Annotated in this window: 52 protein-coding genes (1 of these 52 running past the window's edge); 34 read left to right on the forward strand and 18 right to left on the reverse strand. The window is 74.4% G+C overall.

The genetic code is table 11. The annotated features are described in order from the left end of the window. Both Q6350_RS08475 and Q6350_RS08480 read right to left on the reverse strand, forming a co-directional pair. Window positions 1-14, reverse strand: partial view of a DNA-formamidopyrimidine glycosylase family protein gene (locus Q6350_RS08475; protein WP_305065939.1) — the beginning only. It extends 787 nt beyond the left edge of the window; the window shows 14 of its 801 coding nt (coding positions 1-14); its start codon is at window positions 12-14; its stop codon lies beyond the left edge, outside the window. Continuing rightward, on the reverse strand, window positions 14-4,699 hold the full coding sequence (locus tag Q6350_RS08480) for an ATP-dependent helicase (RefSeq protein ID WP_305065940.1): 4,686 nt from the start codon (window positions 4,697-4,699) through the stop codon (window positions 14-16). Before Q6350_RS08480 ends, Q6350_RS08475 begins: the two co-directional genes overlap by 1 nt. Window positions 4,700-4,754: 55 nt before the next feature. Here Q6350_RS08480 and Q6350_RS08485 point away from each other — a divergent pair, with 55 nt between their 5' ends. After that, on the forward strand, window positions 4,755-4,988 hold the full coding sequence (locus Q6350_RS08485; RefSeq protein ID WP_171247779.1) for a DUF3046 domain-containing protein: 234 nt from the start codon (window positions 4,755-4,757) through the stop codon (window positions 4,986-4,988). 62 nt (window positions 4,989-5,050) lie between these two features. On the opposite strand, the gene Q6350_RS08490 is transcribed toward Q6350_RS08485, so the two are convergent. After that, entirely contained in the window at window positions 5,051-5,203 is a 153-nt protein-coding gene (locus Q6350_RS08490; protein ID WP_171247778.1) for a hypothetical protein, read from the reverse strand. On the opposite strand from Q6350_RS08490, the gene recA reads away from it, so the two are divergent. Together recA and Q6350_RS08500 are read left to right on the forward strand one after the other, a co-directional pair. After that, on the forward strand, window positions 5,202-6,347 hold the full coding sequence (gene recA / locus Q6350_RS08495; protein WP_304603812.1) for a recombinase RecA: 1,146 nt from the start codon (window positions 5,202-5,204) through the stop codon (window positions 6,345-6,347). The genes Q6350_RS08490 and recA overlap by 2 nt on opposite strands. A gap of 65 nt (window positions 6,348-6,412) precedes the next feature. After that, window positions 6,413-6,955 carry a regulatory protein RecX gene (locus Q6350_RS08500; protein WP_305065941.1) on the forward strand — a complete coding sequence of 181 codons (543 nt, stop codon included), beginning with the start codon at window positions 6,413-6,415 and terminating at the stop codon, window positions 6,953-6,955. Window positions 6,956-7,066: 111 nt separating this feature from the next. Here the strand turns inward: Q6350_RS08500 and Q6350_RS08505 are convergent, their stop codons facing one another. The 4 genes from Q6350_RS08505 to Q6350_RS08520 all read right to left on the reverse strand — a co-directional run bounded on the left by Q6350_RS08505 (window position 7,067) and on the right by Q6350_RS08520 (window position 10,523). Continuing rightward, window positions 7,067-8,014, reverse strand: a complete 948-nt coding sequence (locus tag Q6350_RS08505; protein ID WP_304607372.1) for an amino acid ABC transporter permease — start codon at window positions 8,012-8,014, stop codon at window positions 7,067-7,069. Beyond that, a complete protein-coding gene (locus Q6350_RS08510) occupies window positions 8,011-8,685 on the reverse strand; it encodes an amino acid ABC transporter permease (protein ID WP_304603699.1) in 675 nt (224 codons plus the stop codon). The genes Q6350_RS08505 and Q6350_RS08510 overlap by 4 nt, the downstream gene beginning before the upstream one ends. A 114-nt stretch (window positions 8,686-8,799) precedes the next feature. Further along, entirely contained in the window at window positions 8,800-9,678 is an 879-nt protein-coding gene (locus Q6350_RS08515; protein ID WP_304603700.1) for a glutamate ABC transporter substrate-binding protein, read from the reverse strand. Window positions 9,679-9,722: 44 nt separating this feature from the next. Then, the gene (locus tag Q6350_RS08520) at window positions 9,723-10,523 is read right to left on the reverse strand and encodes an amino acid ABC transporter ATP-binding protein (RefSeq protein ID WP_171247773.1); all 801 of its coding nucleotides are present in this window, start codon (window positions 10,521-10,523) and stop codon (window positions 9,723-9,725) included. Window positions 10,524-10,669: 146 nt separating this feature from the next. Here Q6350_RS08520 and miaB point away from each other — a divergent pair, with 146 nt between their 5' ends. Next, window positions 10,670-12,304, forward strand: coding sequence for a tRNA (N6-isopentenyl adenosine(37)-C2)-methylthiotransferase MiaB (gene miaB, locus Q6350_RS08525; protein ID WP_305065942.1), 1,635 nt, complete (start codon window positions 10,670-10,672; stop codon window positions 12,302-12,304). Window positions 12,305-12,322: 18 nt separating this feature from the next. Here miaB and Q6350_RS08530 read toward each other — a convergent pair whose 3' ends face one another. Together Q6350_RS08530 and Q6350_RS08535 are read right to left on the reverse strand one after the other, a co-directional pair. Then, window positions 12,323-12,832, reverse strand: a complete 510-nt coding sequence (locus tag Q6350_RS08530) for a YbjN domain-containing protein (RefSeq protein WP_370375375.1) — start codon at window positions 12,830-12,832, stop codon at window positions 12,323-12,325. Continuing rightward, window positions 12,829-13,320, reverse strand: coding sequence for a YbjN domain-containing protein (locus Q6350_RS08535; protein ID WP_304603702.1), 492 nt, complete (start codon window positions 13,318-13,320; stop codon window positions 12,829-12,831). Before Q6350_RS08535 ends, Q6350_RS08530 begins: the two co-directional genes overlap by 4 nt. A gap of 110 nt (window positions 13,321-13,430) precedes the next feature. Here Q6350_RS08535 and Q6350_RS08540 point away from each other — a divergent pair, with 110 nt between their 5' ends. After that, window positions 13,431-14,030: a hypothetical protein gene (locus Q6350_RS08540; RefSeq protein WP_304607373.1), complete on the forward strand. Its 600-nt coding sequence runs from the start codon at window positions 13,431-13,433 to the stop codon at window positions 14,028-14,030. 1 nt (window position 14,031) lies between these two features. On the opposite strand, the gene Q6350_RS08545 is transcribed toward Q6350_RS08540, so the two are convergent. Next, entirely contained in the window at window positions 14,032-14,502 is a 471-nt protein-coding gene (locus Q6350_RS08545; RefSeq protein ID WP_304607374.1) for a hypothetical protein, read from the reverse strand. 53 nt (window positions 14,503-14,555) lie between these two features. Between Q6350_RS08545 and miaA the strand changes: the two genes are divergently transcribed. Genes miaA through Q6350_RS08560 form a run of 3 tightly spaced genes read left to right on the forward strand, consistent with a single transcriptional unit; the run spans window position 14,556 to window position 17,541 of the window. Continuing rightward, entirely contained in the window at window positions 14,556-15,539 is a 984-nt protein-coding gene (miaA, locus tag Q6350_RS08550) for a tRNA (adenosine(37)-N6)-dimethylallyltransferase MiaA (protein ID WP_304603704.1), read from the forward strand. Further along, window positions 15,536-16,471: a diaminopimelate epimerase gene (dapF, locus tag Q6350_RS08555; protein WP_305065943.1), complete on the forward strand. Its 936-nt coding sequence runs from the start codon at window positions 15,536-15,538 to the stop codon at window positions 16,469-16,471. The genes miaA and dapF overlap by 4 nt, the downstream gene beginning before the upstream one ends. Further along, on the forward strand, window positions 16,468-17,541 hold the full coding sequence (locus Q6350_RS08560; RefSeq protein ID WP_304607376.1) for a hypothetical protein: 1,074 nt from the start codon (window positions 16,468-16,470) through the stop codon (window positions 17,539-17,541). The genes dapF and Q6350_RS08560 overlap by 4 nt, the downstream gene beginning before the upstream one ends. A gap of 44 nt (window positions 17,542-17,585) precedes the next feature. On the opposite strand, the gene Q6350_RS08565 is transcribed toward Q6350_RS08560, so the two are convergent. Continuing rightward, window positions 17,586-18,203 (reverse strand): class I SAM-dependent methyltransferase, encoded by a 618-nt coding sequence (locus Q6350_RS08565; RefSeq protein ID WP_304603814.1) that lies wholly within the window; start codon window positions 18,201-18,203, stop codon window positions 17,586-17,588. A gap of 73 nt (window positions 18,204-18,276) precedes the next feature. On the opposite strand from Q6350_RS08565, the gene hflX reads away from it, so the two are divergent. Genes hflX through Q6350_RS08580 form a run of 3 tightly spaced genes read left to right on the forward strand, consistent with a single transcriptional unit; the run spans window position 18,277 to window position 22,874 of the window. Further along, window positions 18,277-19,806, forward strand: coding sequence for a GTPase HflX (hflX, locus tag Q6350_RS08570; RefSeq protein ID WP_369810837.1), 1,530 nt, complete (start codon window positions 18,277-18,279; stop codon window positions 19,804-19,806). A gap of 52 nt (window positions 19,807-19,858) precedes the next feature. Continuing rightward, the gene (locus Q6350_RS08575; RefSeq protein ID WP_305065944.1) at window positions 19,859-21,904 is read left to right on the forward strand and encodes an ATP-dependent DNA helicase; all 2,046 of its coding nucleotides are present in this window, start codon (window positions 19,859-19,861) and stop codon (window positions 21,902-21,904) included. 10 nt (window positions 21,905-21,914) lie between these two features. Continuing rightward, window positions 21,915-22,874: an L-lactate dehydrogenase gene (locus Q6350_RS08580; protein WP_171247763.1), complete on the forward strand. Its 960-nt coding sequence runs from the start codon at window positions 21,915-21,917 to the stop codon at window positions 22,872-22,874. 33 nt (window positions 22,875-22,907) lie between these two features. On the opposite strand, the gene lexA is transcribed toward Q6350_RS08580, so the two are convergent. Further along, on the reverse strand, window positions 22,908-23,651 hold the full coding sequence (lexA, locus tag Q6350_RS08585) for a transcriptional repressor LexA (RefSeq protein ID WP_304603709.1): 744 nt from the start codon (window positions 23,649-23,651) through the stop codon (window positions 22,908-22,910). Window positions 23,652-23,873: 222 nt separating this feature from the next. On the opposite strand from lexA, the gene Q6350_RS08590 reads away from it, so the two are divergent. Next, window positions 23,874-24,215 carry a LysM peptidoglycan-binding domain-containing protein gene (locus Q6350_RS08590; RefSeq protein WP_304603710.1) on the forward strand — a complete coding sequence of 114 codons (342 nt, stop codon included), beginning with the start codon at window positions 23,874-23,876 and terminating at the stop codon, window positions 24,213-24,215. Window positions 24,216-24,308: 93 nt separating this feature from the next. After that, window positions 24,309-24,794: a transcriptional regulator NrdR gene (gene nrdR / locus Q6350_RS08595; RefSeq protein WP_305065945.1), complete on the forward strand. Its 486-nt coding sequence runs from the start codon at window positions 24,309-24,311 to the stop codon at window positions 24,792-24,794. Between the two features lie 9 nt (window positions 24,795-24,803). Here nrdR and serA read toward each other — a convergent pair whose 3' ends face one another. Continuing rightward, entirely contained in the window at window positions 24,804-26,042 is a 1,239-nt protein-coding gene (gene serA, locus Q6350_RS08600) for a phosphoglycerate dehydrogenase (RefSeq protein ID WP_305065946.1), read from the reverse strand. 43 nt (window positions 26,043-26,085) lie between these two features. After that, complete coding sequence (locus Q6350_RS08605; protein ID WP_305065947.1) at window positions 26,086-28,347, reverse strand: AAA family ATPase; 2,262 nt, start codon at window positions 28,345-28,347, stop codon at window positions 26,086-26,088. A gap of 143 nt (window positions 28,348-28,490) precedes the next feature. Here Q6350_RS08605 and Q6350_RS08610 point away from each other — a divergent pair, with 143 nt between their 5' ends. The 6 genes from Q6350_RS08610 (at window position 28,491) to Q6350_RS08635 (ending at window position 34,504) form a co-directional block, all read left to right on the forward strand. Continuing rightward, window positions 28,491-29,816, forward strand: a complete 1,326-nt coding sequence (locus Q6350_RS08610; RefSeq protein ID WP_305065948.1) for a PP2C family protein-serine/threonine phosphatase — start codon at window positions 28,491-28,493, stop codon at window positions 29,814-29,816. After that, complete coding sequence (locus Q6350_RS08615; RefSeq protein WP_305065949.1) at window positions 29,806-30,975, forward strand: ATP-binding protein; 1,170 nt, start codon at window positions 29,806-29,808, stop codon at window positions 30,973-30,975. Before Q6350_RS08610 ends, Q6350_RS08615 begins: the two co-directional genes overlap by 11 nt. Window positions 30,976-31,105: 130 nt before the next feature. Next, entirely contained in the window at window positions 31,106-32,542 is a 1,437-nt protein-coding gene (locus Q6350_RS08620) for a DUF1254 domain-containing protein (protein ID WP_305065950.1), read from the forward strand. A 74-nt stretch (window positions 32,543-32,616) separates the two neighbouring features. Then, window positions 32,617-33,057, forward strand: coding sequence for a response regulator (locus tag Q6350_RS08625; RefSeq protein WP_304603717.1), 441 nt, complete (start codon window positions 32,617-32,619; stop codon window positions 33,055-33,057). A 95-nt stretch (window positions 33,058-33,152) separates the two neighbouring features. Further along, complete coding sequence (locus tag Q6350_RS08630; protein WP_304603718.1) at window positions 33,153-34,085, forward strand: PAC2 family protein; 933 nt, start codon at window positions 33,153-33,155, stop codon at window positions 34,083-34,085. 215 nt (window positions 34,086-34,300) lie between these two features. After that, window positions 34,301-34,504: a cold-shock protein gene (locus Q6350_RS08635; protein WP_171247753.1), complete on the forward strand. Its 204-nt coding sequence runs from the start codon at window positions 34,301-34,303 to the stop codon at window positions 34,502-34,504. Window positions 34,505-34,572: 68 nt separating this feature from the next. Here the strand turns inward: Q6350_RS08635 and Q6350_RS08640 are convergent, their stop codons facing one another. Beyond that, complete coding sequence (locus tag Q6350_RS08640) at window positions 34,573-35,469, reverse strand: spermidine synthase (protein ID WP_304603719.1); 897 nt, start codon at window positions 35,467-35,469, stop codon at window positions 34,573-34,575. A 103-nt stretch (window positions 35,470-35,572) separates the two neighbouring features. Here Q6350_RS08640 and Q6350_RS08645 point away from each other — a divergent pair, with 103 nt between their 5' ends. From Q6350_RS08645 to Q6350_RS08655, 3 genes are read left to right on the forward strand one after another with little or no spacing between them, the layout of a single operon-like run. Next, window positions 35,573-36,010: an SAV_6107 family HEPN domain-containing protein gene (locus tag Q6350_RS08645; protein ID WP_171247751.1), complete on the forward strand. Its 438-nt coding sequence runs from the start codon at window positions 35,573-35,575 to the stop codon at window positions 36,008-36,010. Then, window positions 36,007-37,254, forward strand: coding sequence for a DNA polymerase IV (locus Q6350_RS08650; RefSeq protein WP_305065951.1), 1,248 nt, complete (start codon window positions 36,007-36,009; stop codon window positions 37,252-37,254). Before Q6350_RS08645 ends, Q6350_RS08650 begins: the two co-directional genes overlap by 4 nt. Before the next feature lie 53 nt (window positions 37,255-37,307). After that, a complete protein-coding gene (locus tag Q6350_RS08655; RefSeq protein ID WP_304603720.1) occupies window positions 37,308-37,721 on the forward strand; it encodes a DUF3040 domain-containing protein in 414 nt (137 codons plus the stop codon). A gap of 126 nt (window positions 37,722-37,847) precedes the next feature. On the opposite strand, the gene Q6350_RS08660 is transcribed toward Q6350_RS08655, so the two are convergent. Genes Q6350_RS08660 through Q6350_RS08670 form a run of 3 tightly spaced genes read right to left on the reverse strand, consistent with a single transcriptional unit; the run spans window position 37,848 to window position 42,501 of the window. Then, window positions 37,848-40,121 (reverse strand): transglutaminase domain-containing protein, encoded by a 2,274-nt coding sequence (locus tag Q6350_RS08660; RefSeq protein ID WP_304607383.1) that lies wholly within the window; start codon window positions 40,119-40,121, stop codon window positions 37,848-37,850. Further along, window positions 40,118-41,443, reverse strand: coding sequence for a DUF58 domain-containing protein (locus tag Q6350_RS08665; protein WP_171247747.1), 1,326 nt, complete (start codon window positions 41,441-41,443; stop codon window positions 40,118-40,120). The genes Q6350_RS08660 and Q6350_RS08665 overlap by 4 nt, the downstream gene beginning before the upstream one ends. 2 nt (window positions 41,444-41,445) lie before the next feature. After that, window positions 41,446-42,501: an AAA family ATPase gene (locus Q6350_RS08670; protein ID WP_369810838.1), complete on the reverse strand. Its 1,056-nt coding sequence runs from the start codon at window positions 42,499-42,501 to the stop codon at window positions 41,446-41,448. A 270-nt stretch (window positions 42,502-42,771) separates the two neighbouring features. On the opposite strand from Q6350_RS08670, the gene mraZ reads away from it, so the two are divergent. The 12 genes from mraZ to Q6350_RS08730 all read left to right on the forward strand — a co-directional run bounded on the left by mraZ (window position 42,772) and on the right by Q6350_RS08730 (window position 57,098). Beyond that, complete coding sequence (gene mraZ, locus Q6350_RS08675; protein WP_304603722.1) at window positions 42,772-43,245, forward strand: division/cell wall cluster transcriptional repressor MraZ; 474 nt, start codon at window positions 42,772-42,774, stop codon at window positions 43,243-43,245. A 145-nt stretch (window positions 43,246-43,390) separates the two neighbouring features. Next, complete coding sequence (gene rsmH / locus Q6350_RS08680; RefSeq protein ID WP_304603723.1) at window positions 43,391-44,401, forward strand: 16S rRNA (cytosine(1402)-N(4))-methyltransferase RsmH; 1,011 nt, start codon at window positions 43,391-43,393, stop codon at window positions 44,399-44,401. After that, window positions 44,398-44,820, forward strand: coding sequence for a hypothetical protein (locus Q6350_RS08685; RefSeq protein ID WP_216077671.1), 423 nt, complete (start codon window positions 44,398-44,400; stop codon window positions 44,818-44,820). Before rsmH ends, Q6350_RS08685 begins: the two co-directional genes overlap by 4 nt. Window positions 44,821-44,879: 59 nt before the next feature. Further along, window positions 44,880-46,739, forward strand: coding sequence for a penicillin-binding protein 2 (locus Q6350_RS08690; RefSeq protein WP_305065952.1), 1,860 nt, complete (start codon window positions 44,880-44,882; stop codon window positions 46,737-46,739). A gap of 28 nt (window positions 46,740-46,767) precedes the next feature. After that, complete coding sequence (locus Q6350_RS08695) at window positions 46,768-48,366, forward strand: UDP-N-acetylmuramoyl-L-alanyl-D-glutamate--2,6-diaminopimelate ligase (RefSeq protein ID WP_305065953.1); 1,599 nt, start codon at window positions 46,768-46,770, stop codon at window positions 48,364-48,366. Then, window positions 48,363-49,772: a UDP-N-acetylmuramoyl-tripeptide--D-alanyl-D-alanine ligase gene (gene murF, locus Q6350_RS08700; protein WP_304603726.1), complete on the forward strand. Its 1,410-nt coding sequence runs from the start codon at window positions 48,363-48,365 to the stop codon at window positions 49,770-49,772. Before Q6350_RS08695 ends, murF begins: the two co-directional genes overlap by 4 nt. Next, window positions 49,769-50,851, forward strand: a complete 1,083-nt coding sequence (gene mraY / locus Q6350_RS08705; protein WP_171247740.1) for a phospho-N-acetylmuramoyl-pentapeptide-transferase — start codon at window positions 49,769-49,771, stop codon at window positions 50,849-50,851. The genes murF and mraY overlap by 4 nt, the downstream gene beginning before the upstream one ends. Then, on the forward strand, window positions 50,848-52,257 hold the full coding sequence (gene murD, locus Q6350_RS08710; protein WP_304603727.1) for a UDP-N-acetylmuramoyl-L-alanine--D-glutamate ligase: 1,410 nt from the start codon (window positions 50,848-50,850) through the stop codon (window positions 52,255-52,257). Before mraY ends, murD begins: the two co-directional genes overlap by 4 nt. Before the next feature lie 8 nt (window positions 52,258-52,265). Continuing rightward, entirely contained in the window at window positions 52,266-53,498 is a 1,233-nt protein-coding gene (gene ftsW, locus Q6350_RS08715) for a putative lipid II flippase FtsW (RefSeq protein ID WP_304603728.1), read from the forward strand. A gap of 26 nt (window positions 53,499-53,524) precedes the next feature. Continuing rightward, entirely contained in the window at window positions 53,525-54,652 is a 1,128-nt protein-coding gene (gene murG / locus Q6350_RS08720; RefSeq protein WP_305065954.1) for an undecaprenyldiphospho-muramoylpentapeptide beta-N-acetylglucosaminyltransferase, read from the forward strand. Then, a complete protein-coding gene (gene murC / locus Q6350_RS08725) occupies window positions 54,649-56,145 on the forward strand; it encodes a UDP-N-acetylmuramate--L-alanine ligase (protein WP_305065955.1) in 1,497 nt (498 codons plus the stop codon). Before murG ends, murC begins: the two co-directional genes overlap by 4 nt. Then, window positions 56,145-57,098, forward strand: coding sequence for a cell division protein FtsQ/DivIB (locus Q6350_RS08730; RefSeq protein ID WP_304607385.1), 954 nt, complete (start codon window positions 56,145-56,147; stop codon window positions 57,096-57,098). Before murC ends, Q6350_RS08730 begins: the two co-directional genes overlap by 1 nt. Window positions 57,099-57,220 lie beyond the last annotated feature (122 nt).

A 57,220-nucleotide genomic window follows, 5' to 3' on the forward strand; every position in this document is an offset into this window, starting at 1 on the left:
TCGCCCTCGGGCATCAGACCGCCACCCTCAGCCCGCGAGGCGTCACCGTGAACCCGGCGTCGAGCAGGGCCTCCGCCGCCGCGGAGCGTTCCTTGGCGGCCTCCAGGGCCGGGACGCCGTCGAGCCGCTGGACCACCAGCCGGCCGAGGTGCCCGCGCCGGACATGGTCGGCGAGGAGGGCTCCCGCGACCGCCAGCGCGTCCGGAGCCGTGGTGAACGACAGCAGCGTGCGTCCGCCCCGTTCGACGTACAGCGCCGGCTCGCCGTTGGTGAGGACGACGACAGCGCCCGCCTTGCGTCCGGGGCGGTGCCCGCCGCCGTCGTCGCCCGCCGAGGTGGTCGCCGGCCAGGGCAGCGCCGCGCCGTAGGGGTTGGCGGGGTCCGTCGCGGCCAGCAGCAGTCCCGACGGGGAGGCGTCGGGGTCGTCCCGGACACGCTCGCGGTCGGCGGCGTCGACGCGCAGTCGGTCGACCGCCCCGGGCAGCGCGAACTGCGCACCGCCCAGCCGCTCCACGAAGTAGCCGCGACGGACCGCTCCGCGTTCCTCGAGCCCGGTGAGCACCCGGTACACCTCGCGGAACTGACCGGTCACGTGCTCCGAGGGCGCGACGGCCCGCGTCAGCACCCCGTGCCGGTCCAGCAGGACCTGGGCCAGCGCGTGCGTCCGGACCGTCGGGTCCTGCTCGCGCGCCGGCAGGCCGGACCAGCGGCCCCCGCCGGCCGGTGGCACGACGGGGCGGGCGACGGCGAAGCGCGACCGGCGCACCGGCCGGGCGCGGGCCGGACGTCGGGGAGCCCGGTGCGCCCCGCCGCCCGCGCCGAGCCGGGCACGCAGCACCGCGAGGCCGTCGTTCGTCACGTGGCCGCCCCAGACGAGGTCCCACAGCGCCTCCAGCACCTCGCCGGCCGGGGCGTCGGCCAGCTCGACGAGGCGGGGCAGGAAGTATCCGCCCGACGACGTGAGCAGGTCGAGCAGCACGCGGTGCAGGTCGGTGTCCAGGGTCCCCTCGGGCCCCAGCGGGGCGGGCGGCGCGAGGGTCAGGGGAGCGTCCTCGGCCAGGTGCAGGCTCACCGTGCCGTCCGTGCCGGGCAGCGCGGCGTGTCCGGCCCAGACCACCTCCCCGGTGGTGGTCAGCTCATCCAGGAGGGCGGGGGAGTAGTCCGTCACGCGGGCCGGGAGCACCAGCGTCTCCAGCGCCGACGCCGGGACCGCGGCGCCGGCCAGCTGCTCCACGGCCCGCAGCAGGCCGTCGCTGCCGCGCAGCCGCGGACCGGTGGCGCCCTGCCAGCGCGGCAGGAACACGCCGAGCGTCTCCGGCTCGACCGGTTCCACCTCGGACCGCAGCGCCGCCAGGCTGCGCCGCCGCAGCGTGCGCAGCACCTGCGGGTCGCAGAACTCGTCCCCGGTCCCGCCGACGGCCTCCGGCCGCAGCGCACCGCGCACGAGCGCGCCGTCGCGCTCGAGACGGGTCAGCACCCCGGTCGCCACGGCGACACCGAGCCCGAAGCGGTGGGCGACCTCGGCGGCGGTGAACGGGCCGTGCGTCCGGGCGTGGCGTCGCAGCAGGTCGGCCAGCGGGTCGTCGACCGGCGCCATCACGGCGTCCGGCAGCCCGGCGGGTGGTGCCACCCCGAGCGCGTCGCGCAGCCGGGCGGCGTCCTCGGCGACCGCCCACTGCTCGGCGCCGGCGAGGCGGACGCGGATGACCCGGCGGTCCCGCTCGAGGTCGGCCAGCCAGTCCGGCACGGCGAGGGCGGCGTCCTCGGCCGTGCGGTGACGCACCTCCTCGAGCGGGTGCGGGCCGGTGCGGCGCAGCAGGTCCCAGACGGCCTCGGCGTCCCGCGCCCGGCGGTCCGTGGCCAGCCCCTGCAGCTCGGCCTCGGTCCGCTCGACGACCTCCGGGTCGAGCAGGTCGGACAGGTCGGTGGCGCCCTGCTCGCCGAGGAGCTCGGCCAGCAGGGTGGGGTCCAGCGAGAGGGCCGCGGCCCGCCGCTCGGCCAGCGGCGCGTCGCCGTCGTACAGGAACTGCGCGGTGTACCCGAACAGGAGCGACCGGGCGAACGGCGAGGGACCGTCGGTGGAGATCTCGACCAACCGGACCCGGCCTGCCGCGAGGTCGGCCATGAGCGTGCGCAGGGAGGCGACGTCGAAGTCGTCCTGCAGGCACTCGCGGGCCGCCTCGAGCATGATCGGGAAGTCGGGGTACGCCGACGCCACCTGCAGCAGCTGCGCGGCGCGCTGGCGCTGCTGCCACAGGGGGGCTCGCCGGTCCGGCCGACGCCGCGGCAGCAGCAGGGCGCGGGCGGCCGCCTCGCGGAAGCGGGAGGCGAACAGCACCGACGAACCCAGCTCGGCGCGGACGGCGGCGTCGACCTCCTCCGGGTCGACGAGCAGGTCGTCCGTGGTGATCTCCGGCCGGGTCTGGGCGGCCTCGAGGTCCCAGGGCGAGTCACCGGGCAGGCGGAGCACGATGCCGTCGTCGGCGGGCATGGCGGCGACGTCGGTGCCGAGCCGCTCGCGCAGCCGGGCCGCGACGACCAGCGCCCACGGGGCGTGCACCCGCGCCCCCAGGGGCGAGTGGATCACCACCCGCCAGTCGCCGAGCTCGTCGCGGAACCGCTCGACGAGCACGGTGCGGTCGTCCGGCAGCCGCCCGGTCGCCGCGCGCTGCTCGGTGAGGTAGCCCGCGAGGTTGTCGGCGGCCCAGTCGTCGAGCCCGGCGTCGCGCAGGTGCGCGCGACCGCTCGGCGGGTCGGCCGCGAGGAGCTCGTCGGTCTCCCGCAGGAACGCGCCCACGGCGCGCCCGAGCGTGGCCGGCCGCCCCGGCGCGTCGCCCTTCCAGAACGGCAGCCGGCCGGGCTGCCCCGGGGCCGGGGTCACCAGCACGCGGTCCGGGGTGATCTCCTCGACGCGCCACGTGGAGGACCCGAGGGTGAAGGTGTCGCCCGCCCGGGACTCGTAGACCATCTCCTCGTCGAGCTCGCCCACGCGCTTGCCGCCCCGGCCGGCCTCCTCACCGGCCAGGTACACGCCGTACAGCCCGCGGTCGGGGATCGTCCCGCCGCTCGTGGCGGCCAGCCGCAGGGCACCCGGACGCGCCGAGAGCCGCCCGGCGGCCCGGTCCCACACGATCCGCGGACGCAGCTCCGCGAACTCCTCGCTGGGGTACCGCCCGGCCAGCATGTCGAGCACGGCGTGCCAGGTGGCGTCACCGAGCGCGGCGAACGGCGCGGCGTGGCGGACCGTGCGCAGCAGGGCCTCCGCGTCCCAGTCGTCGACGGCGAGCGCCGCGACGACCTGCTGGGCCAGCACGTCCAGGGGCGTCGACACGATCCGCAACGGCTCGATGTCGCCGGAGCGCATGCGCTGGGTGACCACGGTCGCCGGGACGAGGTCACCGCGGTGCGTGGGCAGCACGACACCGCGAGAGACGGCCCCGACCTGGTGCCCGGCCCGGCCGATGCGCTGCAGCCCGCTGGCCACCGACGGCGGGGACCCGACCTGCACCACGAGGTCCACGGCCCCCATGTCGATGCCCAGCTCCAGCGAGGACGTCGCGACCACGGCCGGCAGCCGACCGGCCTTGAGGTCGGACTCGGTGCGGGTGCGCTCGGTCCGGCTCATCGACCCGTGATGGGCCCGCGCCAGGACCGGTGCCGCGGCGTCGAGGGCGGCGGCCGTGCCCGACTGGCCGGGGGTCTGGGCCGCCTGCTCCGCTCCGGCGTCGGGGGTCGCGAGTCCCTGGCGCTCGGCCCAGGTCTCGTTGACCCGCGCGGTGAGGCGTTCGGCCCCGCGCCGGGAGTTGGTGAACACCAGCGTGGACCGGTGGTCGCTGACGAGGTCGACCACCCGGTCGGTGACGTGCGGCCAGATGGATGCCTGGCGCTGCGGGCCGCTCGCCGCCCCGGACAGGTCGGGCTCGTCGTCCCCGCCCAGATCCGTCAGGTCCGGGACCGGGACGGCGACGTCCAGGTCCCAGCGTTTGCGTGACGGCGGCTGCACGACGGCAACCTCCCGGCCCCCGGCGGTGGTCGGTCGGCTCCCGGCGAGGAAGGCCGCGACCTCGTCGGCGGGCCGCACCGTGGCGGACAGGCCGATGCGCTGGGCGGGGCGTGGCAGGAGCGCGTCGAGCCGTTCGAGGCTGACGGCCAGGTGCGCCCCGCGCTTGGTGCCCGCCAGCGCGTGGATCTCGTCGACGATGACCGTGCCGACCCCGGCCAGGCCGGCGCGCGCCGCGGAGGTCAGCACGAGGAAGAGCGACTCGGGGGTCGTGACGAGCACGTCCGGGGGACGGGTGGCGAACGACCGGCGTTCGGAGGCGGGGGTGTCGCCGGTGCGCATGCCGACACGGACGTCCTGGGTGTCGGTCCCGAGCCGGTCGGCGGCCCGCCGGATGCCGGTCAGCGGGGCGCGCAGGTTGCGCTCGACGTCGGCGGCCAGCGCCTTGAGGGGGGAGACGTACAGCACCCGGCAGCGCTGCGTCGGGTCCTGCGGCGGCGGGGCGGCCGTGAGGCGGTCGATCGCCCAGAGGAACGCCGCGAGCGTCTTGCCCGAACCGGTCGGTGCCACCACGAGCGCGTGCCGGTCCTCCTCGACGGCACGCCACGCGCCCTCCTGCGCCGCCGTGGGGCCGGCGAACGCATCGGTGAACCACGCCCGGGTCGCGGGGGAGAAACGGGCGAGCGGGTCGGTGGCCACCAGCCCATGGTGCACCCGGGCACCGACAGGCCGGTGGTCGTGGCACGCTGGGCGGGTGCTCTACTCCGACTTCGCCCAGCTCGTCGACGAGGTGTTCGGCCGTGCCTACGGCCGCACGCTCGTGCGGGAGCAGGTCCTGCCCCGCCTCGGGGACCGCACCCCGGCCGAGGCGCTCGACGCGGGGACGGACCCCCGCGACGTCTGGCACGCCCTGTGCGACGCCCTCGACGTCCCGGACGCCGAGCGGTGGGGGACGGACCGGCACCGGCAGGCGCCGCCGGCCCGCTGACCGCGGCGCCTCCCGGTGTCGACACGCCGCGCCGCGGACGCTGACGTCGAACAGATGTTCGGCTAGGGTGTCCACAGGAAGGCCTCGTGGGTCGCTCGTCCACAGCGCGACCGGCTCGGGCGGGGCGTGTCGGTGGCGGGGCGTAGCGTCGTCGTCGACATGAGCAGCAGACCGAAGGCGCGCGGCCGCGCCCAGAACACGAAGGTGACCGACATGCCTGGACCGGAAGACCGTGAGAAGGCCCTCGAGGCCGCGCTCGCCCAGATCGACCGCAGCTTCGGCAAGGGCTCGGTCATGCGTCTCGGCCAGGAGGGGCGGGCCCCGGTGGACGTCATCCCCACCGGTTCCATCGCCCTGGACGTGGCCCTCGGCATCGGTGGCCTGCCCCGGGGCCGCGTGGTCGAGGTCTACGGCCCGGAGTCCTCCGGCAAGACGACCGTCGCCCTGCACGCGGTGGCGAACGCCCAGAAGAACGGCGGGATCGCCGCGTTCGTCGACGCCGAGCACGCCCTGGACCCCGAGTACGCCAAGAAGCTCGGCGTGGACACCGACGCCCTGCTCGTCTCCCAGCCGGACACCGGTGAGCAGGCGCTGGAGATCGCCGACATGCTGATCCGCTCCGGGGCGCTCGACATCATCGTCATCGACTCCGTCGCGGCGCTGGTCCCCAAGGCGGAGATCGAGGGCGAGATGGGTGACAGCCACGTCGGCCTGCAGGCCCGTCTGATGTCGCAGGCGCTGCGCAAGATCGCGGGTGCGCTCAGCTCCTCCGGCACCACGGCGATCTTCATCAACCAGCTGCGCGAGAAGATCGGCGTGTTCTTCGGCTCGCCGGAGACCACCACGGGTGGCAAGGCGCTGAAGTTCTACGCCTCGGTGCGCATGGACATCCGCCGGATCGAGACCCTCAAGGAGGGCACCGACTCCGTCGGCAACCGCACCCGCGTCAAGGTCGTCAAGAACAAGATGGCCCCGCCGTTCAAGCAGGCCGAGTTCGACATCCTCTACGGCGTGGGCATCTCCCGGGAGGGCGGCCTGATCGACATGGGCGTCGAGCACGGGTTCGTCCGCAAGTCGGGTTCGTGGTTCACCTACGGCGGCGACCAGCTCGGCCAGGGCAAGGAGAACGCCCGGTCGTTCCTGCGGGACAACCCCGACCTGGCGAACGAGCTCGAGAAGAAGATCAAGGAGAAGCTCGGCGTCGGGGCCAAGCTCGACGCCCCGGCGGACGGGGACGCCCCGGCGGCCGAGGCCACGTCCGTCGCCGCCGGCGACGAGGAGAAGGCACCCGCCAAGGCGGGCGCGGCGACCAAGAGCACGAGCCGGTCGAGCGCCAAGAGCAAGAAGGCGCCCTTCTGAGCACCGGACGCGCGGAGGAACGGTCGGCGGGCGGTCGTCGGAAGGACGGTCGCCGCCGACCGAGCGTGAGCGAGCGCCTCGAGGCCGGTCAGATCACGCGCGACGAGGCCACGGAGCTCACGCGGGAGGCCGTGCTGCGCACGTTGACCGCCGCGCCGAAGAGCCGGGCCGAGCTCGCCCGGTCCCTCGCCCGCAAGGGCTACCCCGAGGACGTCGCCGAGCACGTTCTGGACCGGCTCCAGGAGGTCCGCCTCGTCGACGACGCCGTGTACGCCGAGATGATCGTGCGCACGCGGCACACCGAACGGGGCCAGGCGCGTCGAGCCATCTCGGCCGAGCTCCAGCGCCGCGGCGTGGACCCCGAGACGGCGACCGCCGCGCTCGAGCAGATCGACGGCGACGACGAGCGTGCGGCCGCGGCCGAGCTCGCCCGCAAGCACGTGGCCCGCACCCGCGGACTCGACCGGGACAGACGCGTCCGGCGCGCCGTCGGTGCGCTGAGCCGCAAGGGGCACAACCCCTCGGTCGCCTTCGCCGCCGTCAAGGACGCCCTGGCCGCCGAGGGGGAGTCCGAGGATCTCGACGACCTGATCTCCCTCGACGACTGACCCAGCGGCTCACCCCGGCGTCTCGGCCACGCGATCCCGGCGGCACCCTATGCCCACCGGCACCGCACGACCGGCGTCGCGGGAGCGCTCGGGGGACCGCCCGAGCGGCCGTCAGCCCCAGCGACCCGGCTTGCCAGGATCCGCCGGTCCGGCCTCGGGTCCCTCGTCGACCCCGTGCGGACGCTCGGCCGCCTGGGCCGTCGCACCCACCCCGACACCGGCGTCGAGCCCGGCAGCCATCGTCCCGGTCCGTCCGGAGGTGCGCCGCAAGGAGTTCCCGAGCCGCTCGGCCACCTTCGTCAGGCTCCAGTTGATGAGGATGAACAGCACGGCGGCGACGGCCAGGGTCTGCAGGATGTTGCCCTCGCCGGAGCCGAGCAGCCGGGCCTCCTGCAGCAGTTCGCGGTAGGTGATGATCGCGCCGAGCGCGGAGTCCTTGAGCACGACGACGAGCTGGGAGAGCAGCGCGGGCAGCATGGCGATGAGGGCCTGGGGGACCTCGACCGACCGCAGCGACTGACCCCGGGTCAGTCCGGTCGACAGCGCGGCCTCGCGCTGGCCAGACGGCAGCCCGTGGACACCGGACCGCACCAGCTCGGCCACGACCGACCCGTTGTAGAGGACCAGGCCGATGACCACGCCCCAGAAGGAAGGCGAGTCGGCGCCGGCGTTGGCGAGCAACAACCAGAAGAACACCATCATGAGCAGCACGGGCACGGCGCGGAAGAACTCCACGACGGCGCCGCACACCACGCGCACCGGCAGCAGCGTGGAGAGCCGGCCCACGCCGAAGAGCAGGCCGAAGGCGAACGCGCCGACGATGCTGACGGCGGCCGCCCGCATGGTGTTGAGGAATCCCGGCCAGTAGTAGAACCGCCAGGCGTCGGCGTCCACGGCGGCGAGCCACAGGTCAGGGTCGAGCTGGCCCTTGTCGCCGAGCCGGGCGAGCAGCAGGGCGGCGATGCCGCCGACGATGACGGCGCCGATGACGTTGCCGACCCGGATGCGCCGCTTGGCGCGGGGGCCGGGCGCGTCGAAGAGGACGGTCTGGGCGCTCATCGGGACACCGCCAGTCGACGCGAGAACGAGGTCGACAGCAGGCCGACGGGGGTCACGAGGATGACGTAGCCGATCGCGAAGGTGAAGAAGATCGCGTAGATGTAGTCGGGCCGGAACTCGATCATCGTCCGCATCACCGAGGAGGTCTCCGTCACCGAGGCTGCCGCGGCGACCGTGGTGTTCTTGATGAGGGCGATGAGGACGTTGCCGAGCGGCGCGATCGCGCCGCGGAACGCCTGCGGCAGGATGACCAGCCGGGCGGAGGGCAGGAACGACAGCCCGATGGACCGTGCCGCCTCGGCCTGCCCGACCGGCACCGTGTTGACGCCGGACCGGATCGCCTCGCACACGAAGGCGGCGTGGTAGATCGACAGCCCCACGACCGCGAGCCAGAAGAAGTTGAGGGTGAAGTCGGTCGCCAGGGTGAGCTCGAGCTGGCCCCAGGCCCCGAGGACCATGAACACCATGATGATCGTCAGCGGGGTGTTCCGCAGGATCGTGACGTAGGTGGTGCCGGCCCACTGCAGGCTGCCGATGGGGGAGATGCGGAACAGGGCCAGCACCGACCCCAGGACCAGGGAGAGCACGGCCGCCCAGAAGGCGAGCTGGATGTTGACCCAGAACGCCCCCAGCACGTCGTACTGGCGGATGATGTCGAGGTACTCCTCCACGCGGCGGACGCTCCTTCGGCTCGGTCGCGGCAGAGACGTGTCGCCGGGACTCCGGCGGCACCGGATCGGGCCCGCTGCGTGGCGCGGCGGGCCCGATCCGTTCTCAGTGGTCGGTCACATGTCGCAGGGGTCGAACTCCGGCGGGTTGAGGTCCTGGTTCGGCGTGTAGCCGGTGCCCTCGGTGGCGGAGTCGATGTACTCCTGCCACGAGCCGTCGTCGATCATCTGCTGCAGCGCCGCGTTGATGTCCTCGCACTGGTCGGAGTCCTGCGGGATGCCGACGCCGTAGCGCTCCTCGGAGAAGGTGTTGCCCACGACCTTCACCTGGCCGGAGTTGGCGGGCTGGGCCCCCAGGCCGGCGAGGATGATGTCGTCGGTGGTCACCGCGTCCACCTGACCCGAGGTGAGCGCGGTGACGCACTCGGCGTACCCGGGCTGCTCGAGGAGGTTGACGCCCTCGGAGTACTCGTCCTTGATGCGCTGGGCCGACGTCGAACCGGTGACCGAGCACAGGTTCTTGCCGTCCAGGGTGTCCGGGCCGGTGATGTCGGTGTTGTCGGCCGCCACGAGGAGGTCCTGGCCGGCCACGAAGTACGGACCGGCGTACGAGACCTGCTCGCGCCGCTCGTCCGTGATCGAGTAGGTGGCGAAGATCATGTCGACCTGGCCGGTCGACAGCAGCGTCTCGCGCTGGGCGGACGGGGCCTCGACCCACTCGATCTGGTCCTCGGAGTACCCGAGCTCGCCCGCCACGTACTTCGCGACGTCGACGTCGAAGCCGGAGGGCGTGTCGCCGTCCATGAACCCGAGGCCCGGCTGGTCGAACTTGATGCCGATGGTGACGCCCTCGCCGCCGGCCCCTTCCTCCTCCATGGTGTCGGTGGTCTCGCCCCCGGTGTCGGTCTCGCCGCCGTCGTCGGAGGAACAGGCGGCCAGGGTCAGTGCGGCGGTGGCCGCCAGGGCGATGACCCCGGTGGTGCGTGTGCGTCGCATGATGCGTCCTTTCGTCGGTGGTGCCGGTGATGCCGTGATGAAGATCAGTGGGTGAGGATCTTCGACAGGAAGTCCTTGGCGCGGTCGCTGCGCGGGTGGTGGAAGAACTCCTCGGGCGTGGCCTCCTCGACGATCTGGCCGTCCGCCATGAACACGACGCGGTCGGCCGCCTTGCGGGCGAACCCCATCTCGTGGGTGACGACGATCATCGTCATGCCCTCCTTGGCGAGCTGCTCCATGACGTCGAGCACCTCGTTGATCATCTCGGGGTCGAGGGCCGAGGTCGGCTCGTCGAAGAGCATCACCTTGGGGTGCATGGCCAGCGACCGGGCGATCGCCACGCGTTGCTGCTGGCCGCCGGAGAGCTGGGCGGGGAACTTCGCGGCCTGGTTCTTCACCCCGACGCGGTCGAGGAGCTTGAAGGCCTCCTCCTCGGCGTCGGACTTGCTCAGCCCGCGGACCTTGCGGGGGCCGAGCGTGACGTTGTCGAGCACCGTCTTGTGGGCGAAGAGGTTGAACGCCTGGAACACCATGCCGACGTCGGCACGCAGCCGGGCGAGCTGCCGCCCCTCGGCGGGCAGGGGTTGGCCGTCGATCCGGATCTCGCCGCCGTCGATCGTCTCCAGCCGGTTGATGGCGCGGCACAGCGTGGACTTGCCCGAGCCCGACGGGCCGATGACCACGAGCACCTCGCCGCGCCGCACGGTCAGCTCGATGTCCTGGAGCACGTGCAGGTCGCCGAAGTACTTGTCGACCCCGCTGAGCTCGACGAGGGGGGCGCCCAGGTGCGAGTCGTCCGCCGGCGGCTGCTGGTCGTCCGCCGGTGCCGTTCCGCTGTGATCCATGTCATGAACCTAACCAGTGGATCGTTTCGGTGGGGTGCGAGCACGCGCCGAGTCGGCAACGGTTCGATAACGACTGTCCGGAAAGCCGGGAATCGGCAACCTTGCGACGGCGGATCCGCGGCGCGCGGGACCGTACCCTGGAACCGATGTCCACCACGATGCCCTCGCCCCGTGAGACCGCCACGTCCCTGCCCTCCGACGGGGCCGGACGGACGTACATGGTCCGCACCCTGGGGTGCCAGATGAACGTCCACGACTCCGAGCACATGGCCGGGATGCTCGAGCAGGCGGGGTACACCCGTGCCACCGCCGCCGACGAGGCGACGAGCAACGCCGACGTGGTGGTCATCAACACGTGCGCGGTCCGCGAGAACGCCGCGACGCGGCTCTACGGCAACCTGGGCCAGCTCGCCGGGCTCAAGGCGGAGCGGCCCGGGATGCAGATCGCGGTCGGGGGCTGCCTGGCGCAGAAGGACCGCGGCGAGATCGTCGACAAGGCCCCGTGGGTCGACGTCGTCTTCGGCACGCACAACCTCGACGCGCTGCCGGTGCTCCTCGAGCGGGCACGGCACAACGAGGCCGCCCAGGTCGAGATCGCCGAGTCGCTGCAGGTCTTCCCCTCGACGCTGCCGACGCGGCGCGAGTCGGTGTACGCCGGCTGGGTGTCCATCTCGGTGGGCTGCAACAACACCTGCACGTTCTGCATCGTGCCGCACCTGCGCGGCAAGGAGCGCGACCGCCGTCCGGGCGAGGTCCTCGCCGAGGTGCAGGCCCTGGTGGACGCCGGCGCCGTCGAGGTCACGCTGCTGGGACAGAACGTCAACAGCTACGGCGTCGAGTTCGGCGACCGGGGCGCGTTCGCCAAGCTCCTGCGGGCCTGCGGACGGATCGAGGGGCTCGAGCGCGTCCGCTTCACCTCGCCGCACCCGGCCGCCTTCACCGACGACGTCATCGAGGCGATGGCCGAGACCCCGAACGTCATGCCGCAGCTGCACATGCCCCTGCAGTCCGGCTCGGACCGGGTGCTGCGCGCGATGCGGCGCAGCTACCGCTCCTCCAAGTTCCTCGGCATCCTGGAGAGGGTGCGCGCCGCCCTGCCCGACGCCGCGATCACCACCGACATCATCGTCGGGTTCCCGGGCGAGACCGAGGAGGACTTCGCCGAGACGCTGCGCGTGGTCGAGGAGTCGCGGTTCAGCTCGGCCTTCATGTTCCAGTACTCCCCGCGCCCCGGGACGCCGGCGGCCGAGATGGACGACCAGCTGCCCAAGGAGGTCGTCCAGGAGCGGTTCGACCGACTGCTCGCCCTGCAGGAGCGGATCAGCGCCGAGGAGTCGGCCCGGCAGACCGGCCGCACCCTCGAGGTGCTCGTCTCGGAAGGATCGGGGAAGAAGGACGGCGCCACGCACCGGCTGTCCGGACGGGCGCCCGACAACCGGCTCGTGCACCTCGCGGTGCCCGCCGGCGTGCTGCCCGAGGGCGGCCTCGCCGACCAGCCCGTCTCGCTCGAGGACCCGCGACTGGCCGAGGTCGGCGCGCTCGACCCGTCCCTGCCGCGCCCGGGCGACATGGTGACCGTCGAGGTGACCCGTGCCGCACCGCACCACCTGATCGCCGACTCGGCGCTCGACGGCGGCACCTACGCGGTGCGTCGCACCCGGTCCGGCGACGCCTGGGCCCAGCGCGAGACCGCGCGGCTCGGCGGGGGCCACGACGACCACGGCCACGGCGGCGAGCCCGGTGGCCCGGTCACGCTGGGGATGCCGACGCTGCGTCGCTGACCCCGGCGGGCCGGGGCCTCAGTCCTCGGCCTCGGGCCCCACCAGGGTGGCGAGCCCGACGAAGAACTGCGACGTCGTCACCAGACCGCACGACAGCGTCTCGGCGAGCTGGTCGTCGGTCGCGCCCTGCTCCAGGTCGACCGACACCTCGCCGTACAGGGCCAGTCCGCCCCCCTCGGCGCGGGTGTAGACCTTCGGCCAGATCCGTTCCCGGTTCCAGTCGTTGCACGCCTGCAGCACCGCGGGCCGCGCGCTCTCCGGCACGGAGCCGGACCAGCGACCCCGCACCTGCAGGATCTCGCCGTCCTCGCCGAGGAGCAGGAACCAGAAGCGGTGCCCGTCCCACGTGCCCGTGAGGTCACCGTCGTCGTCGGTGCGGAACCGGTAGCCGCGGCGCGCCAGGTCGGCGCCGATCCGCCGGGCGGTCACCGGCGTGGGGCGGGCGGCCGGCGGTCCGGGGTCGTCGGCCCGTCGGCGCCGCGCCGCCTGCAGCACCACGGTCGCCGCCCGTCGCAGCGGCCCCGTCACGGTGTCACCTGCAGCGGGTCCGGGAACACCGAGTCCAGGTGCTCGAAGAGCATCACCCCGGTGGACAGCCCGCACTCCAGGACCTGGGCGAGCTGGTCGTCGGTGGCGCCGTGCTCCAGGCTCGTGGTGACCTCCGCGCAGACCACGACCGTGCCGTCGTCGCGCACCCGTGCGTACGCCGTCGGCCAGATGCGCTCGGCGTTCCAGGCGTTGCAGACCTCGAGGATCTCCCCGAGGCGCTCGATCGTGGCCTGGCGGTGCCACTGCCCGCGCACCTGGACGACCTCCCCGTCGTCGCCCAGGACGAGGAAGGAGAACACCCGGCCGTGCCAGATGCCCCCGAGGTCGCCGTCGTTGTCGACGGTGTAGGTGAACCCCGAGGCGTCCAGCCAGGCGCTGACGCGCTCGCGCGACACCGGCCGAGGTGCGGCACCGGCGACCTGCCCGACCGGCCCGTCCAGCAGGACGTTCTCGACGTCGCTGCGCAACAGGTCAGCGTCGAGGGGCTCCTCACGCGATGCAGCTGACGATCTGGCGATCCGGCGCGACCCGAAGAACCTCACACCTCCCACGCTACACGTCCCGGTAGGTTGGCAACGTGCCCACCCGTGCCGTCGTCCTGCCCGCGACCCCGCTCCTGGTCCCCGGCGCCGCCGGTCACGCGCGGCCGCTGACGGCGGTCCGCGCCGCCGTGTCGCGGGCCCTGGCCGCGGTCCGTGGCCCGCACGGCGGTCCGCCGGACCGCTGGGGCGTCCTCGCGCCCGCGTCGCGCAGCTCCGCCGGGATCCGCCGCCCGGCCCTGGCCGCCGCCGGCGTCGCCGACCGCTGGCTGCCGGGGCAGCTGATCGCCGCCGGTGTCCCGACCGCCCAGGTGCCGGCCTCGGTCGCCCTGCTGACCCTGGCCGCGGTGGTGGGGGAGCAGGCCGCCCGTCGGGCGCACGTGGTGCAGCTGGCCGGCGACGACCACGCCGCGGTGGGCTACGGCCTCGGCGAGCTGTCCGGCCTGGACGCGCTCGTGGTCGCCGGCGGCGATCCCGAGGACGCGGCCGCCGGGCCGACGGCCTGCGCGCCGGCGGTCCGCGGCGTGCTCGACGAGCTCGCCGCCCGGCACGGCTGGACCGCGACCGTGCGCGTGGTGGCCGAGCCGGGCGGGGGGCACCTCCCGGACGCCTACGACGTCGTCACCTGGGGCGACTGACTCAGCCTCCGGCGAACCAGCCGACGCCCTCGAGCAGCAGCCAGAAGCGGACGGTGCGGCCCACGAGCACCGTCGGGACGAAGACCGCCCACGGCACCCGCAGCGAGCCGGCCACGACGGCCATGATCATCAGCGGCGGGAACCCGACCGCGCCCGCGGCCAGGAGCACGACGGCACTCAGCCACGGGCGCCCCGCGATCCGCCGCTGCCACCGGTCGAAGGTCTCCCGGCGCCGGCCGACCGCCAGCTTGTCGCGCACCCAGCGGGTCTCCATGGAGCGGGCCGCGCCGAGGTACCAGACCATCTTGGCGACCGTCTGCCCGACGCCGGCCACCAACGCAAGCGCCAGGGCCCGGCCGGGGACCGCGCTGACGTCCGTCACGGCCGCGACACCCCCGAGGTAGACCTCGATGCTGACGACCGGGACGAGCCCCGACAGCAGGCTCACGGCGAGGGTGGACAGCAGCAGCACCCGCAGAGCCTAACGGCGTCGGGCCCCCACCCCCCGCGTCGTACCGTGGGTCCGTGATCGTCGCCGTCGTGGGACCCACCGCCACCGGGAAGTCGGACCTCGCCCTGGACCTCGCCGAGGCGCTGTCGCGCCCGTCGGCGCCGGCGGAGATCGTCAACGCCGACGCCTTCCAGCTCTACCGCGGCATGGACGTCGGCACGGCCAAGGTGCCACCGGCCGAGCGACGAGGGATCGTGCACCACCAGCTCGACGTGCTCGACCCGACCGAGGACGCTTCCGTCGCGCGCTACCAGACGGCGGCCCGCGCGGACCTGGACGCCGTCGCCGCGCGCGGGGCCCGGGCGGTCGTGGTCGGCGGCTCGGGGTTGTACGTGCGTGCCCTGCTGGACCACATGGAGTTCCCGGGCACCGACCCGGAGGTCCGCACCCGGCTCGAGGAACGCGCCGAGACCGAGGGCCCCCGTGCGCTGCACGCCGAGCTGGCCCGTCTCGACCCCGGCGCGGCCGAGTCCATCGGCCCGGCGAACACCCGCCGTCTCGTGCGTGCCCTGGAGGTCGTCGAGATCACCGGTCGGCCGTTCACCGCGAACCTGCCGCGGCAGGAGTACGTGCGTCCCGCGGTCCAGATCGGGCTGGACTGCGACCGGCCCGTGCTCGACGCCCGGGTGGCCGGCCGGGTGGAGCGGATGTGGTCCGCCGGGCTGGTCGAGGAGGTCCGCTCGCTGGCCTCGCCCGCGCAGGGCGGGACCGGCGGCGGGCTCGGGACGACGGCGGCCCGCGCCGTCGGTTACGCCGAGCTGCTGCGCTGGTTCGCCGGTGACCTCACCGAGGCCGAGGCGCGCGAGGCCGTCGTGACCAACACCCGCCGGCTGGCCCGCAAGCAGATGGGGTGGTTCGGGCGCGACCCGCGCGTGCACTGGCTGGACGCCGGGTCGCCCACCCTGGTCGAGGACGCCCTGGCCCTGGTCCGGGCCGCCGACGCCGACGAGCTGCCGGTCCCGGAGGACCGACCCGTGCGCCGTAGTCTGGGCTCATGACCGTACGTTTCACCAAGGGGCACGGCACGCAGAACGACTTCGTGCTCCTCGCCGACACCCGCGGCGAGATGGACCTCACGGCCGAGCAGGTGCGTCGCCTCGCCGACCGCCGCAGCGGTGTCGGGGCCGACGGCGTGATCCGGCTCGCCCCGACGGCGGCGCTCGCCCGGGCGGGGGAGGAGGTCGCCGACGCCGTCCTCGCCGAGGACCCGGAGGCCATCTGGTTCATGGACTACCGCAACGGTGACGGCAGCCGCGCCGAGATGTGCGGCAACGGCGTGCGCGTCTTCACCGCGTTCGCCGAGCAGCTCGGCCTCGTCGACCTGTCCGGCGGCGGCGAGCTCGCGCTCGGCACCCGGGGTGGCGTCAAGCGGGTCCGGCGCGAGCCGAGCGGCTGGTACGCCGTGGACATGGGGCCTTGGTCCCTGTCCGGCGGCCCGGACTCGGCCGCGGCCGGCGCCGACGCCATGGTCCTGACCCCGGGGTGGGACGCCCCCCGTCCCGGCCTCAGCATCGACCTCGGCAACCCGCACACCGTCGTGGCGCTGTCCGACGTCGCCGAGCTCGCCGCCCTGGGCCTCGCCCGCCCGCCCGCGGTCGAACCCGTCCCGCCGCACGGCACGAACGTCGAGCTCGTCGTCCCGCTCGGCGAGGAGCCGGGGCCCGACGGCGGCACCGTCGGGCGGATCCGTATGCGGGTCCACGAACGGGGTGTCGGTGAGACGCGGTCCTGCGGGACGGGTGCCTGCGCGGCGGCGCTCGCGGTGCGCACCTGGGCGGCCCACGGGGTCGAGGACCCGCACGGGGTGCCGTCGACCTGGTTCGTCGAGGTGCCCGGCGGCGAGGTCCGCGTCCGGCTGCTGCACGGAGGGCACGTGGAGCTGGCCGGTCCCGCGGAGCTCGTGTTCACCGGTGAGGTCGAGCTGTCGTGACGGACGTCGCCGAGGTCGCGCAGGCGGCCTCGACCCTCCTCGGCGCGCAGCTGCTCGACCCGGAGGACCTCGGCGGCTCGGCGCGGTCGACGGTCCTGCGGTGCCGCGTCGGCGGCGACGCCGGCAGCACGGTCGTGGTCAAGCAGTTCCACGGCGAGGACGACGGCGGCTACGACCGCGAGCGGACCGGCCTGACCCTGCTCGACCGGACGCCCGACCTGGTCGCGGCCGACGGCGCCCAGCGGTTGCTCGTGATGTCCGACCTCGGCGACCCGCCGACGCTGGCCGACCTGCTGCTGGGTGCCGACCGCGAGGCCGCCTGGTCCGGTGCGTCCGGCTGGGCCCGGGAGCTCGGACGACTGGCGGGCAGCGGCCGTCACCAGGTCGACGAGGCGCGCGAGCTCCTGGGGGCGCGACCGTGGGACGTCGTCGAGCACGTGACCCGGGGTGCCGCGCGTCTGGGCGAGCTGCTGGGCGGTGCGGCGCGCATCGACCGGCTGCACGCCGAGGCGCGGGAGGTTGCCACGGCGTTCACCGCCGGGAGCGGCCCGGTCGTGCTCGCCCCGTCCGACAGCTGCCCCGACAACGCCGTGCTGCGGCCCGACGGGTGGTGGTTCCTCGACCTCGAGGGGACGGTCGTCCAGCCCCCGGCGTTCGTCGCGGCCTACACGATGCTGCCGTTCGCGACCTGCTGGTGCGTCTTCGACCCGCCTGCCGGGCTGACCGACACCCTGCTCGCCGAGTTCACCGCCGGGCTCGAGGTGTCCGCGCCGGGCCTCGTCGCTCACGAGGGGTGGCAGCGCGAGGTCGAGCGGGCGAGCGGGGCCTACGTCCTGGCGATGACCGGGTGGCTCCTGGACAGCACCCTGGCCGGACGCGAGCACGTCGGCCCGGCGGGGCGGTCGCCGTCCTACCGGCAGCTGATGACGTCGCGGTGGCGGTGGGCCGCCGTCAACCTGCGCACCGCCATGCCGGAGCTCGCCGCCACGTGCGGCGCCGCGGCACGCTGGGCCACGGAGGCCTGGGGCGGCGAGACGGAGCCGACGGGGTACCCGGCCTTCGCCGCCTGACCGCAGCGGGAGCCCGTGGTGACGCGCCGCGGGTGGCCCGGACCTCAGCGCGTCACGTGCAGGATGCGGAACCCCTTCGACGACGCCGCACGCCGGGTCGCCAGCCCGAGCTCGGTCTCGATCCACCGGGCCAGAGAGTCGGCGCCCAGGTTCTTCTGCACGACGAGCCACGCGCCCCCGTCGGGTGGTGACGGCGAAGCGAGCCGCGGCAGCCAGCGGTGCAGCATGTCGTGCAGCACCTGCTTGCCCACGCGGATCGGGGGGTTCGACCAGATCGCGGCGAAGGTCACGTCGTCGGGCACCTGGTCGGGCGCCATCGCGCGGACGCGGTCGGCGACGCCCAGGCGGTCGGCGTTGCGGCGCACCAGGTCCAGGGCGCGCTCGTTGACGTCGACGGCCCAGACGGTGGTCACCGGGTTCTCGAGCGCCGCGGTGAGCGTGATCGGGCCCCAGCCGCACCCGAGGTCCAGCAGGTCGCCCGCGGGTGCCGGCGGCAGCTCGTGGAGCAGGATCCGGGTGCCCTTGTCGACACCGCCGGGGGAGAAGATCCCGGGGGCGACCTCCACGGTCACGTCCTGGCCGGCCAGGTGGACGACGACGCCGCGTCGTTCGTCGTCGGACGCCGGGCGGGCCGTGAAGTAGTGGTCGCTCACGGGGGGAATCGTAATCCGCTTCGTCGGGACGAAACCGCGTGGGATCCTTGTTGTACCCGCCGAAGCCAGCGAGAGGAACGACTTGACCCACACCCCCACCGACCCCGAGCAGACCGCGACGGGGCCCGCCGCCGAGGAGCCCCGGGACGCGCAGTCGATCGCGAACGACGTCGTCGCGCGCGTGCTCGCGAGGGCCGGGACGGCCCGGGCCGAGGGCGGGACCGTGCACTCGGCCTACGACGGCGACCAGCTCGACCTGGCCGAGCGCTCGGCGCTGCGCCGGGTCACCGGTCTGTCCACCGAGCTCGACGACGTCACCGAGGTCGAGTACCGCCAGCTGCGGCTCGAGAAGGTCGTCCTCGTCGGGCTCCACACCGGCGGCGAGGCAGCCTCCCGGGAGGCCGAGATCTCGCTGCGCGAGCTCGCCGCCCTGGCGGAGACCGCCGGGTCCCAGGTGCTGGACGGCCTGCTGCAGAAGCGCGCCAACCCCGACCCGGGCACCTATCTGGGGTCCGGCAAGGCCGTCGAGCTCGCCGAGATGGTGGCCGCGAACGGGGCCGACACCGTCGTCGTCGACACCGAGCTCGCCCCGTCCCAGCGGCGTGCGCTGGAGGACGTCGTCAAGGTCAAGGTCGTCGACCGGACGGCCCTGATCCTGGACATCTTCGCCCAGCACGCCAAGTCGCGGGAGGGCAAGGCCCAGGTCGAGCTCGCCCAGCTCGAGTACCTGCTGCCCCGCCTGCGCGGCTGGGGCGAGTCGATGTCCCGGCAGGCCGGCGGCCAGGTCGGCGGCGCGAGCGCCGGCATGGGCTCGCGGGGCCCGGGTGAGACGAAGATCGAGCTCGACCGGCGCCGGATCCGCAACCGGATGGCGAAGCTGCGCCGGGAGATCGCCGCGATGGCACCCGCTCGCGAGACCAAGCGCCTCGAGCGTCGTCGGCACTCGGTGCCGAACGTCGCGATCGCCGGGTACACCAACGCGGGCAAGTCCTCGCTGCTCAACGTCCTCACCGACGCCGGGGTGCTCGTGGAGAACGCGCTGTTCGCCACGCTCGACCCCACCGTGCGGCGTGCCCGCACGGAGGACGGTCGGCTGTACACGCTCGCCGACACCGTCGGGTTCGTCCGTCACCTGCCGCACCAGCTCGTCGAGGCGTTCCGCTCGACCCTCGAGGAGGTGGGCGACGCCGCGCTGCTGCTGCACGTCGTCGACGCCTCCCACCCGGACCCGGAGGGCCAGATCGACGCCGTCCGCGAGGTGCTGTCGGACATCCCCGGCGTGGAGGACCTCCCGGAGATCGTCGTGCTGAACAAGGCCGACCTCGCCGACCCGGTCACCGTGGGACGGATCCAGCGGCGCGAGCGCCGCACCGCCGTGGTGTCGGCGCACACGGGGGAGGGGATCGCCGAGCTCAAGGAGCTGATCGCCGACGCCCTGCCGCGTCCGGCGGTGGAGATCGACCTCGTCGTGCCCTACTCCCGCGGCGACCTGGTGCACCGCGTCCACGAGCACGGGGAGCTCACGGACGAGGAGTACCTGGCCGAGGGCACGCGGCTGCGCGGTCGGGTCGATCCCGGGCTCGCGGCCGAGCTCGACGCCGTCGCCGTGTGACGGTCGTGCACCGTCCCGGCGCGGCGTCGGTGCGCGCCCGTAGGATCTTCCGGTGACCCCGTCCGACACCGCCGAGCCCGCACCCGCACCCGACGTCCCCGCGCTGCTCGACCGCGCCGTCGGTGCGCTGGGCGGCAGCCCCCGGCAGGGTCAGCGGGAGATGGCCGCCGAGGTCGCGCGCGCGATCGAGGACGGACGGCACCTGCTCGTGCAGGCCGGGACGGGGACCGGCAAGTCGCTCGGCTACCTGGTCCCCGCCGTCCGGCACGCGGTGACCGAGGGCGAACGGGTGGTGGTCTCGACCGCCACCCTGGCGCTGCAGCGCCAGGTCATCACCCGGGACCTGCCCCTGGTGGCCGACGCCGTGGCGCCCGCGCTGCCGCGACCCCCGCAGGTGGCCCTGCTCAAGGGCTGGCACAACTACCTGTGCCGACACAAGATCACCGGCGGGTACCCGACGGACGACGCGACGCTCTTCGACCTGCCCCCGGACCCCGGACCGGGCGAGGGCGCCGCCGCGGAGCAGCACCCGGCGTCGGCGCGCGGCGGCGACGCCGGGTCGGACCGGTTGGCCGACCACGTCCGGCGGCTGCACGCCTGGGCCGAGGAGACCGACACCGGCGACCGGGACGACCTCGTCCCCGGCGTGCCGGACCGTGCCTGGCGGCAGGTCTCGGTGACGTCCCTGGAGTGCCTCGGTCAGCGCTGCCCGGTGTTCGACGAGTGCTTCGCGGAGCAGGCCCGCGGCACGGCCCGCGAGGCCGACGTCGTCGTCACCAACCACGCCATGCTGGGCATCGCCGCCTCGGGGAACCAGCACGTGCTGCCCGAGCACGACGTGCTCGTGGTCGACGAGGCGCACGAGCTCGCCGACCGCATCACCTCGGCGGCCACGGTCGACCTCGCGGCCGGGACGGTCGAGCACGCGGCCCGCCTCGCCCGTCGCCACGGCGGACGCACCACCGACGACCTCGACGCGGCCGCCCAGGGTCTCGCCCAGGTCCTGGCCTCCGTCCCCGCCGAGCGATATCCGCAGGGCCTCCCGGAGTCCCTGCACACCGCGGTGTCCGCCGTGCGGGACGCCGCGCGCGGTCTGCTCGCCGAGCTGCGGCCCGAGCCCGGCGCCGAGCCGGACGCGGGCATCCGGATGGCCCAGTCGGCCGTGCAGCAGCTCTTCGACGTCGCCGAGCGGATGGCCGCCGAGGACACGAGCGACGACGTGCTGTGGTGCTCCCGTCCGCCGGCCGACGCCCCGTGGGGTGACGGCGTCGGCCGGCTCCACGCGGCCCCGCTGGCGGTGGCGGGGCTGATCAGCTCCCAGCTGCTCGCCGAGCGTACCGGCATCCTGACGTCGGCCACGCTGACGCTGGGCGGCAGCTTCGACCCGCTGGCGCGGTCCCTCGGGCTCGCCGCCTCGACCGGCACCGAGGACGACGCGTGGCGGGGGATCGACGTCGGCAGCCCGTTCGACTACCGCAGCCAGGGCATCTGCTACGTGGCCAAGCACCTGCCCGCGCCGGGTCGCGAGCCGACGACCGACGCCCAGCTGGACGAGATCGCCGGCCTCATCGAGGCCGCCGGCGGGCGCACCCTCGGTCTGTTCTCGTCCCGCCGGGCCGCCACCGCGGCGGCCGAGGCGATGCGGGAGCGACTGGACGTCCCCGTGCTGTGCCAGGGCGACGACCAGCTGCCGAGCCTGGTGGCCGAGTTCGCCCGGGACCCGGCGACCTGCCTGTTCGGCACCCTGTCCCTCTGGCAGGGCGTGGACGTGCCCGGCGACGCCTGCCGCCTGGTCCTGATCGACCGCGTCCCGTTCCCCCGACCGGACGACCCGGTGAAGGCGGCCCGCGCCCGAGCGGTCGAGCAGGCCGGGGGGAACGGCTTCATGCAGGTCGCCGCGACGCACGCCGCGCTGCTGCTGGCCCAGGGCGCCGGCCGGCTGATCCGCTCCCAGGACGACCGGGGTGTCGTGGCGATCCTCGACCCGCGGCTCGTCACGGCACGGTACGGATCGTTCCTGACCCGGTCGCTGCCCGACTTCTGGCGCACCACCGACCAGCATCTGGTCCGCGGTGCGCTGCGGCGCCTGGACACCTAGTCTGTCCTGCGTGAACGTTCCTCGCAGCACCACCAAGCTTGCCGTCGTCGGAGCCGGATCGGTCGGCTCCACCCTCGCGTACGCGGCCCTGGCGCGCGGTACCGCGCGGACGGTCGCGCTGATGGACGTGAACAAGGCGAAGGTCGACGCGGAGGTGCTCGACCTGCAGCACGGACGCATGTTCGTCCCCGAGGCCGAGGTCATCGGGTCGGACGACGTCGAGGTGTGCCGCGGGGCCGACGTGGTGGTCGTGACCGCCGGTGCGAAGCAGCAGCCCGGACAGTCCCGGCTCGACCTCGCCGAGGCGACGATCGGGCTGACCCGCAAGATCCTGCCCGGTCTGGTCGAGGTCGCTCCGGACGCGATCTACGTGATGGTCACCAACCCCGTCGACGTGGTGACCTTCGCGGCCCAGCAGGTCTCGGGTCTTCCGCCGGAGCGCGTCTTCGGGTCGGGGACGGTGCTGGACTCCTCCCGGCTGCGGGCGGCCCTCGCCGAGCACTGCGGGGTGGCCACCGCCAACGTGCACGCGTACGTGGCCGGCGAGCACGGCGACTCGGAGATCGCGTTGTGGAGCTCGGCACGGATCGCGGGCGTGCCGCTGCTCGAGTGGGAGGCCCTGCCCGGCCGACCGCCCCTGGACGACGCGGCGCGCGCGACGATCGCCCGCGAGGTCGTCGAGTCGGCCTACAAGGTGATCTCGGGCAAGGGGGCCACCAACTACGCCGTCGGCCTCGCCGCGACGCGCATCGTCGAGGCCGTGCTGAAGAACGAGCACCGGGTGATGCCGGTCTCCACCCGGGTCGACGGCTTCCACGGGATCGACGGCGTGTGCCTGTCGATGCCCACGCTGGTCGACGCCCGGGGCGCCACCACGGTGATCGACACGCCGGTCTCCGACGAGGAGGCCGCCGGGCTGCGGGCCTCCGCGGAGAGCGTGCGCGCGGTGCTGCACCGCTTCGGTCTCTGACCGGGTGCCGCCCGCGCGGACGGGCGGCCGGTCTCAGAGGCTGCGGAGCACCGCCACCACGCGACCGAGCACCTGTGCCTCGTCGCCGGCGATGGGGGAGTAGGCCGCGTTCTGCGGCATCAGCCACGTGTGGCCGTCCGACTGCTTGAACGTCTTGACCGTGGCCTCGCCGTCGATCATGGCGGCGACGATCTCGCCCTGCTCGGCGACGTTCTGGCGCCGGACCACGACCCAGTCGCCGTCGCAGATCGCCGCGTCGACCATCGAGTCGCCGGCGACCTTGAGCAGGAACAGCTCGCCGTCGCCGACGAGCTGCCGGGGCAGCGGGAAGACGTCCTCGACGACCTGCTCGGCGAGGATCGGACCACCGGCGGCGATGCGTCCGACCAGGGGCACGTACGACGGCACGGGGGTCTCCTCGCCCTCGCCGTCCGGTGCCGGAGCAGTGCGGGCGGGCCGGTCGTCGGTGCTGGCGGTCCGGCCGGTGTCGGGGTCGACGACCTCGATCGCCCGGGGGCGGTGGGGGTCGCGCCGGAGATAGCCCTTGCGTTCGAGCACCGTCAGCTGGTGCTTGACGGACGACGGGCTCGCCAGCCCGACGGCCTCGCCGATCTCGCGCATGGTCGGGGGGTACCCGCGGGACTCCACCGACTCGCGGATGGTCGTCAGGACGCCGCGCTGGCGCGCCGTGAGCCGGTCCGCCCCGGGCGCGAGCTCCGAGACCGACGCCAGACCGCTGCCGGCGCCCCTCGCGTCCTTGTCCTGTCGCGTCGCCATCCGTCGCTCCCTTGGTGCCGTCTCGAGGTGCGGGTGGCCGGCACGCCCGGCCCGAACCCGACATTCCTGCCATCCCGCTGTCGTCAGCCTAGGCCAGATCACCTGCGACATCAAACATCTGTTCGAGATCTCTCGACGTGTGTCGCGCGGTCGTGGTATCAAGGGAACAGGTGTTCGACGAACGTGTGTACGAAGGATCGCGACCACGGAGGGACGGACGTCATGGCGACGACGGAGACACGATCGGCAGGCCTCCTGGACCGGTGGGGTCTGGCGGGTCTGCGACTGACGGCGCGTGGTCGGCTGGTGCTGTTCCTGCTGGCGGTGGCGGTGAGCCTGCCGGTCGCGCTGGCGGGGTCCCAGGCCGTGGCGGGTTCGCCGGGGGAGCCGATCGAGGTCCGGCTGCACACGGTCGCCCCGGGGGAGACGCTCTGGCAGTTCGCCGCCGGGCTGGCGGAGCCGGGCGAGGACCTGCGCGTCGTCGTCGCCGAGCTGCGCGACCTCAACGGCATGCCGGACTCGTCGCTGCAGGTCGGGCAGGTGCTGGTGCTCCCGCGGTCGTAGCGGTGCCGTGCTGTGTTGCACCGAGCCCGGGCCTGCGCATACTTTCGTCGGGCAGCCGGGCAGGGGCTCGGCACCGACCGCAGGAGATCTCGGATGCACTGCCCTTTCTGCCGACACGCCGACTCGCGCGTGGTCGACTCGCGGACCTCGGACGACGGTGCGGCGATCCGCCGTCGTCGCCAGTGCCCGTCCTGCCAGCGCAGGTTCACCACGATCGAGACGGCGAGCCTGTCGGTGGTGAAGCGGTCCGGGGCGACCGAGCCGTTCAGCCGCGACAAGGTGGTGTCCGGGGTCCGCAAGGCCTGCCAGGGCCGGCCGGTCAGCGGGGACGACCTCGCCCTGCTCGCCCAGCGCGTGGAGGAGGCCCTGCGGTCCTCGGGCAGCGCGGAGATCGACGCCTACGAGATCGGCCTGGCCATCCTCGGCCCGCTGCGTGAGCTGGACGAGGTGGCCTACCTGCGGTTCGCCTCGGTCTACCAGGCCTTCGAGTCCCTCGAGGACTTCGAGGCGGCGATCACCTCGTTGCGTGCCGAGCGGCTCGAGCGCGAGACGTCGGGCGCCGGCGCGTCGGAGCAGTGACCGCCGACCTCAGCCGGCCGCGGGCCCCGGCGGGAACTCCGGACGGTCGAAGGCGTCGCGGATACGGAGCCGCACCGTGGTGTCCATCGCCATGAGCTTGCTCGACGCACCGCGGTGCGTCACGTCGGAGATGTCGGTGACCACGTAGCCCAGGTCGCCGTGGGTGGCCAGCATCTGCGCCTCGATGTTCGCCCCGTGGTCGGCGAAGACCTGGTTCACCGCCGCCAGCACGCCGGGCACGTTCCGGTGCAGCAGGGCGATGCGCCCCACGCCGGTGTGCTCGAGCTGCAGGTTCGGCAGGTTGACGGACAGCATCGTCGAGCCCGTGAGCAGGTAGTCACGGAGCTTCTTGGCGACGAACTGCCCGATGTTCTGCTGGGCCTCCTCCGTCGACCCGCCCACGTGCGGGGTGAGGATGACGTTGTCGAGTCCCCGCAGCGGCGACTCGAAGTGGTCGCCACGCTTCTTCGGCTCGGTCGGGAAGACGTCGACGGCGGCCCCGGCGAGGTGGCCGCTGAGGATGTGCTCGCGCAGGGCCTCGACGTCCACGACGAAGCCGCGGGAGAGGTTGAGGAAGATCGCCCCCGGCTTCATCCGGGCGAAGAGGTCGTCGCCGAACAGACCGGCGTTGCCCTGCCGGCCGTCGACGTGGATGGTCACGGCGTCGGCGGTCTCGAGGAGCTCGCCGAGGGTCTCCGCACGGCGCGCGTTGCCGAGGGCCAGCTTCTCGGAGGTGTCGAAGAAGACGACGTTCATGCCGAGGTTCTCGGCGAGCACCGAGAGCTGGGACCCGATGTTGCCGTAGCCGATGATGCCCAGCGTGCGTCCCCGGACCTCGTGGGACCCGTCCGCCGTCTTGTCCCACAGGCCGTCGTGCAGCGCCTTGTCGCGGACGGTGAGCCGCCGCGTCAGGGCGATGATCTCCGACACGGCGAGCTCGACGACCGAGCGTGTGTTCGAGAACGGGGCGTTGAAGACCGCCACGCCGTGGCCCGCCGCGGCCCCGAGGTCGATCTGGTTGGTGCCGATCGAGAACGTCCCGACCGCGAGCAGGCCGGGGGACTCCTCGATCACCCGGCGGGTGACCTGGGTCTTGGACCGGATGCCGAGGATGTGGAAGTCGGCGAGCGTCTCGATCAGCTCGGACTCGTCGAGGGCACCGGGGCGGGACTCGACCTCGATCCCGGCCGACTCCAGGACGGCGACGGCGTCGGGGTGGATGTTCTCGAGAAGAAGGGCGCGCAGCACGCCCCTATGGTGCGCCTCGCGGGGCACCGGGGCCAAACGTGTCTCACCCCTCGTGCATCAGCCCCGCGGGGAGCTCGCCGGCGTGCACGACCACGAGGCGCTGCGTGGGGCGCGTCATGGCCACGTACAGGTCGCCCCAGCCGCCGGACCCGGCGGCGACCGCCGCCGGCTCGACGACGACGACGGCGTCGAACTCCAGACCCTTGATCTCCCGCGGCGAGGCCACGAGCACCTGCGCGTCCTCGGGACGCTGGGCGGCCAGCCGCCGGCCCTCCTCGGGCCCCAGCACCTCGCCGACGGCGGCGGCGACCGCGCCGCGCAGCCCGCTCACCCGGTCCGCCGGCGCGATGACGGCCACGCGTCCGGCGCCGTCGGGGTCCACGTGCCGGCGGGCCTCCTCGGCGGCACGGCGAGCGGTCTCCCCCACGAGGTCGTCCGTCGGGACGACGACGAGGGAGTCGGGCGCGTCGCGCGCCGCGGTCAGGGGCGAGACGGGCAGACCCGCCGCCACGGCCACCCGCTGCGCGGTCGTGGCGACCTCTGCGGGGGTCCGGTAGGAGACGGTGAGCTCGTGCAGGCGCCAGCCGTCGCGGAGCACGGAGCCGAGCGTCTTCTGCCAGGACCGGGCGCCGGCCGCCGAGGACGTCTGGGCGACGTCCCCCACGATCGTCAGCGACCGGGAGGGCACCCGGCGGACCAGCGTGTGCCAGGCCATCGGGCTGAGCTCCTGCGCCTCGTCGACCACGACGTGGCCGTAGGTCCAGGAGCGGTCCGCCGCCGCCCGCTCCGCCGTCGTCAGGGACGGCCCCGACTCCGCGAACCGCGCGGCCAGCGTCTCGGCGTCGACCATGCCCTGGCCGGCACCGGTGCTGGCGAGCGTCTGGCGGGCGTACTCGATCTCGGCGGCGCGCCGCGCCTCGGCCGCCCGGGCCTCGGCCCGGGCGACGCTGTCGTCCTCGCCGAGCAGCTCCGCGGCCTCGTCCAGGATCGGCACGTCGGCCTCGGTCCAGGGTGCGTCGGGGTCGCGGCGCAGCGCCTCCCGCTCCGCGTCGGACAGCTCGGGTGCCGCCTCGGCGAGGCGGTGCGGCTTGGACCACAGGTCGGCGACGAGCCGCTCGGGCGTGATGGGGAACCAGGCCAGGTTGATCGCCACGCGCACGTCACGGTCCGCCCGCAGGTCCTCGGTGAGCACGGCGAGGTCGTGCTCGGTGACCTCGCGCTGCGTGCGCTCGCGGTACTGCTCGACCAGCTGGCCGAGCATCTCGCGCACGAAGGTGGCGCGCGCCTCGTTGTGCGGCTTGTGCGTCCGTCGTGCCCGGGAGATCGCGTCGCGCACGTCGCGGCGGCGCACGTGCAGCTCCACCCCGTCGATCCGCACCGGCACGTCCGTCGCGGGCACCCGTTCGCGGGCCCGCACGGCACGCTTGACCGCGGCGCGCCACAGCAGACGGCCCTTGATCTCGGCGGCGACCGGGTCCTCGACGGCGTCGGCCGTCACCCCGGGCAGGAGCTCGGCGATGGTCGTGGACACCACGCCGGTCTCGCCGAGGGAGGGCAGGACCTGGTCGATGTACCGCAGGAACGAGCGGCTGGGGCCGACGAGCAGCACGCCGGAGCGTTCCAGCAGCCGCCGGTGGGCGTACAGCAGGTAGGCGGCACGGTGCAGGGCGACCGCCGTCTTGCCCGTCCCGGGACCGCCCTGGACGACGACGGCGCCGCCGAGCTCGTCCCGCACGATGCGGTCCTGCTCGCCCTGGATGGTCGCGACGATGTCGGACATGCGCCCGGTCCGCCGCCGCGCCAGGGACGCCAGCAGCGCTCCCTCCCCGGACAGGCTGGAGGCGTCCAGGCCGTCGTCGACGGCGTCCAGGTCCAGGACCTCGTCCTCCAGGCCCGTCACCGTGCGTCCGGCGGTCACCACGTGCCGACGGCGTCGCACGCCGTCGGGGTGGCGCGCGGTGGCGCGGTAGAAGGCTTGCGCGGCGGGTGCGCGCCAGTCGGTCAGCAGCGCGCGGTGCTCGTCGTCGGTCAGGCCGATCCGGCCGATGTACCGCTCCTCGCCGGACTCGAGGTCGAGACGGCCGAAGGCGAGGCGGTCCTCGACGGCGTCGAGCCGGGCGGCGCGGTCCTCGTACATGGTCGCGAAGGCGTCGCGCTCGCTACGGTTCTGCGGCGAGCCGGAGGGTCCCTCGCGCCGGACCGCCGCGAGCCGCGCGCGCGCCGTGGCGCGCAGCTCGTCGAGTCGCGCGTAGAGGCGGTCGACGACCGCCTGCTCGCGTGCCAGCTCGTCGTGCCTGCCCGCCACGCGTCCTCCAGGTGCTGCTCGGTGTGCGGCCGACCATCATTCCACGTCCGTGACCCCTGTCGTGTCCCGCCCCGGGTGATCTGGGGCGGCGCGCCGCCGCGCCACCGGTGACGTGGACCACAGCGGCGCATAGGATCCCGACCATGAGCAGCGGCGACGGGGGTCAGGAGGAGGCCGGGGACCCCGCGGGGGGCGCGCTGCCGTGCGTCCTGCTGGTCGAGGACGACGACGGCGACGCCCTGCTGGTCACCGAGCTCCTCGCCGACGCGGAGATCGACGTCGAGCTGCGTCGCGCGGTGTCGGTCTCCCAGGCGGCGGCCGAGGTCGCCACCGGTGCGGTGGACTGCCTCCTGGTGGACCTCGGGCTCCCGGACGCGGCGGGTCTGACGGCCGTGCAGCGGCTGCGCCACGTGGGCGCCCGGCACGCCGCCTCGCCCGCCCTCGTGGTGCTGACGGGGCACAGCGGGGTCGATCTCGGCGTCGAGGCGGTGGCGGCCGGGGCCGACGACTACCTCGTCAAGGGTGAGGTCGGACCGGACCTGCTCGGCCGGTCCCTACGCTACGCGCTGCAGCGCCGGCGGTCGGCGGAGCAGGAACGTGCCCTGTACCGCGGCCGGATCCGGGCGGCCGAGACCGCGAGGCTGGAGAAGGCCCTGCTGCCCACGCCCCTGGTCGACGACGAGGCCGTGTCCGTGCTCGTGGGATACCTGCCCGGCGGGGAGGGGCTCCTCGGCGGAGACTTCTTCGACACCGTCGAGCTGCCCGACGGCCGGGTGCTCTCGGTGATCGGGGACGTCGCCGGCCACGGGCCCGACGAGGCCGCGCTCGGCGCGACGCTCCGGACCGCGTGGCGGACGCTCGTGCTCACCGGGACCCCGCCCCAGGCGATCTTCCCCGCGCTGGAGACGGTGCTGCACACCGAACGTGCGCGTCCGGAGATCTTCGTGACGCTGTGCCAGGTGACCGTGCAGGCCGACCGGTCCGCCGTCGAGATCTGCCTCGCCGGTCACCTCGCCCCGATGCTGCTCACCGGGACGGACGGCACCCTGGGGTGCGAGGTCCTCGCGCCGGTCGAGCGTGGTCGCGCCCTCGGCGTGCCGGTGCCCGGGGGGTGGAGATCGCAACGGCTCGAGCTCGGGGGTCCGTTCGCGGTCGTCACCTACACCGATGGTCTGGTGGAGGCGTCGCTGGCCGCCGACGAGTCGTCCGCACCGGGTCGGGTCGGACGGCGGCGGGCCGCGTTGCGCGTGGGCGTGGCCGGTCTGGCCGACCTCGTCCGCGACGAGGTCGAGCGCGCAGGTCTCGGCGGGGTCGTCGAGAGGGTGCTGCGCCGGGTCCGGCGCCTGCACGGTGGCCCCCTGGCGGACGACGCCGCGATGCTGGTCGTCGGCTGGACCGGGTCCGAGGACGTGCCGGGCGAGCGCTCCGCCATGCTCGCGGACTCCGTGGAGTGGCCCGATGAGTCCTGAACGCTCCGTGCTGGACCGCGCGCGCCGGCTGCTGCGCTGGGGGACGGTGGCCCTCGTCGCCGGGCTGCTGCTGGCCCTGGTCGCCACGCTGGGTTCGCAGCGGCTGCTGGAAGCCGGTGCCGACGCCGCGGCGATCGACGACGCCCGGGTGTGGAACGAGGTGCTCCTGGCCGTGGTGGTCGTGCTGGGCGGCGTCGGCGTCGGCGTCGCCGTCACGGTCCTGCGCGAGGTGCGCCGGGGCCTGACGGTCCCGCTGGCCACCCTGGCCGCCGAGGTCCGCGCCGCCAGCACGGGCGAGCACGACCACGAGATCCCTCCGGTGGGTTCGGGCGAGGTCGCGGCCCTGGCGCGCGACGTCGAGGCGATGCGGCGCGAGCTGGTCGAGCAGGTCGCCGACGCCCGCGCGGCGCACCAGGAGGTGGAGGACGCCCACCTGCGGCTGCGCGAGCAGGCCGCCGAGCTGGAGCGGTCGAACCGCGACCTGGAGCAGTTCGCCTACGTCGCCTCCCACGACCTGCAGGAGCCGCTGCGCAAGGTCGCCAGCTTCACCCAGCTCCTGCAGAAGCGCTACGGCGACCAGCTCGACGACCGGGCCGACCAGTACATCGCCTTCGCCGTGGACGGGGCGCACCGCATGCAGCGGCTCATCCAGGACCTGCTCAGCTTCTCGCGGGTAGGGCGCTCCGGCGGCCGGCGCGAGGACGTCGACCTGTCCGACGTGCTCGACCAGGTCCTGTCCGACCTGTCGCACCGCCTCGCCGAGAAGGACGGCGAGGTGACCAGCGACCCGCTGCCGATGGTCGAGGGGGAGCGCGGCCCGCTGACGATGCTGATGCGCAACGTCGTGGGCAACGCGCTGAAGTTCGCCCACCCGGACCGGCCGCCGCGCGTGCACGTGTCGGCCCGGCGGGTGAGCGGCCCCGACGGCGAGGAGTGGGAGCTGGCGTGCACGGACAACGGGATCGGCATCGACCCGCAGTACGCCGAACGCGTCTTCGTGATCTTCCAGCGCCTGCACCCCAAGGAGGTGTACAGCGGCACCGGGATCGGGCTCGCGCTCGTCAAGCGGGTCGTCGAGCATCACGGCGGCAGGGTGTGGATCGACCCGGAGGTGACCACCGGGACCACCGTCCGGTGGACGCTGCCGGCGGCCCGGTGACCCGGGTCCGCTGCCGGGCCAGCATCGGGTGGACCTGAGGCCGCCGTTCCGCCGACAGGGCGAGCGTTCGCCGGATGCAGGACGATGCGAGCAGGCGGCCCGCGTTCGTCGAGAGGACACCACGATGCGCATGACCACGAGCGTCCCGGAGGGCATCGCGACGCCGGACGAGCTGCACACCCGCATCGGCACGCTCCGGCTCCACGACGGGGTGCCGGACGAGGAGACGACCAGGCTGGTCTACGACAACCTCGACTTCCAGCGTGCGGTGCAGGCGTACCTGTCGAGCATCCAGATCGCCTCGATGCGTGCGATGCGCGCGGGGATCCTCGCCCAGGGTCCGGCGAACACCACGATCGTGGCGTTCGAGTCGATGATGGACTCCCGCGCGCTGTTCCTCACGCCGAACACGACCAGCGTCTACATGATGTCGTGGCTGGACCTGAGCGACGGGCCGCTCGTCGTGGAGACCCCGCCGGACGTCCTGGGGATCATCGACGACAGCTGGTTCCACTACGTGGCCGACTTCGGCAACGCCGGTCCCGACCGGGGCCGGGGCGGACGGTTCCTCGTCCTGCCCCCAGGCCACGACGGTGAGGTGCCCGACGGGTACCACGTGGTCCGCACGCAGACCTTCGGCAACTGGGTGGTCTGGCGGGGCTTCCCGGTGGACGGCGACCCGGCGCCCGCGGTGCGGACGACCCGCGAGCGGTTCAGCATCCACCCCCTCGGCAGCGACCCCGTCGAGATGACGATGGTCGACGTGTCGGGGACCGAGCTGAACACCGTCCACCGGATGGACGCGGCACTGTTCGACGAGGTCGCCGCGACGGTGCGCACCGAACCGCCGGACGGCCAGGATCCGGAGATCCTCGGGCTGCTGGCCTCGATCGGCATCCGCCACGGTGCGCCGTTCGCGCCCGACGCGCGGATGCGGCGGATCCTCGCCGACGCGGCCGACGTCGGCGCGGCCACGGTCCGGGCGCTCGCGGCCCGGCCGCGCGACGAGGAGTACTACCTCTACCCGGGGGAGCGCGTCTGGCAGAACCCCTTCGTCGGGGGGAGCTACGAGTTCCTGCGCGACGGCGCTCGGCTGCTCGACGCCCGTGCCTACATGCACTTCTACGCCACGGGCATCACGCCGGCGATGAGCATGGCGATGGTCGGCAAGGGCTCGCAGTACGCCGTGGCGTACCTCGGCGCCGACGGAGCACCGTTGGACGGGTCGGAGACCTACGTCGTCCACCTGCCCCCCGACGTGCCGGCCCAGGACTTCTGGTCGTTCGTCGTCTACGACAACCAGACCCGGTCCATGCTGCAGACGGACCAGCGGCTGCCCGGCATCAGCAGCGCCCGGGGGGCCGAGCAGAACGCCGACGGGTCGTTCGACGTGTACTTCGGGCCCGAGCGGCCGTCGAACGGCGCGACGAACTGGGTCCAGACCGTCCCCGGGCGGGGCTGGAACATGCTGTTCCGCCTCTACGGTCCCCTCGAGACCTGGTTCGACCGGACCTGGCGGCCGGGCGACCCGACCCGGATCGACCAGGGCGGGGGGCCCGCGGCCTAGGCGGCTCCGCCCTCCCGCGGGACCGGGCGGGCGTCGACCGTGCCGCCCGGCGCCGTGCGACTAGGGTGTCGTCCATGGCGGAGCAGCAGGTCGGCATCGAGGTCCTCCTGGTCGAGGACGACCCCGGTGACGTGCTCATGACCCGCGAGGCCTTCGCCGAGCACAAGGTCGCCAACACGCTGTGGGTCGTCTCGGACGGGGTCAGCGCGATGGAGTTCCTCCGCAAGGAGGGCCAGCACGCCGCCGCCCCCACCCCGGACCTGGTGCTGCTGGACCTCAACCTGCCCCGGATGGACGGCCGCGAGGTCCTGGCGTCGGTCAAGCAGGACGCCGCGCTGCGGCACATCCCGGTGGTGGTGCTGACGACCTCCGAGGCGGAGGAGGACGTGCTGCGTTCCTACAGCCTGCACGCCAACGCCTACGTCACCAAGCCCGTCGACTTCGAACGGTTCATCGACGTCGTGCGGCAGATCGACGACTTCTTCGTCTCGGTGGTGCGCCTGCCGCAGCGGTGAGCGCTCCCGGCGGCCGGGATGATCTCGGGCGCGGCGTGGGTTGTGGGTCGGCAGAGGTGCGACCGCACCCCGGAGCCGGTTCGTGAGGAGGAACGGTGCAGGACCCGCAGGGCATCTACGAGGTGGATCACGACGCGGTGGCGCGGACCCTGGGCACGGCCGACGAGGGCGGACCCGCCGCGGCGCCCGTCCTGGTGCACGCGGTGCGCGGTTTCGTGGACGCCGGTGCCACCGGGGAGCTCGCGGCGGAGCACCTCCTGGGGAGCTTCACGCCGACCCGCCTGGTGACCTTCGACGTCGACCAGCTCGTCGACTACCGGTCCCGCCGCCCGCCGATGACGTTCGACGCGGACCGCTGGGCCGGGTACGACGCACCCGTCCTGGCGCTCGACCACCTGGCCGACGACGAGGGCACCGGCTTCCTGCTGCTGCACGGGACCGAGCCGGACCTGCAGTGGGAGCGGGCCGCGGCCGCGGTGCGGCGGATCGTCGACGAGCTGGGTGTGTCGCTGACCGTCGGGCTGCACGGCATCCCGATGGCCGTCCCGCACACCCGGCCGCTGACCCTGACGGTGCACGGGACCCGGGAGGGGCTGGTCGACGAGCAGACGACCTACTTCGGCCGCGTGCAGGTCCCGGGCTCCTGGGAGGCGCTCCTGGAGTACCGCCTCGGCGAGACCGAGCACGACGCGATGGGGTTCGCGGTGCACGTCCCGCACTACCTGGGGCAGTCGCGGTACGTCCCCGCGGCGGTCCTGGCGCTGCAGCAGCTCGAGAAGGCCACCGGGCTCGCGCTGCACACCGGGGCCCTCGACGAGGCGGCGGGCCAGGCGCGGGTCGAGGTCGCCGAGCTCGTCGCGGAGAACGAGGAGGTGGCGTCCGTCGTGCACCAGCTCGAGGAGCAGTACGACGCCTTCGCACGGTCGGTGGGCCGGCAGAACCTGCTCGCCGAGGACTCGTCCCTGCCGACGGCGGAGGAGCTGGGCGCCGAGTTCGAGCGCTTCCTGGCCGAGCGCGGCGACGACTGAAGGTTCCCGCGGCCGCCCGCCCGCCGGGTCGGACGTGTCGGCTGCGTGACACCTGCCGGTCATCGCCGCCCATTCCGTGCAAACCGGTGTGTTCCATGCCACACTTGCCGCGTTGCATCGGCGGAGCAGCGCACGAGCCGGCGTCGACCGCCCGCTGCGACGGCGGGTGCCCGTCCGGGGCTCCCGTGCATCGGACGGAAGATCGAAGGATCAGCATGGCGCAGGGTTCCGTGAAGTGGTTCAACGCTGAGAAGGGCTACGGGTTCATCGCCCAGGACGACGGCGGTGCCGACGTCTTCGTGCACTACTCGGCGATCCAGACGCAGGGGTACCGCACGCTCGACGAGGCGCAGCGGGTCGAGTTCGAGATCACGCAGGGGCCCAAGGGGCCCCAGGCGGAGCAGGTCGTCCCGATCTGAGGCGTACCCGACCGGCGCAGGCCGTCTCCCCGCCGGGGAGACGGCCTGCGCCGTTCCCGGGCGCGTCGTCACGGCAACGGTGCGACCGAGCCGGTGAACCGGGCCAGCTCCTCGCCGGCGAGCACGTGCGCCGGAACGGCCAGCGACCGCAGCGCGCGGCCCAGGGCCGGCGCGCGGACGTCGAGCGAGGGCGGCCCGTCCGGGTCCGTCTCACCGTCGGGCGTCGGCGCCACCGCGACGATCGTCACGTTGCCGTACCGACGTCCCTTGAGGATCGCGGGCTCGGCCACCAGCGCGAGGCGGCCGCCGTCGATCGCGCCCGGTCCGAGGGCCTCGGCGAAGGCCGCGACCTCGCGCCGTGCCGTGGTCAGCGGCGGGCGGTCGGCGCAGTTCGCCAGCACCACCCCGCCCGGCCGCACCGCGCGGACGCACGCGCGGGCGAACGCCGTGCCGACGAGGTGGTCGGGGGTCGTGTCCCCGGCGAACACGTCCCGGACGACGACGTCGGCCAGCCCGGGGGACAGGCCCGCCAGCGCGTGCCCGGCGTCGTCCGCGCGGAGCCGCAGCGCGGGGGAGCGGGGCAGCTCGAACCAGTGGCGGACGAGTCGCAGCAGCTCGGCGTCGACGTCCACGCCGATCTGACGCGAACCGGGCCGGGTGTGATCGACGTAGCGGGGGAGGGCGCAACCGGCGGCGCCGAGGTGGACGGCACGCAGCGGGCCGTCCGGGAGCGCGTCGACGACCGCGGCCATCTGCTGCAGGTACTCGAAGGCGAGGAACCCCGCGTCGCCGAGGTCGAGGCAGGAGCTCGGTACGTCGTTGACGTAGAGGGTCAGGCGCTCGGGGTCCTCCGGGTCGGTCTCGACGCGTGCCGTCCCGGTGTCGATCGGCACCTCCCCGGCGGGCAGTGTCGGTGCCTCGCGGGAGGATCGGGGGCGACGGGCGCGCCGGGAGCGTGGAGCCATGGCCGACATTCTCCCCGAGCGGTCCGCGATCTTGACAGGAGTCGAACAGGTGTTCGACGATGAGGTGGCGGGACGAACCCGCTCTGGGGTCTGGAGGTGTGTGATGTCCGCACAAGACGACGTCCCGATGCCGGAGCGCGTCCAGCAGCTGCTCGCCCGCGCCGACGCCGAGCTCGCCGAGGCCGTCGACGCGCGGGACAGCGGCGACCGGTTCGTGCACGCGCACCTGGCGGCGCTCCGTGCGGCCGCCGCCGTGGTCGCCCGGCACGACGACGTGCCGCGCCGTGGCCGCGCGCGGCCGGTGTGGGAGCTGCTGAGCCGTGTCGAGCCCGAGCTGGCGGCCTGGAGCGTCTACTTCGCCTCGGGCGCGCGGCTGCGGGCGGTCGTGGACTCCGGCCACGGCGACCAGGTGCCCGCTCGCCGTGCCGACGAGCTGCTCGCGTGCGCCGAGGACTTCCGTGACGAGGTCGGCCTGCGGCTCGACCCGCGTGCCGGGTTCGCGCTGACGCGTCTGCGGGACCGCTCGACGGCGGCGTCGTGAGTCGCGGGCCGCGTTCGGCGGACGTGCGCCGGGACTGGGGGAGCGACGAGGACGGCGCCACGATCCTGCACGTCGACATGGACGCCTTCTTCGCCTCCGTCGAGCTGGCCCGCCGGCCGGAGCTGCGGGGGCGCCCGGTCATCGTCGGAGGACGGGACCGCGGCGTGGTGCTGGCCGCCACCTACGAGGCCCGGGCGTACGGCGTCCGGTCCGCGATGGCGATGTCCCAGGCGCTGCGACGGTGCCCCCAGGCGGTCGTGGTGCGCCCGGACCACCAGGCCTACCGCGACGTGTCGCGGTCGGTCATGGAGATGCTCGGGGACATCACCGCCGTGGTCGAGCAGGTGTCGGTCGACGAGGCCTACCTCGACGTCGCGGGGGCGCGTCGTCGCCTCGGTCTGCCGACCGAGATCGGTGCCGCCCTGCGTGAACGGGTGCGGTCCGAGCACGGCGTGACCTGCTCGGTCGGGATCGGTCGCAACAAGCTCGTCGCCAAGCTGGCCTCGACGCACGCGAAGCCGGACGGCCTGCTGCTCGTCCCGCGCGACGCGACCGAGCCGTTCCTGCGAGCCCTGCCCGTCGGGGCCCTGACCGGCGTCGGGGACAAGACCGAGGCGGTGCTGGCCCGGTGGGGCATCACCACCGTCGCCCAGCTCGCCGACTCCGAGGTGGACGTGCTGCGTACCGCGGTCGGCCCCGTCGCGGGACAGCACCTGCACGACCTCGCCTGGGGTCGGGACTCCCGTCCGGTGGTCGCCGGTCGGCCGGAGCGCAGCATCGGCGCCGAGTCGACGTTCGAGCGGGACCTGCGGGACACGGACGACCTGGTGGCCCGGCTCCGCGAGCTCGCGGACCGCGTCGCCGCAAGGCTGCGCCGGCACGACGTCGTGGCGCGGACCGTCACCCTGAAGCTCCGCACCAGCGACTTCCGCACGGTGAACCGGTCGCGGACCCTCGAGGCGCCGACGGACGTGGCCCAGGAGCTCTTCTCGGTCGCGCGGGAGCTGCTGGTCGGGGTGGACCGGGGAGGGCTCGCGGTACGGCTCGTGGGCGTCCGCGCGGAGAACCTGCGCCCGCGGTCCGGGCTGTCGAGCCAGCCCACCCTGTTCGACGCCGAGGACGACCGGGGCGAGGCCCGTCGGGAGGCCGAGATCGCCGTCGACGCGGTGCGGGCGCGGTTCGGGCGGTCCGCGGTGGCGCTGGGGGCGAGCTTCGCCCCGCCGTCGACTACCATGGACCCCTGAGCGGGCATATCCTAGAAGAACGTCAGTGGACCACAGCGAGATCGGGGGGCCCGATGCCTCTGTCGGAGTACGAGCAGCGCGTGCTGGAGCAGATGGAGCGCGCGCTGGAGAGCGACGACCCCCGGTTGGCGACCACGCTCCAGCACTCACGCCGCCGTTCTCCGCTGCGCTTCGTGCTCGCCGGGGCGGGCGTGGTGCTCGGTCTGCTGCTCCTGGTGATCGGTGCCGCGTCGCAGATGGCGTGGCTCGGCGTCGTCGGGTTCGCGCTGATGTTCGCCGGCGTGGCGTTCGTCTTCGCGGCGCCGCGCAAGAAGGGGCCGCAGGGCGTCGTCAAGGGTGACGGCACCGTGTCGCCGTCGGCGGCCTCCTCGGGGAGGACCACCCGGACGGCCAAGAAGCCCAAGAGCTCGGGGTTCCTCAACCGGCTCGAGGAGCGCTGGAACCGACGTCGCGACGAAGGCCGTTGAGCACCTGACCCGTCGGGCGCCCGCGCACGACGCCCGGCTCGCACCGCGGCGATCGCCGAACGTCCGCGTGGATGCGTGACCTGCTGGACCTGGTCGGACACCCGCTGAGCACCCGGCCGGACGTCGTCACCGACCGGACGTCGCGGTCCGTCGCGCCCGACGACCCTGCGCCAGTCCGCCGGCCACCGTCTCGGCCAGCTCGGCCAGGTCGTCGTCCTGCGCCTCCTCGACGGGGGCGGCGTACCGGCTCCGTTCGACGGCGTCGGCGATCCGCTGCAGGCCGTCGCGCACCTCGGGGGAGGGCCGTTGCCCGTGCGCCCGGGTCACCGCGGTGACGATGGCCTCCGGCGCCTGACGCGGCGTCGTCGGCGGTGGCAGGGTCACCCCGTTCTTGGCCAGCGCGGCGAGCACCTGCTCCCAGGCGCGCTCGGCGTCCACGGGGCGGTCCTCGCGCCGGCGACGCAGCAGGAAGCCGCCGGCGACGCCCGCCGCCACGACGACGATTCCGCCGACGACCCAGACCCAGGGCTCGGGGCCCTCGGGACCCCCACCACCACCGGCGGGCACCGCGACCGGTGGCTGCGAGACGACCTCGTCCTGGCCCAGACGTTCCTGCGGCGGCACCTGCTCGGGCACCTCGGGAGCCTGGTCCTGCTGACCGGCGGCGGGCCCGTCCCGCGGCGTCGTGTGGGCGGGCGGTGCGCCGGTCTGGACCGCCGGGGTCGGTTCGAACCGCACCCATCCGACCCCGTCGAAGTACAGCTCCGGCCAGGCGTGCGAGTCCTGGCCGGTCACCTGCCAGGTCGCCTGCTCCCCGGAGTCGGACTCGGACACCACCTCGCCGGGCAGGAACCCGACCGCGAGCCGTGCGGGGATGTCGAGCGTGCGGGCCATCATCGTCATCGTGGTGGCGAACTGCACGCAGTAGCCCGTCCGGTGCTGGAGGAAGTCCCAGACCGGGTCGCCCGTGCCGCCGCGCGGCAGCTCGGTGGAGTACGTGAAGGACGACGGGTCGCGCAGCCAGCGTTGCAGCGCGACGGCCTGGTCGTACGCCGTCGGTCCGTCGCCGGCGACCTCCTCGGCGAGCGCGGCCACGTCGGCGGCGCGGTCGGTCTCGGGGACCTGCAGGTACGCGTCCACCGCCGTGCCCGGACCGGCCGCGCGGAGCCGTTCCGGGTCGAGGTCGCGCGGTCGGACCGCGACGTCGAAGGTCTCGCCCTCGTCCGTCCGGTCGCCGACCACCTCGTCCCGGACCGCGTCGTAGCCCCAGGTGCCGCCGACGGTCACGCGCCGCGGCTCGCCCGGCACGGGGAGCTGGTCGTCGCGCAGCGACCCGACCGTGACCGCCACGGCCCGGGCGTCGGCCAGGGCGTCACGGTCGACGTCCTCGGGCCAGAGCAGGTCGTCGGGCCCGAACGGCTCGCCGGAGCGCTCGTCCCCGCGCTGCCACCGTCGGCCGTCGAACGCGGACGTGGTGTAGGTGCGCCAGGGACCGACCCCCTCGGTGGGGCCGGTGTAGGTCAGCACGACCTCGCTCGACCGTTCGGTCAGGCTGCCGAGCACGTCTAGGTCCTCGGCGAGCTGGATGGCGTCGCCCGAGGTGGTGAACGTCTGGTACCAGGCCCCCGCGTAACCGGGCAGCGACTCCGAGGCGGTGGCGACGAGCCCCGCGCCGGCGGCGACCACGACCGCCACGGCCGTGGTGACCACGGCCCGCAGACCCTCGGCGCGGCGTACCGAGCGCGGTGGCTGCTCACGCTGACGGGTCCGGGGGCCGCCCCGGGGCGAGACCGTCAGCAGCAGCAGCAGCGCGGCGACCACGACGACGAAGACCAGGCGCGGCACCGAGCCGACGAGGACCAGCGGCGGGGCCCAGAGGGCGAGCAGCGGCAGCCCGACGCCGGCGTGCCAGTGCAGGCCGCCCGCCAGGGCGTCGGCCAGCAGCAGCACGGCCAATGTGCCGCCCACCGTGAGCAGCGCCATCGGCAGCGTGCCCGGTACCGGGGCGACCTCGGACCGGATGATCTCGCCCGCCTCGCCCAGCCGTGCCACCACCCGGCTGACGTGCTCGGGGCCGACGATCAGGTCCGCCGCGGACGTCGGGGCGCCGTAGCGGGACAGGACGAACCACGCGGCGACCAGCGCGCCGGCGAGGGTGGGCAGGGCCGAGCCGCTCCCGGCGTCCCCCGCGACACCGCGGCGCCGCGCGCGGGCCTCCAGCAGGCCACGCGTGGTGGTCGTCGTGACCGTCACGAGCACGATGCCCAGCACCCCGGTACGCACCCACGGACCGGGCAGGACGAGCTGGGTCAGCGCCGTCATCGACGCCGCGACGGCCAGCGCGACCAGTGCGCCCGTGGCGACGAGCCGCGCGACCGGACCGGCGTACGGGGGGATCATGCGACGCGCTCCGTCAGTGCGGACCACACGCGTTCCGGCGGCGTGCCGGGGGCGCAGGTCGTCACGCGCCACCCCGCGGAGCGCAGGTCGTCGGCCGTGGGCTCCACGTCGTGGCGCATGCCCTCCGCCCGGGGGACGACCAGCAGCGCCCAGGCGACGCCGTCCGCCCCCAGCGAGGCGACCGCGTGGCGGGTCGGACCCGTGGTGGGCCCGAGGACGGCGACCGTGATCTCGGACTGCCGGCGGTCGGCCCGCAGCGCCTGGACGGTCTGCTCCAGGGCACGGGTGGCGGCCGCCCCGCGCAGGCCGCTCAGGTCCACGGTCGAGTCCAGCATCACGGCGCGACCGGTCCGGGCCCCGCTGAGGTGCGTCGCCGGCTGGTGGGTACCGCCGGTGGCGGACAACCGGGTGGGATGACCCGCCTCGAGGAAGGACGTGGCGATCGACGCGGCCAGCTCGACGGCCCACTCGCCGTCCTCGACGGTGGCGTGGGTCGGTGCGCGTCCGCCCGGCCGCTCGTCCGAGGCGGGCGCGAGCAGGCCGCTGTCGAGCAGCACCGTGACCGGACGCAGGCCCGCGCTCTCGTCGGCCCTCACCATGAGCCGGCCCTGGCGTGCCGATCCCGCCCAGTGGACCCGGCGCGGGTCGTCCCCCGGCACGTACTCGCGGATGACGGAGTCGTCGGAGGAGGCCAGCCGGGCGCCGGACGCGGCCCGGTCGACGTCACCGAGCGCCGCGCTGTGCGCGGGCACGTGCGTCGTGCGCGGCCAGACCGACACCGGCGTGCTCGCCCCGAGCGGCTGCGTGGTGCGGGCCAGGCCGAAGACGTCGCTCCGCGTGGTCAGGACGGGTCCGAGCGACCAGCGCCCCCGGCGCACCGGGGCGATCGTGTACTGCACCGCGACGCGGTCGGGGTGGGCGCGCACCCGGGCGCGGATGCCGTGCGGTCCGGCGAGCTCGTGCGCCGCCTGCTCGGACAGGCGCAGCCGGGCGAGCCGTTCGAACGCGGCTCCGGTCCGCGCCCGGGCGCGGACGACGAGCTGGGTGGTCGCGTGCTGCCCGGCCACCACGGGGTGGGGGTCGAGCCGGCGTTCCACGTCCAGCGCGCCGCGACCCGCGTCGAGCCGCTGCACGCCGAGCGAGACCCATGCGGCGAGCACCACCAGCAGGGCCGCGGCCCCGAGGCCCACGAGGTCGGGCAGGTCCAGCACGACGCCGACGACCACCAGGACGCCCCCGGCGCTGATCAGCGCCGCGCCGCGTGCCGTCGGCCGGACGCGGACCAGGCGGCGCAGCGCGCTCGTGACCTGCTCGACGTTCATCGTCAGCGGGGCTGGCGTGGCACGGCGGCGCCGCCGGGGGCGGCGTGCGCCCGGGCGGGCACCGGGGTCTGCCGGAGGACCTCCTCGATGATGCCCGGACCGTCCAGCCCGGTCAGCCGGGACTCGGTGGACAGCACCAGGCGGTGCGCCAGGACCGGGACCGCCAGCGCCTGGACGTCGTCCGGCAGGACGTGCATCCGCCCGGCCATCGCGGCGTGGGCCTTGGCGACCTTGAGCAGCTGCAGCGAGGCGCGGGGCGAGGCGCCGAGACGCAGCCCGGCGTGATCACGGGTCCGCCCCACCAGGTCCAGGATGTACTGCTTGACCGCGGGTGCCGCGTGCACCGCGCGGACCCATCCCGCGTAGCGCAGCATCGTGTCGGCGTGCGTGACCGGCTGGAGGTGGGCCAGCGGGTCTCCCGACGACTGGGCGTCGAGCATGGCCATCTCGGCCTCGTTGTCGGGGTACCCGACCGCGAGCCGGGCCATGAAGCGGTCCCGCTGCGCCTCGGGGAGCGGGTAGGTGCCCTCCATCTCGACCGGGTTCTGCGTCGCGACCACGAGGAAGGGCTTCGGCAGGACGTAGGTGGACCCGTCGACGGTGACCTGTCCCTCCTCCATGCACTCCAGCAGCGCGGACTGCGTCTTCGGCGAGGCCCGGTTGATCTCGTCGCCGATCACGACGTTGTTGAACACGGGACCGGGCCGGAACTCGAACTCACCGGTGGCCGAGCGGTAGACGTTCACGCCGGTGAGGTCGCTCGGCAACAGGTCGGGGGTGAACTGCACACGGCCGACACGGGAGTCGATCGTGCGCGCCAGTGCCTTGGCCAGGGTGGTCTTGCCCACACCCGGCACGTCCTCCACCAGCAGGTGCCCGCCGGCGAGGAGCACGGCGACGGTCAGCCGGGCCAGGTCGGGCCGCCCGGTCACGACGCCCTCCACCTGTTCGCGCACGTGGCTCGTGGTCGTCACGAGCTCGCGCAGGCCGGCCCGCAGGGCCTCCTGCCCGTCCTCGTTGGGCGGCGGCAGGGTGCCGGTGACGTGGTCGGTCTGCACGGTGCGGCCTCCGGTCGCGGGACGGTACGTCTTGCAGCCTAGCCCGTCCCGGGCGTGTCTCGTGAGTCGGGTCACCCGCTGAGGGGCTCTCGGGGAGTGGTTCCGCGGGGTGCGGTGGTGCCTGGCCCTCCACTTCACCCCCACCTCTCTGACCTGCGCAGACATGGGGAGGAAGTGCGCAGGTGGAGGGGAGGCGGCCGAATAGCCGCGCCCGGTGGAGGAAAGTGGAGTAGCGTGGAGGAAGCGGGAGCCCGAGGGGAGGTGCGGACCGTGGCAGGAACGCTGGGAGACCAGTTCCCGGGGACCGGGCTGCTGCTCGGCACGTACACCCCGAGGCTCGACGAGAAGGGGCGGCTCATCCTGCCGGCGAAGTTCCGTTCCCGACTCGCCGCCGGGCTCGTCATGACGCGGGGGCAGGAGCGTTGCGTGTTCCTGCTGCCGATGGACGAGTTCTCCCGCATGTACGAGCAGGTCCGGCAGGCGCCGGTCACCAGCCGCCAGGCACGCGACTACCTGCGCGTGTTCCTGTCGGGGGCGAGCGACGAGGTGCCGGACAAGCAGGGCCGCGTGGTGATCCCCGCGAACCTGCGAGAGTACGCGGGCCTCGGCCGGGACGTCGCCGTGATCGGCGCCGGCACCCGGGTCGAGGTCTGGGACGCCGGAGCGTGGGAGAGCTACCTGTCCGCGCAGGAGGCCGACTACTCCGACGTGGCCGAACAGATCTTCCCCGACCTGCAGTTCTAACCGACCGACGACGACATCAGCACAGCCGCGGCCCCGCACGGCGAGGCCTCTCCCCGCGAGGGTCTGGCGCACTTCCCCGGCGCCAGAACGACGCGGAGGGAGACCTGGTCGGGCGGGGCCGTCACCGACAGGAAGGAGAGGGCCCGTGAGCGACGACGCGACGCGACCGACGAGCGACCGGCACCTGCCCGTGCTCCTGCAGCGGTGCGTGGACCTCCTCGCGCCGGCCCTGGCCGAGCCCGGCAGCGTGCTGGTGGACTGCACCCTCGGCATGGGCGGGCACACCGAGGCCGTCCTCGAACAGGTCCCGACGACACGGGTGCTCGGCATCGACCGCGACCCGCAGGCGCTCGAGCTGGCGAGCCGACGGCTGGCCCGGTTCGGGGAGCGCTTCACCCCGGTCCACGCCGTGTACGACGAGATCGAGGACGTCGTCGACGAGCACGCGGGCGGCGCGGTCCAGGGAGTGCTCATGGACCTGGGGGTGTCCTCGCTGCAGCTCGACGAGCCGGAGCGCGGGTTCTCCTACGCACAGGACGCACCGCTGGACATGCGGATGGACCCGTCGCGGGGCATGACGGCCGCCGACGTGCTGAACACCTACGACGAGGCGGACCTCGTCCGCGTCCTGCGCCGCTACGGCGAGGAGAAGTTCGCCCCGCGGATCGCCCGTGCGGTGGTCCGGCGGCGCGACCGCGAGCCGTGGGCCCGCACCGCCGAGCTTGCGGACGCGGTGCGCGCGGCGATCCCCGCCGCCGCGCGTCGGACCGGCGGCAACCCGTCCAAGCGGACCTTCCAGGCGTTGCGCATCGAGGTCAACGGCGAGCTCGAGGTGCTCGAACGTGCCGTCCCGGCGGCGATCGAGGTCCTCGCCGTCGACGGTCGGATCGTCGTGGAGTCCTACCACTCGCTGGAGGACCGCATCGTCAAGCGGGCGATCGCCCGCGGCACGACGTCCAGCGCCCCGCCGGACCTGCCGGTGGAGCCCGAGACCCACCGGCCGTACCTCGAGGCCCTCACCCGGGGCGCCGAGGAGGCGGACGAGGTCGAGCGGGCACGCAACCCCCGCTCGGCGTCGGTGCGGCTGCGCGCCGCCCGCCGCCTGCGTCCCACGCCCGCCCACATGCTCGGCCAGACCCGGAAGGAGTCACGATGAGCGCTCTGCGAGCCACCACCGTCCACCCGGTCCCGCGTGGCGAACCCACCCCTCGCCGCGCGCCGCTGCGTGCCGTCGAGGGCGGTGCGGGCCGCCGCCTGGACGCCGTCCGCGCGCCCCTGCAGGCGACCTCGGGGCTGCCCTTCATGGTCCTGTGCGCCCTGGTGCTGGTCGCCGCGCTCCTGTCGGCGCTGCTGCTCAACACGACCATGGCGCGCGGTTCCTACGAGATGTCCCAGCTGCAGCGCGAGGCCGGTCTCGTGGCGCAGGACGTCCAGGAGGTGCGTGCCGAGCTGCGGGCCGCCGAGGCGTCCCTGCCCGAGCAGGCCGACCGCCTCGGCATGGTCCCCGCCGAGGAGATCACCATGCTCTCCGCCGCCGACCGTTCCGTCGTCCCGGAGCCGACGGAGCAGCCGTGACCCCGACACGCCCGGTGCGCCGCCGCACCGGACGGTCCGCGGGGGAGCACGATCGTGCTGTGCAGTCCACGAGACGACCGGACGGCCGTCGGCGCGGTGCCGCACCGGTGGCACGCGGAGGCGCGGGCGCCGGGCGGGGCCGCCCGGCGCGCCCGGCGGGACGGACGGCGGGGGACCCCGAGCGGCGTCAGCGCTGGCTGATCGTGCTGGCGGCCCTCGTGGTGACCCTGTTCGTGGGCCGGCTCGTGGACGTCCAGGTCATCCAGGGGCCGGCGCTCGCCTCCACGGCCCAGCAGGCGCGGCTGGCGACCCAGGTCACCCAGGCGCACCGCGGGGACATCCTCGACGTCGAGGGCCGGGTGCTGGCCACGTCCGTGGACCGCTACCGGATCGTGGCCAACCAGGTGAACATCCAGGGGTTCCGGGGCAACGGCCGCCACGACGCGGACGGTGAACCGGTGCAGGACGGTGCCCTCGGTATCGCCCAGCTCCTCGCCCCGGTGCTGGGGGAGAGCCGGGCCACGCTCGGCGCCCGGCTCAACGGGGAGGACCAGTACGTCGTCCTGGCCGCCGACGTCGTCCCGGAGGTGCAGCGGGCCGTCTCGGCCCTCGGCCTGTACGGCTACGTCTTCTCCTACCTCACGTCCGAACGGACGTATCCCGCCGGCACGGTGGCCGGCCCGCTGCTCGGGCACGTCAACAGCGAGCAGTCCGGCGTGGGCGGGCTCGAGGCCTCGTTCGACGACGTCCTGTCCGGGACCGACGGCACCCTGACCTACGAACGGGGCCGGGACGGGGCGCGCATCCCCACCTCCGAGCTCGAGTCGGTGCCGGCCGAGCCGGGCGGGGACGTCCAGCTCACCCTGGACTCCGACGTCCAGTGGAAGGCGGAGGAGCTGCTCGACGAGGCCGTCGCGGACACCGGGTCGGCCTACGGGATCGCGATCGTCCAGGACCTCCGCACCGGCGACGTGGTCTCGATGGCCGACTCCGGTGACGTCGACCCGAACGGGACCTCCGGGGACGTCGCCGACGGCTCGCGGGCGGTGAACGTCGTCTTCGAGCCGGGGTCCACGGGCAAGGTGATCTCCATGGCGGCCGCCCTCGAGGGCGGCTACTGGGAGCCGACCGACGAGTTCGAGGTCCCGGACACCTACACGGTGGACGGCGAGACGTTCCGGGACTCGCACCCCCACGCGGTCGAGCGCTGGACCCTCGCCGGGATCCTGGCCCAGTCGTCCAACACCGGCACGGTGATGATGGGGCAGGAGATCCCGTTCGCGGTGCGCTACGACTACCTGCGCAAGTTCGGCTTCGGGCAGCGCACGGCCCTCGGCCTGCCGGGGGAGAGCGCGGGCCTGCTGCCCGACGAGGACATCGACGAGATCGAGAACCGCACGCCGTACACGGTGCTGTTCGGGCAGGGCGTCGCCGTCAGCGCGATGCAGGCGACCCAGGTCTTCTCGACCATCGCGAACGACGGCGTGCGCATGCCGGCCAACATCGTGGCGGGCACCCGGGCCGCCTCCGGGGAGTTCGTCCCCCGCGAGCGGGCGGAGGGGGCCCAGGTCGTGTCGCCGCAGACCGCGCAGGACGTCCTGACCATGATGGAGGCGGTCACCGAGGAGGACGGCACGGGGACGGCCGCCCAGGTGCCCGGCTACCGGGTCGCGGGCAAGACCGGCACGGCCCAGATGTTCGAGGGCGGCGGGACCACCTACGTCGCCTCGTTCATCGGCGTGGCACCCGCCGACGACCCCCGCTACACCGTGTCGGTGTTCCTCAAGAGCCCGCGGTCCTCGATCTACGGTGGTGTCGTGGCCGCACCGGTGTTCAGCGAGCTGATGGGCTACGTCCTGCGTGCGGACGGCGTGCCGCCCTCCGAGGAGCCGGCCGACCTGTTCCCGCTGACCTGGTGACGGGCCGGCACCAGGTAGGTTCTTCCCCGTGACATCCCCGACCGAACGCATCCGGCCCGCGGTGCTCGTGCCCCGCCCCGTGGCCGAGCTCGCCGCGCGGTTCGACCTGACCATCGCGCCCCCTGCGGCGTCCACCCAGGTCCAGGTGACCGCCGTGGCCAGCGACAACCGGGCCGTGACCGACGGCGACCTGTTCGTGGCGCTGCCCGGGGCCCGTGCTCACGGCGCGGACTTCGCCGCCGATGCCGTGGCCCGCGGTGCGCACGCCGTCCTGACCGACCCCGCGGGGGCCGCACGTGTGGGGGACCTCCCCGTGCCCGTGCTGGTGACCGACGAGCCGCGGACGCTCCTCGGCCCGGTCGCCGCCTGGGTGCACGGCGCCCCTGCTGAACGCCTGACGACCTTCGGCGTCACCGGCACCAACGGCAAGACGACCACCACGTACCAGCTCGACCACCTGCTGCGCTCCCTGGGGCGCCGCGGCGGCCTGGTGGGCACGGTCGAGACCCGCTCCGGGGACCGTGTGCTGCCCAGCCGGCTCACGACGCCGGAGGCCTCCGACCTGCAGGCGGTGCTCGCGGCGATGTGCGAGGACGGGGTCGACTCGCTGTCCATGGAGGTCTCCTCGCACGCGATCGCCATGCACCGGGTCGACGGGGTGGTGTACGACGTCGCCGGGTTCACGAACCTCAGCCAGGACCACCTGGACTTCCACGGCGACCTGGACGCCTACTTCGCCGCCAAGGCCGAGCTCTTCACCCCCGCCCGGTCCCGCCAGGGGGTCGTCGTGGTCGACGACGACTGGGGCGAGCGGATGGCTGCCGCGGCGACCGTCCCCGTCCAGACCGTCCGCACCGGCCCGGCCCGGGAGGGCGCGCCGGCCGCGGACTGGACCGTCGCGGAGGTCGCCCCGCGCGGCACCGGGTCGGCCTTCACCCTGACCCACGCCGACGGCCGGTCCCTGCGGGCCCGGACGTCCCTGCCGGGCCACTTCAACGTCGCCAACGCCGCCCTGGCCGTGGTCATGGTGCTGGCCTCCGGGGTCGCGCTGGACGACGTCGTCGCCGCCCTCGAGGCCGGTGACGGGCTGTCCGCGCAGGTGCCGGGACGGATGGAGGTCGTCGGACCCGGGGACGGCACCCATCCCCGGGTGGTCGTGGACTTCGCGCACAACACCGACGCGCTGGAGCTGGCTCTGGCGGCGCTGCGCCCGACCACCACCGGACGCCTCGTCGTCGTCTTCGGCGCGACCGGCGACCGTGACCCCGGCAAGCGCCCGCTCATGGGTGCGGCCGCCGTGGCGGGGGCCGACGTGGTCGTCGTCACGGACGACGACCCGCACGACGAGGACGCCGCCGCGGTCCGTGCCGCGGTGCGCGCCGGGGCGGAGGCCGCCCGGGACCGCGCCGTCGCGGCGGGCCGCGACGTCACCGTCACCGAGGTGGCACCGCGCGACGAGGCCATCCGGCGCGCCGTGCTCGAGGCGGCCGGCACCGATACGGTGCTCGTCGCCGGCCGCGGCCACGAGACCCTCCAGGAGGTCCGCGGCGTGGACCTCGAGCTGGACGACCGTGTCGAGGCGCGCGCTGCGCTGCGTGCCCGCGCAGAGAGGACCCCCACCGCATGATCGAGCTCACCGCTGCCGAGGTCGCCGCCGCGACCGCGGGGTCGTCGCACGGCGCCGGGGACGACGTGGTCGTCCGCGGCCCGGTCGTCGTCGACTCCCGGCAGGTGTCACCCGGCGCGCTGTTCGTCGCGCTCCCCGGCGAGCACGTCGACGGCCACGACTTCGCCGCGGCCGCGGTCGAGGCCGGGGCCGCCCTCGTGCTGGCCGCACGGCCCGTGGAGAACGTGCCCTGCGTCGTCGTCGACGACGTCCAGACGGCTCTCGGCGAGCTCGCCCGCGTGGTGCTGGCCCGGCTGCGCGAGCGGCACGAGGTCCGGGTGGTGGCCGTCACCGGGTCGGTGGGCAAGACCACCACCAAGGACCTGCTCGGCCAGCTCCTCGAGCCGTCCTTCGGTGCCGATGCCGTCGTGGTGCCCACCGGTTCGTTCAACAACGAGATCGGTCTGCCCCTGACGGTGCTGCGGGCGACCGCGGACACCCGGCTGCTGGTCCTGGAGATGGGCGCGGACCGGCCCGGCAACATCGCCGACCTGACCCGCATCGCCCCGCCGGACGTCGGCATCGTGCTCGCGGTCGGTACCGCGCACCTCGGCGTCTTCGGCGACGTGGAGACGATCGCGCGCACCAAGGGCGAGATGGTCGCCGGGGTTCGCCCCGGCGGTGTGGTCGCCCTCAACGCCGACGACACCCGCGTGACCGCGATGGCGGACCGCGCGGAGCCCGGCACGGAGGTGGTCACCTTCGGCACGATCTCCTCGGCCGACGTGCGCGCCCAGGACGTGACCGTCGAGGGCGGCCGCGCACGGTTCACGCTCCGCACGGCCGCGGGTTCGGCCCACGTCGCGCTGCGGCTGGTCGGCGCCCACCACGTGACCAACGCGCTCGCCGCCGCGACGGCGGCCCTCCGGCTCGGCGTCGACCTGCCGGTCGTGGCCGAGCGGCTGTCGTCGGCCACGCCGCGGAGCCCGCACCGCATGGCGGTCACCGAGCGGGCCGACGGTGTGACCGTCGTGGACGACTCCTACAACGCGAACCCCGACTCGATGCGGGCCGCCCTGCGTACCCTGGCCGTGATGGCCGGCCGGTCGCGCCGGTCGGTCGCCGTGCTGGGGGAGATGCTCGAGCTCGGCGAGGTCGCGCGCACCGAGCACGACGCGATCGGTCGGCTCGCCGTCCGGCTCAACGTCAAGCTGCTGGTCGTGGTCGGCGAGGGCGCGTACCACATCCACGAGGGGGCCCAGCAGGAGGGGTCCTGGGGAGAGGAGTCGGTGTTCGTGCCGGACCTGGACGCGGCCCGCGTGCTCCTGGCGGAGGCGCTCACGGACGGTGACGTCGTGCTGGTCAAGGCCTCGCACGGGTCCGGGCTGTGGCGGCTGGCCGACGAGCTGGTGGAGGCCGCCGGATGATCGCCGTCCTCGCCGCCGCCGGCGTCTCGCTCCTGGTCGCCCTGCTGGGCACCCCGCTGTTCATCCGCTTCCTGGTGCACCGCAACTACGGCCAGTTCGTGCGCCAGGACGGCCCGACGGCGCACTTCACCAAGCGCGGCACCCCGACGATGGGCGGCGTGGTGATCATCGCGGCGACCCTGCTGGGCGTCGCCGCCTCGATGATCCTCGCGGGCCGTCCGCCGAGCGCCTCGGCCCTGCTCGCGCTGTACCTCATGACCGGCCTGGGGCTGGTCGGGTTCCTCGACGACTTCACCAAGATCCGCAAGCAGCGGTCGCTGGGCCTGACGGCGCGCGCGAAGATCGTCGGCCAGGGCTTCGTCGGCATCTCGTTCGCGGTGCTGGCCCTGCAGTTCCCCAACGCCAACTCCCGCACGCCGGCCTCGACCAAGATCTCGTTCCTGCGGGACACCGACCTGGACCTCGCCTTCGCCGGGACGACGATCGGCCTGATCCTGTTCGTGATCTGGGCGAACTTCCTCATCACGGCATGGTCCAACGCGGTCAACCTCACCGACGGCCTGGACGGGCTCGCGACCGGGTCGTCGCTGATCGTGTTCGGCGCCTACGTGCTCGTGGGCATCTGGCAGCTCAACCAGTCCTGCCAGCGCCTCGCCGCCGCCGGACCGGGCTGCTACGAGGTGCGTGACCCGCAGGACCTGGCGATCGTGGCGGCGGCGGTCATGGGAGCCTGCTTCGGATTCCTGTGGTGGAACGCCAGTCCGGCCAAGATCTTCATGGGTGACACCGGGTCGCTGGCCCTCGGCGGTGCGCTCGCGGCGCTGTCGATCCTCACCCGCACCGAGATCCTCGCCGCCATCATCGGTGGTCTGTTCGTGATCATCGTGCTCAGCGACATCATCCAGATCGGGTCCTTCAAGCTCACCCGCAAGCGGGTGTTCAAGATGGCCCCGCTGCACCACCACTTCGAGCTGTCCGGCTGGGGCGAGGTCACCATCGTCATCCGGTTCTGGCTCATCGCGGGCCTCTTCTCCGCCCTCGGCATGGGGATCTTCTACGCCGAGTGGGTCGTCAGTTGAGGCTCACCGGTGCCCGGGTGGTCGTGGCCGGGCTCGGCGTGACCGGCCGCGCCGTCGTCGCGGCGCTCGCGGGTCGCGCGGCCATGGTGACGACGGTCGACGGCCGTGCCGGCGACGCGGACGTGACCGGGGCCGACGCGACGGACCCGCGGGTGGTCGCCGGCCTCGTCGCGGACGCCGACCTGGTGGTCGCGTCGCCGGGGTGGGCGCCGTCGACGCCGCTGCTCACCGCCGCCCGGCAGGCCGAGGTCCCGGTGTGGAGCGAGGTGGAGCTGGCCTGGCGGCTGCGGACCGGAGCCCCGTGGCTGGCCGTCACCGGGACCAACGGCAAGACGACGACCGTGCAGATGCTCGCCTCGATCCTCACGGCCGCCGGGCTGCGCACCGCCACGGTCGGCAACGTCGGCACCCCGGTGCTCACCGCCGCCCAGGACCCTGACCTGGAGGTGCTGGCCGTGGAGCTGTCCAGCTTCCAGCTCCACCACACCACGAGCATGGCGGCGGAGGCCGCGGCCGTGCTCAACGTGGCCGACGACCACCTCGACTGGCACGGCTCGGCGCAGGCGTACGCCGCCGACAAGGGCCGGATCTACCGCGGCGCGCAGGTGGCGTGCGTCTACAACGTCGCCGACCCGCGCACCGAGCAGCTCGTGCGCGACGCCGAGGTCGCCGACGGGGCGCGGGCCGTCGGGTTCACCCTCGGTCCGCCCGGACCGGGGCAGCTGGGGCTGGTCGAGGACGTGCTGGTCGACCGCGCCTTCCACGCGCCGACCGACGCCCCGGACCGGCACCGCACGGCCGCCGAGCTGGCCACCCTCGACGACCTGGCCCATCTCGGCGGCCCGCAGGGCCCGCCCCCGCACGTCGTGGCCAACGCCCTCGCCGCAGCGGCGCTCGCCCGTGCCCACGGTGTCGACGCCCGGGCGGTCCGTGACGGCCTGCGGAGCTTCTCCGCCGACGCCCACCGCGCCGCCGTCGTCCGCACCCTGGAGGGGGTGACGTACGTCGACGACTCCAAGGCCACCAACGCCCACGCCGCGGCCGCGTCCCTCGCGGCCTGCGCACCGGGCACGGGTGTCTGGATCGCGGGCGGGCTGGCCAAGGGGGCGTCCTTCGACGACCTCGTCGCGGGCCGCGCGGACCGCCTGCGCGCCGCGGTCGTCATCGGGACGGACCCGACGCCCTTCGTCGACGCGCTCGCCCGACACGCGCCCGAGGTACCGGTCACCGTGATCGATCCCGGCGACACTGGCACCGTGATGCGTCGCGCCGTCGCCGCGGCACGGCAGGCCGCCCGGGCGGGCGACACCGTGCTGCTGGCCCCGGCCGGGGCGTCCATGGACCAGTTCGCGTCCTACGCGGCACGGGGTGAGGAGTTCGCCTCCGCGGTGCGGGACCTGACGTAGGGAGCACGATGGCGGTCACGTCTGCCGCACGCCGCACCGACCGGCCGTGGCTGGGGCAGTGGAACTCCGCCGTGACGAGCTACTACCTCGTCGTCGGGGCGACCGGGCTGCTGCTGCTCATCGGCCTGGTCATGGTGTTCTCCAGCACGACCGTCACCTCGATCGCCGCGGGGGAGCCGCCCTACGCCGCCGGGCTGACCCAGGCGCGGTTCGCCCTGATCGGCCTGCCCCTGATGCTCGTCGCCGCGCGCCTGCCGGTGCACTGGTACCGGCGTCTCGCCTGGCCCGCGCTGGCGTGCGCGATCGTGCTGCAGTCGCTGACCCTCGTCCCCGCGCTCGCCCGGGCGCAGGGCGGCAACGTCGGCTGGATCTCCCTCGGCGGGATCACCGTGCAGCCCGCCGAGGTCAGCAAGCTCGCCCTGGCCGTCTGGCTCGGTGCCGTGCTGGGCCGCAAGCAGCACCTGCTGGGCTCGTGGGCGCATGCCGTCGTGCCCGCCGTGCCCGGGGCCATGGTGGTCCTGGGCCTGGTCATCGCCGGCAACGACCTCGGGACCATGCTCGTCATCGCCGGGCTCGTCGCCGGTGCCCTGTGGGTCGCCGGGGCCCCGTGGCGGATGCTGGCCCTGGGCGGCAGCGTCGCGCTCGCCGCGGTCGTGGGGCTGTTCGTGCTGGGCAACGCGAACCGCATGGGCCGCATCCTGGCGACCTACGGCGGGTGCACGGACGCCGAGGGGGAGTGCTACCAGTCGTTGCACGGGATGTACGGCCTCGGGACCGGCGGTCTGTTCGGCGTCGGGCTCGGGGCGAGCCGCGAGAAGTGGCGGTACCTGCCCGAGGCTCACAACGACTTCATCTACGCCATCATCGGTGAGGAGCTCGGTCTCCTCGGCACGCTGCTCGTGCTGTCCCTGTTCGTCGTGCTCGGTGTCGCGATGGCCCGGATCGTGCGCCGGCACACCGACCCGTTCGTCAAGATCACCACGGCGGCCGTGGCCTGCTGGATCGTGGGCCAGGCCTTCGTCAACATCGGCGTGGTGCTCGGGCTGCTGCCCGTGATCGGCGTGCCGCTGCCCCTGGTGTCGGCCGGCGGGTCCGCGCTGGTGACCACGATGGCGGCGCTCGGCATGGTCATCAGCTTCGCACGGTCCGAACCGGGTGCCGCCGAGGCGCTCGCGGCGCGGCCCGGTGTGGTCCGCCGCTCCCTGACGGTGCTGGGCCGCGCGGGGGGCCGGGGCCGGTAGGGTCTGCCCGTGTGAAGACTTCCTCCGTGCGTTCTGTCGTGCTGGCCGGCGGAGGGACCGCCGGCCACGTCAACCCGTTGCTCGCGGTCGCCGACGAGCTGCGCGCCCGCGACCCCGAGACGTCGTTCCGGGTCCTGGGTACCGCCAGCGGTCTCGAGGCGGACCTGGTGCCCGCCGCCGGCTACCCGCTGCACGAGATCCCGCGCGTCCCGCTGCCGCGTCGCCCGAGCCCGGACCTGTTCCGCCTGCCCGTCCGGCTCCGTGCGGCCGTACGGTCGGCCCAGGACGCGATCACCGAGATCGACGCCCAGGCGGTGGTCGGGTTCGGCGGCTACGTCTCCACGCCGGCCTACCTGGCGGCCCGCCGGCTCGGCGTGCCGGTGGTGATCCACGAGCAGAACGCCCGCCCGGGCCTCGCCAACCGGCTCGGGGCGCGCTGGGCGGCGGCGGTGGGCACCACCTTCGCCGACACGCGGATCGCCGGTGCGACCTGCGTGGGCCTGCCGCTCCGTCCGGCGATCGCGGCGCTGGTCGACGAGCGCCGGGCGGACCCGGCCGGCTCCCGCGCCCGCGGCGCCGCGGCGCTCGGGCTCGACCCCGCCCTGCCGACCCTGCTGGTCACCGGCGGCTCCTCGGGCGCGCTGAACGTCAACCGGGCCGTCACGGGTGCCGCCGCGACGCTGCTCGACGCCGGGGTCCAGGTGCTGCACCTGACGGGACGGGGCAAGGACACCGAGGTGCGGGAGGCCGTGGCGGCGCTGGCCGGCGACCACGACGTGTCGCGCTACCACGTGCGCGAGTACCTCGGTGAGATGCAGCACGCGCTGGCGGCCTGCGACCTCGTCGTCGCGCGCTCCGGGGCGGGCACCGTCTGCGAGCTGGCTGCTCTCGGCCTGCCCGCGGTGTACGTCCCGCTGCCGATCGGCAACGGCGAGCAGCGGCTGAACGCCCGCGACGTGGTCGGTGCCGGGGGCGGGATCGTGATCGACGACGTCGCGTTCACCCCGGAACGGGTCGCGGCCGAGGTGCCCGCCCTGCTCCAGGACCGGGACCGGCTTGTCGCCATGGCCGAGGCCGCGGGATCCGTCGGGGTCCGGGACGCGGCCGCACGGGTCGCGGACATGGTCGCGGACGTCGCCGGGGCAGCCCGATGAGCGCCCCGACGGACGTGGCGGCGCTCGGTCGCGTCCACCTCATCGGCATCGGGGGCGCCGGGGTCTCCGTCGTCGCGCGGCTGCTCGCCGCCCGCGGCGTCCCTGTCCAGGGGTCGGACGCGGCGGAGGGGCCTGCGCTGGCCGCGCTGCGCGCCGACGGGATCCCGGTGTGGGTCGGGCACGACGCCGGGCACGTGGTCGCCCCCGACGGCACGCCGCGGGTGGACACCGTGGTCGTGTCCACCGCCGTCCGGGAGAGCAACCCGGAGCTGGCCGCGGCGCGCGCGGCCGGGTTGCAGGTGCTGCACCGGTCGCAGGCGCTCGCCGTCCTCATGGGGGGCCGGCGGACGGTCGCGGTGGCCGGTGCGCACGGCAAGACCACCACCTCGGCCATGGTCGCCACGGTCCTGGCCGCGGTGGGCGTCGACGCGTCGTTCGCGATCGGCGGCACCGTCCGACGGCGCGACGGGGCGGGGGAGCGGACGGTCCCGGGAGGTCACGCGGGGACGGCCGACGTGCTGGTCGCCGAGGCCGACGAGTCCGACGGCTCGTTCCTCAACTACAGCCCGACGGTGGCCGTGGTGACGAATGTCGAGGCCGACCACCTGGACCACTACGGGTCGCAGGAGGCGTTCGAGCAGGCCTTTGTCGACTTCGCCGCCCGGATCACCCCCGACGGCACGCTCGTGGCGTGCGCCGACGACGCCGGCTCGGCCCGGCTCGCGGCCGCGCACCGGGCGGCGGGCGGCCGGGTCGTCACCTACGGGACCGTCCCGGAGTCCGACGTGCGGGTCCGCGGCGTCGAGGTCGGGGCCGGGACCGCGCGGGCGACCGTCTCCGGCGGACCCCTGGGCGACGCGGAGCGGCTGCTGGCCCTCGACGTCCCGGGCGCGCACAACGTGCTGAACGCCACCGCCGCGGTGGTCACCGCCGTGCTGCTCGGCGCCGGCCCGTCGGCCGCGGTGGCCGCGGCGGGCACCTTCGTGGGCACCGGGCGACGCTTCGAGCCCCGCGGCGAGGCCGGTGGCGTCCGGGTGTTCGACAGCTACGACCACCACCCGACCGAGGTGGAGGCGCTGCTGCGAGCGGCGCGGCCCGTGGCGGGAACGGGACGGGTCCTCGTGCTGTTCCAGCCGCACCTGTACTCCCGCACGCGGATCTTCGCCGACCGGTTCGCCGCCGCGCTGTCCCTGGCCGACGAGGTCGTGGTGACGGGGGTGTACCGGGCGCGTGAGGACGTCGACCCGGAGGTGACCGCGAGGACGATCACGGACCTGGCCGGTCCGACGGTCTCCGGCGGGCGGGTGCGGGCCGTCGAGGACCGGGTCGAGGCGGCGCACGCCGTGGCCCGCCTGGCCCGCCCGGGGGACGTCGTGCTGACCGTCGGGGCGGGCGACGTCACCGAGCTCGGACCCGTCGTCCTCGCCGAGCTGGCGGCGCGCCACGGCGTGGCGGACCTCCCGGGACCGGCGCCGGACGCGACGATGGGGTGATGCGTCCCCCACCTCGTCCCCGCGCGCCCGAGCGGCCACGGCCCGCCCCGGCGGCGTCCTCGGCGTCCCCGGCGGGGTCCGGACGTCGTGCGGCCGGTGCGGCACGGTCGGCCGGCAGCGCGCGGTCCGCCGCGTCCCCGGCGCGGCCCCGGCCGGTGGCGTCCGCGCCGGAGCGGGGCCCCCGCCCGGTGCCGGCGCCCGCCGCCCGCGACCCCCGCGTCTCGACCGCGATGGCCGACCGGCTCGCCGAGCGTTCGGCCATGCGCCGCCACCGGTCCTGGCGCACGGCGCTCGTGGTGGTGCTGCTGGTCGGCCTCGTGGGCGGGGCGGGCTGGGTGGTCGGGTGGTCCGACCTGCTCGCGCTCGACGCGGAGGAGGTGACCGTCACGGGGGCGGACGTGCCCGTGGTCGACGGCGAGCGGGTGCACGAGATCGCCCTGGGCGCGGCCGGCACACCGCTGCTGCGTCTCGACACGGCGGGCATGGCGGCCGAGATCCGTTCCCTGCGTGGTGTCAAGGACGTCACGCTCGCCCGGTCGTGGCCGCACGGTCTCGGCGTCGTCGTCGTCGCCCGCGAACCCGTGGCGGCGGTCCCGGACGGCACGGACTACGTGCTGCTGGACGACGAGGGTGTGCGGCTGGGCCGCCGTGCCGGCGTGCCCGAGGGGCTCCCGGTGGTGTCCGTGCCGCTGGAGAAGGAGTCCGCCCGGGCGTTGCAGGCGGCGCTGGCGGTCGTCGCCGCGCTCCCGCCCGGGCTGTCCGCGCGGGTGGAGCAGGTCAGCGCCCGCACCCAGGACGACGTGGAGACCGTGCTGCGCGACGGGCTCAGCATCCGCTGGGGCGGGGCGGACCGCCTGCCGCTGAAGGTGGAGGTCGTGCGCACGTTGCGCGCGGTCGGAGGGGACGTCGCCGTCATCGACGTCTCGTCGCCCGAGCTGCCGGTGACCCGGTGACCGCCGTCCGACCCGTCGCGACACGCCGAGGCACGTGCGGCGCGGGCGGGTTCCGGCGAAATACCGTCGTCACAAGCAGCAACCTGACATAACACTCACCTTCAACTATAACCTGAAGGTTT

Source organism: Isoptericola sp. b515 (assembly GCF_030588125.1).
Taxonomy (GTDB): domain Bacteria; phylum Actinomycetota; class Actinomycetes; order Actinomycetales; family Cellulomonadaceae; genus Isoptericola; species Isoptericola sediminis.

Coding starts and splice junctions, on each gene's coding strand:
- Q6350_RS08610 (WP_305065948.1), top strand. CDS start 28,491: ATGAGCAGCGGCGACGGGGGTCAGGAGGAGGCCGGGGACCCCGCGGGG.
- recA (WP_304603812.1), top strand. CDS start 5,202: ATGCCTGGACCGGAAGACCGTGAGAAGGCCCTCGAGGCCGCGCTCGCC.
- Q6350_RS08520 (WP_171247773.1), bottom strand. CDS start 10,523: ATGGATCACAGCGGAACGGCACCGGCGGACGACCAGCAGCCGCCGGCG.
- Q6350_RS08635 (WP_171247753.1), top strand. CDS start 34,301: ATGGCGCAGGGTTCCGTGAAGTGGTTCAACGCTGAGAAGGGCTACGGG.
- Q6350_RS08620 (WP_305065950.1), top strand. CDS start 31,106: ATGACCACGAGCGTCCCGGAGGGCATCGCGACGCCGGACGAGCTGCAC.
- murF (WP_304603726.1), top strand. CDS start 48,363: ATGATCGAGCTCACCGCTGCCGAGGTCGCCGCCGCGACCGCGGGGTCG.
- Q6350_RS08515 (WP_304603700.1), bottom strand. CDS start 9,678: ATGCGACGCACACGCACCACCGGGGTCATCGCCCTGGCGGCCACCGCC.
- murC (WP_305065955.1), top strand. CDS start 54,649: ATGAGCGCCCCGACGGACGTGGCGGCGCTCGGTCGCGTCCACCTCATC.
- Q6350_RS08625 (WP_304603717.1), top strand. CDS start 32,617: ATGGCGGAGCAGCAGGTCGGCATCGAGGTCCTCCTGGTCGAGGACGAC.
- Q6350_RS08730 (WP_304607385.1), top strand. CDS start 56,145: ATGCGTCCCCCACCTCGTCCCCGCGCGCCCGAGCGGCCACGGCCCGCC.
- dapF (WP_305065943.1), top strand. CDS start 15,536: ATGACCGTACGTTTCACCAAGGGGCACGGCACGCAGAACGACTTCGTG.
- Q6350_RS08590 (WP_304603710.1), top strand. CDS start 23,874: ATGGCGACGACGGAGACACGATCGGCAGGCCTCCTGGACCGGTGGGGT.
- mraY (WP_171247740.1), top strand. CDS start 49,769: ATGATCGCCGTCCTCGCCGCCGCCGGCGTCTCGCTCCTGGTCGCCCTG.
- ftsW (WP_304603728.1), top strand. CDS start 52,266: ATGGCGGTCACGTCTGCCGCACGCCGCACCGACCGGCCGTGGCTGGGG.
- Q6350_RS08640 (WP_304603719.1), bottom strand. CDS start 35,469: ATGGCTCCACGCTCCCGGCGCGCCCGTCGCCCCCGATCCTCCCGCGAG.
- Q6350_RS08490 (WP_171247778.1), bottom strand. CDS start 5,203: ATGTCGGTCACCTTCGTGTTCTGGGCGCGGCCGCGCGCCTTCGGTCTG.
- lexA (WP_304603709.1), bottom strand. CDS start 23,651: ATGGCGACGCGACAGGACAAGGACGCGAGGGGCGCCGGCAGCGGTCTG.
- Q6350_RS08505 (WP_304607372.1), bottom strand. CDS start 8,014: ATGAGCGCCCAGACCGTCCTCTTCGACGCGCCCGGCCCCCGCGCCAAG.
- Q6350_RS08615 (WP_305065949.1), top strand. CDS start 29,806: ATGAGTCCTGAACGCTCCGTGCTGGACCGCGCGCGCCGGCTGCTGCGC.
- Q6350_RS08660 (WP_304607383.1), bottom strand. CDS start 40,121: ATGATCCCCCCGTACGCCGGTCCGGTCGCGCGGCTCGTCGCCACGGGC.
- Q6350_RS08685 (WP_216077671.1), top strand. CDS start 44,398: ATGAGCGCTCTGCGAGCCACCACCGTCCACCCGGTCCCGCGTGGCGAA.
- Q6350_RS08665 (WP_171247747.1), bottom strand. CDS start 41,443: ATGAACGTCGAGCAGGTCACGAGCGCGCTGCGCCGCCTGGTCCGCGTC.
- Q6350_RS08645 (WP_171247751.1), top strand. CDS start 35,573: ATGTCCGCACAAGACGACGTCCCGATGCCGGAGCGCGTCCAGCAGCTG.
- nrdR (WP_305065945.1), top strand. CDS start 24,309: ATGCACTGCCCTTTCTGCCGACACGCCGACTCGCGCGTGGTCGACTCG.
- miaB (WP_305065942.1), top strand. CDS start 10,670: ATGTCCACCACGATGCCCTCGCCCCGTGAGACCGCCACGTCCCTGCCC.
- Q6350_RS08655 (WP_304603720.1), top strand. CDS start 37,308: ATGCCTCTGTCGGAGTACGAGCAGCGCGTGCTGGAGCAGATGGAGCGC.